General features: G+C 72.0%; 49 protein-coding genes (1 of these 49 running past the window's edge). 26 read left to right on the top strand and 23 right to left on the bottom strand.

The annotated features are described in order from the left end of the window. A protein-coding gene (locus AB0I71_RS10815) for a zinc-binding dehydrogenase (protein ID WP_357583186.1) crosses the window boundary here: on the top strand, nt 1-754 show its 3' portion. The gene continues 209 nt to the left of window position 1, outside the view; only the last 754 of its 963 coding nucleotides appear in the window; its start codon lies off the left edge, out of view; its stop codon occupies nt 752-754. A gap of 68 nt (nt 755-822) precedes the next feature. Here AB0I71_RS10815 and AB0I71_RS10820 read toward each other — a convergent pair whose 3' ends face one another. Together AB0I71_RS10820 and AB0I71_RS10825 are read right to left on the bottom strand one after the other, a co-directional pair. Continuing rightward, the gene (locus AB0I71_RS10820; protein ID WP_357583188.1) at nt 823-1,803 is read right to left on the bottom strand and encodes a chlorophyllase; all 981 of its coding nucleotides are present in this window, start codon (nt 1,801-1,803) and stop codon (nt 823-825) included. A 128-nt stretch (nt 1,804-1,931) separates the two neighbouring features. After that, on the bottom strand, nt 1,932-2,834 hold the full coding sequence (locus AB0I71_RS10825; RefSeq protein ID WP_357583376.1) for an alpha/beta hydrolase: 903 nt from the start codon (nt 2,832-2,834) through the stop codon (nt 1,932-1,934). Nucleotides 2,835-2,958: 124 nt separating this feature from the next. Here AB0I71_RS10825 and AB0I71_RS10830 point away from each other — a divergent pair, with 124 nt between their 5' ends. Next, entirely contained in the window at nt 2,959-3,126 is a 168-nt protein-coding gene (locus AB0I71_RS10830) for a hypothetical protein (RefSeq protein WP_210827066.1), read from the top strand. A gap of 139 nt (nt 3,127-3,265) precedes the next feature. On the opposite strand, the gene AB0I71_RS10835 is transcribed toward AB0I71_RS10830, so the two are convergent. Both AB0I71_RS10835 and pta read right to left on the bottom strand, forming a co-directional pair. Then, on the bottom strand, nt 3,266-4,384 hold the full coding sequence (locus tag AB0I71_RS10835) for an acetate kinase (protein WP_357583191.1): 1,119 nt from the start codon (nt 4,382-4,384) through the stop codon (nt 3,266-3,268). Further along, complete coding sequence (gene pta, locus AB0I71_RS10840; RefSeq protein WP_357583193.1) at nt 4,381-6,465, bottom strand: phosphate acetyltransferase; 2,085 nt, start codon at nt 6,463-6,465, stop codon at nt 4,381-4,383. Before pta ends, AB0I71_RS10835 begins: the two co-directional genes overlap by 4 nt. Nucleotides 6,466-6,876: 411 nt before the next feature. Between pta and AB0I71_RS10845 the strand changes: the two genes are divergently transcribed. After that, nucleotides 6,877-7,788, top strand: a complete 912-nt coding sequence (locus tag AB0I71_RS10845) for a hypothetical protein (RefSeq protein WP_357583195.1) — start codon at nt 6,877-6,879, stop codon at nt 7,786-7,788. After that, nucleotides 7,781-9,961, top strand: coding sequence for a glycosyltransferase (locus AB0I71_RS10850; RefSeq protein ID WP_357583197.1), 2,181 nt, complete (start codon nt 7,781-7,783; stop codon nt 9,959-9,961). Before AB0I71_RS10845 ends, AB0I71_RS10850 begins: the two co-directional genes overlap by 8 nt. A 60-nt stretch (nt 9,962-10,021) precedes the next feature. Here AB0I71_RS10850 and AB0I71_RS10855 read toward each other — a convergent pair whose 3' ends face one another. From AB0I71_RS10855 to AB0I71_RS10880, 6 genes are all read right to left on the bottom strand, one after another. Further along, entirely contained in the window at nt 10,022-11,002 is a 981-nt protein-coding gene (locus tag AB0I71_RS10855) for a glycoside hydrolase family 6 protein (RefSeq protein WP_357583199.1), read from the bottom strand. A gap of 98 nt (nt 11,003-11,100) precedes the next feature. Continuing rightward, nucleotides 11,101-11,280 carry a DUF6104 family protein gene (locus AB0I71_RS10860; RefSeq protein ID WP_013735712.1) on the bottom strand — a complete coding sequence of 60 codons (180 nt, stop codon included), beginning with the start codon at nt 11,278-11,280 and terminating at the stop codon, nt 11,101-11,103. 89 nt (nt 11,281-11,369) lie between these two features. Then, complete coding sequence (locus AB0I71_RS10865) at nt 11,370-15,161, bottom strand: multifunctional oxoglutarate decarboxylase/oxoglutarate dehydrogenase thiamine pyrophosphate-binding subunit/dihydrolipoyllysine-residue succinyltransferase subunit (protein WP_357583201.1); 3,792 nt, start codon at nt 15,159-15,161, stop codon at nt 11,370-11,372. Between the two features lie 299 nt (nt 15,162-15,460). Next, nucleotides 15,461-16,276, bottom strand: a complete 816-nt coding sequence (locus tag AB0I71_RS10870; protein WP_357583203.1) for an ABC transporter permease — start codon at nt 16,274-16,276, stop codon at nt 15,461-15,463. Next, nucleotides 16,273-17,208, bottom strand: a complete 936-nt coding sequence (locus AB0I71_RS10875) for an ATP-binding cassette domain-containing protein (protein ID WP_357583205.1) — start codon at nt 17,206-17,208, stop codon at nt 16,273-16,275. Before AB0I71_RS10875 ends, AB0I71_RS10870 begins: the two co-directional genes overlap by 4 nt. 149 nt (nt 17,209-17,357) lie before the next feature. Next, nucleotides 17,358-18,008 (bottom strand): hypothetical protein, encoded by a 651-nt coding sequence (locus tag AB0I71_RS10880; protein ID WP_357583207.1) that lies wholly within the window; start codon nt 18,006-18,008, stop codon nt 17,358-17,360. Between the two features lie 171 nt (nt 18,009-18,179). On the opposite strand from AB0I71_RS10880, the gene AB0I71_RS10885 reads away from it, so the two are divergent. From AB0I71_RS10885 to AB0I71_RS10915, 7 genes are all read left to right on the top strand, one after another. Continuing rightward, nucleotides 18,180-18,944 (top strand): GNAT family N-acyltransferase, encoded by a 765-nt coding sequence (locus AB0I71_RS10885; protein WP_357583209.1) that lies wholly within the window; start codon nt 18,180-18,182, stop codon nt 18,942-18,944. Continuing rightward, nucleotides 18,941-19,954, top strand: coding sequence for a lysophospholipid acyltransferase family protein (locus AB0I71_RS10890; protein ID WP_357583211.1), 1,014 nt, complete (start codon nt 18,941-18,943; stop codon nt 19,952-19,954). The genes AB0I71_RS10885 and AB0I71_RS10890 overlap by 4 nt, the downstream gene beginning before the upstream one ends. Before the next feature lie 76 nt (nt 19,955-20,030). Then, nucleotides 20,031-20,732, top strand: coding sequence for a response regulator transcription factor (locus AB0I71_RS10895; protein WP_357583213.1), 702 nt, complete (start codon nt 20,031-20,033; stop codon nt 20,730-20,732). After that, nucleotides 20,729-22,303 carry an ATP-binding protein gene (locus AB0I71_RS10900; RefSeq protein ID WP_357583215.1) on the top strand — a complete coding sequence of 525 codons (1,575 nt, stop codon included), beginning with the start codon at nt 20,729-20,731 and terminating at the stop codon, nt 22,301-22,303. Before AB0I71_RS10895 ends, AB0I71_RS10900 begins: the two co-directional genes overlap by 4 nt. A gap of 62 nt (nt 22,304-22,365) precedes the next feature. After that, complete coding sequence (locus AB0I71_RS10905) at nt 22,366-23,904, top strand: trypsin-like peptidase domain-containing protein (RefSeq protein WP_357583217.1); 1,539 nt, start codon at nt 22,366-22,368, stop codon at nt 23,902-23,904. Nucleotides 23,905-24,078: 174 nt separating this feature from the next. Continuing rightward, on the top strand, nt 24,079-24,750 hold the full coding sequence (locus AB0I71_RS10910) for a BON domain-containing protein (protein ID WP_357583219.1): 672 nt from the start codon (nt 24,079-24,081) through the stop codon (nt 24,748-24,750). 151 nt (nt 24,751-24,901) lie between these two features. Continuing rightward, the gene (locus tag AB0I71_RS10915; protein WP_357583378.1) at nt 24,902-25,963 is read left to right on the top strand and encodes a glycosyltransferase; all 1,062 of its coding nucleotides are present in this window, start codon (nt 24,902-24,904) and stop codon (nt 25,961-25,963) included. Between the two features lie 27 nt (nt 25,964-25,990). Here the strand turns inward: AB0I71_RS10915 and AB0I71_RS10920 are convergent, their stop codons facing one another. Next, entirely contained in the window at nt 25,991-27,688 is a 1,698-nt protein-coding gene (locus tag AB0I71_RS10920; RefSeq protein ID WP_357583221.1) for a protein kinase, read from the bottom strand. Between the two features lie 187 nt (nt 27,689-27,875). Between AB0I71_RS10920 and AB0I71_RS10925 the strand changes: the two genes are divergently transcribed. From AB0I71_RS10925 to AB0I71_RS10970, 10 genes are all read left to right on the top strand, one after another. After that, complete coding sequence (locus AB0I71_RS10925; RefSeq protein WP_357583222.1) at nt 27,876-28,706, top strand: patatin-like phospholipase family protein; 831 nt, start codon at nt 27,876-27,878, stop codon at nt 28,704-28,706. Next, on the top strand, nt 28,706-29,722 hold the full coding sequence (locus AB0I71_RS10930) for a 1-acyl-sn-glycerol-3-phosphate acyltransferase (RefSeq protein ID WP_357583224.1): 1,017 nt from the start codon (nt 28,706-28,708) through the stop codon (nt 29,720-29,722). The genes AB0I71_RS10925 and AB0I71_RS10930 overlap by 1 nt, the downstream gene beginning before the upstream one ends. Before the next feature lie 9 nt (nt 29,723-29,731). Further along, the gene (cutA, locus tag AB0I71_RS10935; RefSeq protein WP_357583226.1) at nt 29,732-30,052 is read left to right on the top strand and encodes a divalent-cation tolerance protein CutA; all 321 of its coding nucleotides are present in this window, start codon (nt 29,732-29,734) and stop codon (nt 30,050-30,052) included. 48 nt (nt 30,053-30,100) lie between these two features. After that, nucleotides 30,101-33,769: a hypothetical protein gene (locus AB0I71_RS10940; protein WP_357583228.1), complete on the top strand. Its 3,669-nt coding sequence runs from the start codon at nt 30,101-30,103 to the stop codon at nt 33,767-33,769. A gap of 182 nt (nt 33,770-33,951) precedes the next feature. Next, nucleotides 33,952-34,482: an Arc family DNA-binding protein gene (locus AB0I71_RS10945; RefSeq protein WP_357583230.1), complete on the top strand. Its 531-nt coding sequence runs from the start codon at nt 33,952-33,954 to the stop codon at nt 34,480-34,482. Between the two features lie 73 nt (nt 34,483-34,555). After that, nucleotides 34,556-35,395: a DUF4097 family beta strand repeat-containing protein gene (locus tag AB0I71_RS10950; RefSeq protein WP_357583232.1), complete on the top strand. Its 840-nt coding sequence runs from the start codon at nt 34,556-34,558 to the stop codon at nt 35,393-35,395. A 29-nt stretch (nt 35,396-35,424) separates the two neighbouring features. After that, nucleotides 35,425-36,384, top strand: coding sequence for an ATP-binding cassette domain-containing protein (locus tag AB0I71_RS10955; RefSeq protein WP_357583234.1), 960 nt, complete (start codon nt 35,425-35,427; stop codon nt 36,382-36,384). Continuing rightward, the gene (locus AB0I71_RS10960; protein WP_357583236.1) at nt 36,381-37,214 is read left to right on the top strand and encodes an ABC transporter permease; all 834 of its coding nucleotides are present in this window, start codon (nt 36,381-36,383) and stop codon (nt 37,212-37,214) included. Before AB0I71_RS10955 ends, AB0I71_RS10960 begins: the two co-directional genes overlap by 4 nt. A gap of 150 nt (nt 37,215-37,364) precedes the next feature. Beyond that, nucleotides 37,365-37,658, top strand: a complete 294-nt coding sequence (locus AB0I71_RS10965; RefSeq protein WP_357583238.1) for a 4a-hydroxytetrahydrobiopterin dehydratase — start codon at nt 37,365-37,367, stop codon at nt 37,656-37,658. Continuing rightward, nucleotides 37,655-38,803: an FHA domain-containing protein gene (locus AB0I71_RS10970; protein ID WP_357583240.1), complete on the top strand. Its 1,149-nt coding sequence runs from the start codon at nt 37,655-37,657 to the stop codon at nt 38,801-38,803. The genes AB0I71_RS10965 and AB0I71_RS10970 overlap by 4 nt, the downstream gene beginning before the upstream one ends. Before the next feature lie 55 nt (nt 38,804-38,858). Here the strand turns inward: AB0I71_RS10970 and rocD are convergent, their stop codons facing one another. The 4 genes from rocD to AB0I71_RS10990 form a co-directional block, all read right to left on the bottom strand. Continuing rightward, a complete protein-coding gene (gene rocD / locus AB0I71_RS10975; protein WP_357583242.1) occupies nt 38,859-40,073 on the bottom strand; it encodes an ornithine--oxo-acid transaminase in 1,215 nt (404 codons plus the stop codon). Then, on the bottom strand, nt 40,070-40,885 hold the full coding sequence (ddaH, locus tag AB0I71_RS10980) for a dimethylargininase (RefSeq protein WP_357583380.1): 816 nt from the start codon (nt 40,883-40,885) through the stop codon (nt 40,070-40,072). The genes rocD and ddaH overlap by 4 nt, the downstream gene beginning before the upstream one ends. Nucleotides 40,886-41,285: 400 nt before the next feature. Then, complete coding sequence (locus AB0I71_RS10985; RefSeq protein ID WP_357583244.1) at nt 41,286-42,284, bottom strand: thrombospondin; 999 nt, start codon at nt 42,282-42,284, stop codon at nt 41,286-41,288. Nucleotides 42,285-42,509: 225 nt separating this feature from the next. Further along, entirely contained in the window at nt 42,510-43,199 is a 690-nt protein-coding gene (locus AB0I71_RS10990; RefSeq protein WP_357583246.1) for an SDR family NAD(P)-dependent oxidoreductase, read from the bottom strand. 149 nt (nt 43,200-43,348) lie between these two features. Here AB0I71_RS10990 and AB0I71_RS10995 point away from each other — a divergent pair, with 149 nt between their 5' ends. After that, the gene (locus tag AB0I71_RS10995; RefSeq protein ID WP_357583248.1) at nt 43,349-44,155 is read left to right on the top strand and encodes a DNA-formamidopyrimidine glycosylase family protein; all 807 of its coding nucleotides are present in this window, start codon (nt 43,349-43,351) and stop codon (nt 44,153-44,155) included. 60 nt (nt 44,156-44,215) lie between these two features. Here the strand turns inward: AB0I71_RS10995 and AB0I71_RS11000 are convergent, their stop codons facing one another. The 4 genes from AB0I71_RS11000 to AB0I71_RS11015 form a co-directional block, all read right to left on the bottom strand. After that, complete coding sequence (locus AB0I71_RS11000) at nt 44,216-45,241, bottom strand: aminoglycoside phosphotransferase family protein (protein WP_357583250.1); 1,026 nt, start codon at nt 45,239-45,241, stop codon at nt 44,216-44,218. Nucleotides 45,242-45,412: 171 nt separating this feature from the next. Further along, nucleotides 45,413-46,837: a WGR domain-containing protein gene (locus AB0I71_RS11005; RefSeq protein WP_357583252.1), complete on the bottom strand. Its 1,425-nt coding sequence runs from the start codon at nt 46,835-46,837 to the stop codon at nt 45,413-45,415. 89 nt (nt 46,838-46,926) lie between these two features. Next, complete coding sequence (locus AB0I71_RS11010) at nt 46,927-48,297, bottom strand: FAD-dependent oxidoreductase (protein WP_357583254.1); 1,371 nt, start codon at nt 48,295-48,297, stop codon at nt 46,927-46,929. Nucleotides 48,298-48,313: 16 nt separating this feature from the next. Further along, on the bottom strand, nt 48,314-49,459 hold the full coding sequence (locus AB0I71_RS11015) for a glutamate--cysteine ligase (RefSeq protein ID WP_357583256.1): 1,146 nt from the start codon (nt 49,457-49,459) through the stop codon (nt 48,314-48,316). 213 nt (nt 49,460-49,672) lie between these two features. On the opposite strand from AB0I71_RS11015, the gene AB0I71_RS11020 reads away from it, so the two are divergent. Both AB0I71_RS11020 and AB0I71_RS11025 read left to right on the top strand, forming a co-directional pair. Next, on the top strand, nt 49,673-51,097 hold the full coding sequence (locus tag AB0I71_RS11020) for a carbohydrate-binding protein (RefSeq protein ID WP_357583258.1): 1,425 nt from the start codon (nt 49,673-49,675) through the stop codon (nt 51,095-51,097). A gap of 149 nt (nt 51,098-51,246) precedes the next feature. Then, a complete protein-coding gene (locus tag AB0I71_RS11025; protein WP_357583260.1) occupies nt 51,247-52,635 on the top strand; it encodes a cellulose binding domain-containing protein in 1,389 nt (462 codons plus the stop codon). Between the two features lie 119 nt (nt 52,636-52,754). Here the strand turns inward: AB0I71_RS11025 and AB0I71_RS11030 are convergent, their stop codons facing one another. Then, on the bottom strand, nt 52,755-53,408 hold the full coding sequence (locus AB0I71_RS11030) for a DedA family protein (protein WP_357583263.1): 654 nt from the start codon (nt 53,406-53,408) through the stop codon (nt 52,755-52,757). 76 nt (nt 53,409-53,484) lie between these two features. Then, entirely contained in the window at nt 53,485-54,075 is a 591-nt protein-coding gene (locus AB0I71_RS11035; protein ID WP_357583265.1) for a DUF1349 domain-containing protein, read from the bottom strand. Between the two features lie 106 nt (nt 54,076-54,181). Here AB0I71_RS11035 and AB0I71_RS11040 point away from each other — a divergent pair, with 106 nt between their 5' ends. Together AB0I71_RS11040 and fabG are read left to right on the top strand one after the other, a co-directional pair. Next, on the top strand, nt 54,182-55,834 hold the full coding sequence (locus tag AB0I71_RS11040) for an alpha-amylase family protein (RefSeq protein ID WP_357583267.1): 1,653 nt from the start codon (nt 54,182-54,184) through the stop codon (nt 55,832-55,834). 142 nt (nt 55,835-55,976) lie between these two features. Next, complete coding sequence (fabG, locus tag AB0I71_RS11045) at nt 55,977-56,735, top strand: 3-oxoacyl-ACP reductase FabG (protein ID WP_357583269.1); 759 nt, start codon at nt 55,977-55,979, stop codon at nt 56,733-56,735. 39 nt (nt 56,736-56,774) lie between these two features. Here the strand turns inward: fabG and AB0I71_RS11050 are convergent, their stop codons facing one another. Further along, a complete protein-coding gene (locus tag AB0I71_RS11050; protein ID WP_357583271.1) occupies nt 56,775-57,203 on the bottom strand; it encodes a hypothetical protein in 429 nt (142 codons plus the stop codon). Then, entirely contained in the window at nt 57,196-57,594 is a 399-nt protein-coding gene (locus AB0I71_RS11055) for a hypothetical protein (protein WP_357583273.1), read from the bottom strand. The genes AB0I71_RS11050 and AB0I71_RS11055 overlap by 8 nt, the downstream gene beginning before the upstream one ends. Nucleotides 57,595-57,671 lie beyond the last annotated feature (77 nt).

Raw genomic sequence — 57,671 nt, forward strand, 5'->3', positions numbered from 1 at the left:
CGACGCGGCCGGAGTGGACCCGGACGGCAACGAGGTGGTCGTCTACCCCGTGGTGCCGACTCCGGGCGACCCGCGCGGAATGTCCATCCTCTCCGAGCACTTCCCCGGCACGCTGGCGGAGCGGGTGGCCGTACCCCGGTGGAACCTGCTGCCGTTGCCGGCGGGGCTTTCGGCGACCGACGCGGCGTGCCTGCCGACGGCCTGGTTGACGGCCTGGCGGATGCTCACCACCAAGGGCCGGGTCGACGACGCCGAGGCCGTCCTGGTCCAGGGCGCCGGGGGTGGCGTGGCCACCGCGGCCGTCGCGCTGGCCGCCGCGATGGGCAAGCGGGTGTACGCGACCAGCCGCGACGCCGCGAAGCGTGACCGTATCGCCGGGCTGGGCGCGACCGCCCTGGAACCTGGCGCGCGGCTGCCCGAGCGGGTCGATGTGGTGATCGAGACGGTCGGTGCGGCCACCTTCGACCACTCGTTGAAGTCGGCCGCCCTGGGTGCCCGGATCGTGGTCTCCGGTGCGACCGCCGGCCACGAGCCGACCGTCAACCTGCGCCGGGTCTTCGCCATGCAGCTGGAGATCCTGGGCACCTCGATGGGTACCCCGGACGAGTTGGCCGCCCTGTTGACGTTCTGCGCCGAACGGGGGGTGCGCCCGGTGGTGGACAGCGTCGTGCCGTTCAGCCGCGTCGGCGACGCCTTCGCTCGCCTGCACTCCGGAGACGTCTTCGGCAAGGTGGTCGTCGACCACACCGCGTGAGACCGGGACCGCCAGGATCCGTGCCGCCGACGGAGGGTGTCGCCGCGCCGGCCGGGTGAGGCGGTCGCTCACAGGTTGTCGTCCAGGGTGGCGACGTCGTCGCGGGAGGCCGCGGTGGGGATGCGCTTCCGGGCTTCGGCGTCGCCGTAGAGCGTCCACCGCAGGAACTCGGTGGTGGTGTCGGCGACCACCCGTAGCGGGACACCCTCGCCGCGCAGCAGGGCGCGGCCGTGGTCGCCGTCGGGCAGGCTCAGCATCGCCTTCGGCCACGGCACCTTGTCGTACACGGCCTTGCCGGCGGCGTACTGCACCACCTCGTCGGCCTCGCCGTGCACGAACAGCTGCGGGGCGGCGGCACCGGCGAACGCGGTGCCCACCCCGAGGGCGGTGCCGGCGAAGACGATTCCGGCCGCCAGCCGCTCGTCGCGGCCGGCGGTGAACAGCCCGATGGTGGTCACCGCACCTGCCGAGTGGCCGGCGGCGGCCACCCGGTCGGTAGCCAACCGCCCGCGTAGCGGGTCACCGTCACGGGCGTCGAGGGCGAGCACCCGGGTCAGCGCGTACGACACGTCGGCCGGCTGGTTGAGCACGTCGAGCACGTTGTTGTCGTCGCCGCCGCGGGAGGTTTTCGGGAAGGTCGGTGCGGCGACCACGAAACCGGCCGAGGCCCACCGGGTCAGCAGCGCCTCGTAGTCGGCGGGACGGCCACCGAGGCCGTGGCTGAACATGATCACGGGAAACTTCCCGTCGGCGGCGTCAGCACCGCTGGCCGGCTTCCCGCCGGCCCGGCCGGCCGCCGGGTACCAGACTGTCACCGGCAGCGGCCGGTCGCCGTCGCGGTTCAGCTTCAGTTGCCGGACGCCGAGCGCGAAGGTGTCCTCCGGGGCGCTGCCGGCGGGGATCGCCGGTGCGGACGGCGCGGCAGAGGCGGTGGCCTGTGGTGTCGGCGCACCCGCCCCCTCGCTGGGTTCACGGTCGGTGGAACACCCGACCAGAGCGCTGGCGAAGAGGCTTGTGGCGACCAGAACGGAGGCGGCGCGACGGGACATGACTCCGATTGTGCCCGGCCCGATCTCCGACACCGTCGTTCCGGTCGCGTCGATCTTGCACTTCCGGTCGGGCAAATGTCGGTTTTGATGATGATTGTCGAGACAAGAAGTGCAAGATCGCGGGGGGTCTAGGGCGGTGGGCGGGTCTCGAAGGTGGTGACTGTGGGGAGGAGGGCGCGGGTGGGCAGCCGGCGGGCGGCCTCCCGGTCGCCGTAGAGGGTCGACCGCAGAAAATCGGTTGTGGCACCGAGCACCTGGGCGAAGCCCGGCCGGCCGGGGGTCAGATACTCACCATGCCCCTGCCCGAGCAGACTCAGGAAGGCGGCCGGGCCCGGCGTACGGCGGTAGGCGGCCTGGCCGACACTCATCGGGACCACCGGATCGGCGGTGCCGTGCACGAAGAGCATGGGGGCGGGTGCCCCCGCAAAGCTGCCCGCCATCCCGCCACCGGCGATCACGATGCCGGCCCGCAGCCGGGTCGGATGTCCCGCGGTGAACATGCCGGCCGTGGTGAAGCCGCCGGCCGAGTGGCCGGCGGCGGCCACCCGGTGCAGGTCGAGATGGCCGGCGAGCGGATCGTCGGTACGACCGTCAAGTCGGACCAGGTACCGGATCAGGCGCCAGCCGTCCGCCGGCTGATGGCGGACGTCGGCCCGGGAGAACCGGGCCGCGCCCCGGCGGGTGTGCGGGTAGGTGGGCGCGGCCACCACGAAGCCGGCGGCAGCCCACCGGGCCGTCAGCCCGGAGTGCAACTCCGGGAGACTGCCAAGGCCGTGGCTGTAGACGACCACGGGGAACCGCCCGTCGGCCACCCGGGTGCCCTGCGCCGGATACCACACGGTGACCGGCAAGGGACGCGCCGAATCCGGGTCGACGGTGAGCGTTCGGACACCTACCGCGTACGGCACCCGGGGTGCCGGTCGGGTCGACATCGGCTGGGCCGCCGTCTCGCCCGGCGTCGCGCAACCGGTCAGCCACGCCATCAGGCACACCGTCAGCAACGCCGTCGGTGCGGTCAGTCGCCGCCTGATCTTCACGGCATCACGGTAGATGGCCAGGGCATCTGTCGGGGTGCGGTCGGCCGGTGCCGGCCCCGGCGGCGCGTACCGGTGTACCGGGCACTGCGGCTGGACCGGTTTCGCTAAGGTTCCCGGCATGGCTGAGAACTACACCGACCCGAGCGGCAACACCGAGGCGTTTCGCGCCTTCGCCAACCCGGAGGCTGCTCCGGCCGAGGCGGCGTCCCGCACCGGTCTGATCATCGGGGCGGCCGTGGTCGCCGCCGTGCTGCTCGCCCTCGCCACCTGGCTCGCCTTCGGCTGACCGGGTCGGCTCGCCGGGCCGACGCCGTGGGCTGCCGCGCGCCGGCTGCCACCGCCCGGCGTCCAGGGCTCCCGCCCGGGCGCTGGCAGACAGTCCGGGTTCCGGGTCCGCCGGTACGAACGCCGGCCAGCCGCCGTTGTCAGCCGGCGGCCGTGACCACCGCCCGGGCGGCCCGGGCTATCTCCCGCTCCTCGTCGGTGCCGATGACGCAGACGGCGACCTCCGCGCCGTCCGGCGAGATGAGCCGGTCGCCGCTGCCCGCGTTGCGGTCCGGGTCGACGGTGATGCCGAGCCGGTCCAGTCCGGTCAGTGCCGCCGCGCGTACCGGTGCCGCGTGCTCGCCGACGCCAGCGGTGAAGGTGACCGCGTCCACCCGGCCGAGCAGCGCGTAGTACGCGCCCACGTAGCCGGTGATCCGGCGGCAGTAGACGTCGAAGGCCAACGCCGCGGCGCCGTCGCCGGCCGCCCGCCGGGCGAGCAGTTCGCGTACGTCGTTGACCCCGCTCAGCCCGAGCAGGCCACTGCGGTGGTTCAGCAGGTCGTCGATCTCGTCGACGCCCAACCCGCCCTCGCGGCGCAGGTGGAACACGATCGTCGGGTCGAGATCACCACTGCGGGTGCCCATCACCAGGCCCTCCAGCGGCGACATGCCCATCGAGGTGGCGACGCTTCGTCCGCCGGCCACCGCGCACGCGCTGGCGCCGTTGCCCAGGTGCAGCGTGATCGTGTTGATCTCCTCGTACGGGCGGTCCAGCAGTTCCGCCGTGCGCCGGGACACGTACGCGTGGGAGGTGCCGTGGAAGCCGTACCGCCGGATTCCGTACCGCTGCGCGACGTCGCGGTCGATCGCGTACGTGGCTGCGGAGTCGGGCAGCGTGTGGTGGAACGCGGTGTCGAAGACGGCGACCTGCGGCACTCCCGGGAGGGCCTGGCGGGCCACCTCGATGCCGGCGAGGTTCGCCGGGTTGTGCAGGGGTGCCAGCGGCACCAGGTCGGTGATGGCGGCCAGCACGGCGTCGTCGACAAGCGTCGGCGCGGTGAATCTCCGGCCGCCGTGCACCACCCGGTGACCCACGACTGCGAGGTCGGTCAGGTCCAGCTCGTTCAGGAACTGCCGGATCGCGCCGGCGTGGTCGCGAGGCCCACCGCCGGGTTCACCGATCCGTTCGACGGTGCCCTTGTCCAGTACCCGGTCGCCGTCGTACAGCCGGTACTTGATCGATGACGACCCGCTGTTGAGCACCAGCACCTTGCTCACCGGGGCACCTCGCTGAGTGCGGCGGCCTGGATGGCGGTGATCGCCACGGTGTTGACGATGTCCGGCACGGTGGCCCCCCGGGAGAGATCATTGACCGGCCGGCGCAGACCCTGCATGACCGGCCCGACGGCCACCGCTCCGGCGGAGCGCTGCACCGCCTTGTAGGTGTTGTTGCCGGTGTTCAGGTCGGGGAAGATGAAGACCGTCGCGCGACCGGCGACGGCGCTGCCCGGCAGTTTGGTCGCCGCCACGGCCGGATCGATGGCCGCGTCGTACTGGATCGGCCCCTCGACGGCCAGTTCGGGCCGGCGCTGGCGGACCAGCGCGGTGGCCGCCGCGACCTTCTCCACGTCCTCGCCCGCGCCAGAACTACCTGTCGAGTACGACAGCATCGCCACCCGGGGCTCGATGCCGAAGCGGGCCGCCGTGTCCGCCGAGGAGATGGCGATGTCGGCGAGCTGGGCGGCGTCCGGATCCCGGTTGACCGCGCAGTCGCCGTAGACCAGCACCCGGTCGGCGAGCAGCATGAAGAAGACGCTGGAGGCGACGGAGACCTCCGGCATGGTCTTGACGATCTCGAAGGCCGGGCGGATGGTCGCCGCAGTGGTGTGCGTGGCGCCGGAAACCATGCCGTCGGCGTGGCCCGCCCACACCATCATGGTGCCGAAGTAGTTCGGTTGCGCGACGATGTCGTGCGCCAGTTCGGCGGTGACCCCCCGGTGCGCGCGCAGCTTCGCGTACGCCTCGGCGAACTCGTCGCGCCACGGGCTGCTCGCCGGGTCCACCACCCGGGCCTCGCCGATGTCCACACCCAACTCCCGGGCGCGCCGGGCGATCTCCTCGGGGCGGCCGAGCAGAGTCAGGTCGGCCACCCCCCGACGCAACAGGATCTCGGTGGCGCGCAGGATCCGTTCCTCGGTCCCCTCGGGCAGCACCAGGTGCCGCCGTCGGGCGCGGGCGCGGTCGATCAGGTCGTACTCGAACATCAGCGGGGTGACCCGCGCGGAACGGCTGACCCGGAGCCGGCCGGCCAGCTCGACGGTGTCCACGTGCGCCTCGAAGGCGCCGAGCGCGGCCTCCACCTTCCGTGGGTTCCCGGCGCTGGGCCGGCCCTCGATCCGGCTCGACGCGGCCACCGTGTGGTAGCTGTCGCTGGTCACCGACAACACCGCGAGCCGGGCGTTCAGCGCCTCCACCAGACGCATCGCCCGGGGGTCGGGCGGCACCCCGAGGGTGAGCACCAACCCGGCCAGCGACACCTGACCGGCGACGTGTGCGGCGCTCGCCGCCACCAGCAGGTCGTCCCGGTCACCCGGCATGATCAGCAGCGCGCCCTCGGTCAGGTGCTCCAGCAGGGTCGGCACGTGGGCCGCACCGACGACGTAGTCGAGCACGTCGCGGGCGAGCGCCGTCTCGTCACCGGCAAGCAACGTGGCACCCAGTGCCCCCGCCACCTCCGCCACCGTCGGCGCGGACACGCTCGGCACCTCCGGAATGGCGTACGCGGGGACCGGCAGCCGGGGCAGCGCCATCGCCCCGGGAACCCGGTTGGCCAGCACCGCGAGCACTGTCGCGCCGAGGTCGGCGAGGTCGTGGTAGGCACCCCGGGCGGCGGCGGCGATCGCCGACGGCTGCTGTCCGTAGCCGTCGACCACCGGTACCACCACGCTGCCGAACTCCGTGGCCAGCCGGGCATTGAAGGCCAGTTCGCGCGGGCCGGCGGTGTCACCGGCGGCGGCGAAGTCACTGCCGACCACGACCATGGCGGCGAACCGCCGCTCCAGATCCCGGTAGCGCTCGACGATCCGGGAGATCAGTTCCTCCCGGCGGCCGTCGGCGACCAGGGCGGTGGCCTCGGCGTACGTGGTGCCGTGCAGGTCCGCCACCGGCAGCCCCACCCGGTAACGCTCGCTGAGCAGGGTGAGGATCGGATCGGGACGATCCTGCGCGACAAGCGGACGGAACACACCGATCCCGCCGACCTGCCGGGACAACAACTCGGCGAGGCCGAGGGCGATTGTCGACTTCCCCCCGCCCGAGCCGACACTGGTCAGGTAAACGCTCCGGGCCACGGCACTCACGCTACAAGATCAGGGTTGTTCCCGCGTGGGTCCTCGGACCCGCCCACCCGGGCCGTCCGGTGTCCGCGCGTCCGGTGTCCGCGCGTCAGGCGGGCGAGGGCGTGCGCGAGCAGCGGCTCGGCCAGGAAGATCTTTATTTCGGCCCGACCGACCACCGGCGGGAGCCGGACCGTTGGGTCGCGGCGACCGCCGGCACGAGGGCGACCGGTCCGTTTGACCTGCTCGCGGCGGGTTTCGGCGGGCCCGGCAAGCCGGGTCGACGCAGCGCCTCGCCCACCGGTCGAGGTGATCCTCACCCTCCGCGAGCCGGCGCTCACGCCGGTGGCGACAGTCGCTCGGCAAACTGGGATTCCCGTCGCATCGCCGGGCTCCGCGAACAAGCCGAGAATTGCTCACTCCTAGACTCCGGCCATGACTGCGGACCCTCTGACCAGCGCCGATACGGCGAACGGCGCGTGGGGAGTCGAGCGAACCGCAGCCGACGGACCGGCCGCGTCGGAGTCGCCGACGGTGGTGCGGCCGGCCGTGGCGGAGGCACCGACCGTCGTGCAGCCGGCGGTGGTGGACGCACCCACCGCGGTGCCGGCCGCCGTGGTGGACGCGCCGACTGCCGTGCAGCCGGCGGTGGACGCGCCGACTGCCGTGCACCCGGCGGTGGAGGCGCCGACTGTCGTGCAGCCGGCGGTGGAGGCGCCGACTGTCGTGCAGGCGGCGGTGGACGCGCCCACCGTGGTGCAGGCGGCCGTGCTGGTGGATGCGCCAACGGTGGTGCGGTCGGCGGTGGGGGACGAGGCCACGGTGCTGGTGTCGGGGGACAGCCCCACCACGGTCATGTCCGCGGTGCCCCAGCCGCCGCCGGTCTTCGTCGATCCGAGCGGCAGGCGTCGGTCCCGGCTGCGCTGGATCGCGTACGCCCTGGGTCTGGTCAGTCTGATCTACACCGGCCTGGTCGTGGCGAGCTTCGCGGGCGGTCCGGTCAACGCCGACACGGTGCTGCCCTTCGTGGAGCCGACCCGCCAGCCCTGGCAACCGCCGCCGGCCCCGTCGATCCCCGCTGCGGAGGCGCCGCCGACCACGGCCGCACCCCGGACCACGAGCAGTGCGCCGCGCCCGCGGGTCACCCCGTCCCGGGTACCCACGACGGTGACCAGCGCACCGACGGCACCGCGCCGCACCCCCTCGTCCGCGCCGGCGTCGCCCCGACCGTCCCGGTCGACCGCACCGGCGACCACGCCCAGCGTCGACCCGCCCACCACGGAGCCGGCCCCGCCGACCGTCGATCCGTCGATCGTCGTCGACGGAGCCGCCCCCGCCGATGGCTGAACCGCCGGCGCGCCGGTCCCGCCGGCCGGCGCGGGGTCGCCGGGTCGTACCGCCGCCGAGCTGGGCCCTCTTCGGCGTACTCTGCGCGGTGCTGGCCGCCGTGCTGCTCGTCGGCGCGTACGCCAACGCGTCCTTCGCGCCGGATCGTCAGCAGCAGACCCACCACGGGCAGCGTGAGGTGCCGACGTCGGTGGTTTCCGGTGGCCCGATCGTCAGCAGCACGGGTGGGCTGACCCGGTCGTACCGACTGCCCCCGCGCACCATCGCACTCACCTTCGACGACGGACCGGACCCGGTCTGGACCCGCGAGGTGCTGCGGGTGCTGGCCGCCCATCAGGTTCCGGCCACCTTCTTCGTGGTCGGCTCCCAGGTGGCCCGCCATCCGGAACTGGTACGGGAACTGGCCGCCGACGGCCACGAGATCGGCGTACACACCTTCACCCACCCGGATCTGACCGTGCTGCCCGACTGGCGACGACGGATGGAGTACACCCAGACCCAGTTGACCATCGCCAGCGCGGCCGGGGTCCGCACCTCGCTGATCCGCTTCCCGTACTCCTCGTACGCGATGGCCGTCAACGACCTGGACTGGCCGGTCTTCGTTCAGGCCGGCGAGATGGGCTACCTGAGCGTGCTCAACGACACCGACAGCCGGGACTGGGCGCTGCCCGGCGTGGACCAGATCCTCACGAACGTGACGCCGCCCGGATACTCGGGGGCGATCACCCTCTGGCACGACGCGGGCGGCGAACGGGCCCAGACCGTCGCCGCGCTGGACCGGTTCATTCCGCTCATGAAGGAGCGCGGCTACCGCTTCGTCACGGTCACCGGTGGCCTGAACCTGGCGCTCGCCGAGGCCGGCATCGACCACCGGGTCGAAGCCGGTCAGGCGGCCAGCGCGGGGGAGCGCTGGCGCGGTCGGATGCTGATCTGGGGGGTGCAGGGCGCGGACCGCACGCTCGGCTGGCTCGGCGTGATCTTCCTGGCGGTCGGTGCGCTGACGGTGGGTCGCACCGTGCTGCTGCTGGTGCTCGCCGGCCGGCACGCACGCCGACGGCGGGCGAAGAGCTGGGCGTGGGGGCCACCGGTGACCGAGCCGGTCTCGGTGATCGTGCCCGCGTACAACGAGAAGGAGGGGATCGCCGCGGCCGTCCGCTCGCTGGCCGGTGGCGACCATCCGGGCGGCATCGAGGTGATCGTCGTCGACGACGGCTCCACCGACGGGACGGCGGAGATCGTCGATGCGCTCCGACTGCCGAACGTCCGGGTCGTCCGCAAGCCGAACGGCGGCAAGCCGAGCGCGTTGAACACCGGGGTGGCGCTGGCCCGACACGAGCTGATCGTGATGGTCGACGGGGACACCGTGTTCGAGCGCGACTCGGTGCGGCGGCTGGTTCAACCGTTCGCGGATCCCCAGGTCGGCGCGGTCGCCGGCAACGTCAAGGTGGGTAACCGTGACAGCCTGATCGCCAAGTGGCAGCACATCGAGTACGTGATCGGCTTCAACCTCGACCGGCGGCTGTACGAGACGCTGCGCTGCATGTCCACGGTGCCCGGGGCGATCGGGGCCTTCCGTCGGCAGGCGCTGCGCTACGCCGGTGGCATGACCGACGACACGCTGGCCGAGGACACCGACATCACCATGGCGCTCGGCCGCGCCGGCTGGAAGGTGGTCTACGAGGAGACGGCCCGGGCCTGGACCGAGGCCCCGGCGACGTTGGGGCAGCTGTGGAAGCAGCGGTACCGGTGGAGCTACGGCACCATGCAGGCGATGTGGAAGCACCGGCGCTCGCTTGTCGACAGCGGTGCCTCCGGCCGCTTCACCCGGCGATGCCTGCTGTTCCTGAGCCTGTTCGGGGTGCTCCTGCCGCTGCTGGCGCCGGTGATCGACCTGCTCGCCCTCTACGGCCTGTTCTTCCTCGACCGGACCGCGACGGCGGTGGCCTGGCTGGTCATGCTCGCGTTGCAGACGCTCACCGCCGTGGTGGCGTTCCGGCTGGACCGGGAGAAGCTCAGCGTGCTGTGGGTGCTGCCGTTGCAGCAGTTCGTCTACCGCCAGCTGATGTACCTGGTGATGATCCAGTCCGTCACCACCGCCCTGACCGGCGGCCGCCTAGGCTGGCAGAAACTCCGCCGCACCGGCCTGACCCCCACCACCACCAGCTCTCGTTGATCATGAGGTTGGCGGGGATTTTTGTCCGTTTTGCTGCCGTTAACCTCATGATCAACGGGGTCAGGGGCGGGCCAGTGAGATGGCGTACGGGGGCCAGAACTTGCCGCTGGGCGGCTCGCCGGGGCGGCAGTCGCCGTCGGACTCGCCAGGGAACTTGATCCAGAGCAGGGCGTCCACCCGGGGCAGGCCGGGGTCGGCGGTCGGGTCCTCGCCGAGCGCCCGCCCCGGGGGATTGCACCAGCTCGGGGCACCGCCGACGCGATCGGCCGGATAGGGGCCGTTGCCGTTGCGGCTGGTGTCGATGACGAACGTGGTGTCGCCGCCGAGCGCGTCGGAGATCCGGTGCCCGTAGGTGACGTTGTCTCCGGTGCGGACGAAGTTCGCCACGTTGAGCGCGAACCCGTCGGCCTGTGCCACACCGGCCCGGCGCAGCGCGGCCGCCAACGCCCCGATATCGCGGATCCACCCGGGATGACCGGCGTCGAGGTAGACCCGGGCGTTGCCGGTGCTGGCCAGCACGGTGACCGCGTCACGCAGCAGCGCGAGCCGACCGGCGGAGTCCGCCACACAGCCGGCCACCGCGTCGGGCAGCGCGCCCGGTTCGAGGACGACGATCACCTGACGGCCGGCGACGCCGGCGGCGACCTCGCGGATCCACGCCTGGTACTCCGCGCCGGTCCGGGCACCGCCCCCACCCCGCCGACCGCAGTCGCGTTGCGGCACGTTGTGCACCACGAGCACGGGCGTCTGGCCGGCGATCGCGGCCTGCCCGAGGAGGGCGTCGACCTCGTCGCGGACCGCCCCGCCGGTCAGCCACTTCGCACTCGGCCGGCTGCCGATCGTGCCCAGTGCCTCCGCCGCGGCCGAGTCACCCTGGGCCGCGCGGCGCTGTGCCTCCGCCTCGGCCGGGTTGGCCGGGTCGAGGTAGAACACCGAGGGCGCGGGCGGTGGCGCGGAGCCGGTCGAGTCGGGTACCCGAGGCGGGGCGGGCTCGTCGGAACAGCCGGCCAGCAGCAGCGCCAGGGCGACGACGGCCGCCACGATGATCCGCCGGCCGCTCGCGGGGCCGGGTCGGCTCGTCGGCGGCCGCCGCCCCGATCGGGTACACCGGACGGCCGGCCAGGTGGCGGACACGCTGATCAGTCGTCGTCTTCGTCGTCGAGCCGGGCCAGCCAGGTGGCGAACCGCTCGATCGGGGTCTCGAACTCCGGGTTCAGGTCGACGAAGTCACGCAGCCGCTCGCCCAGCCACTCCAGGCTGACCTGCTCCTCGCCGCGGCGCTCGACCAGTTCCTCGATGCCCCGGTCGGTGAAGTACATGGATCTGCTCGCTTCCTCACCGGCGTCCCCCGGTGAAGCCGGCCGGTCCCGCCCCACCGTAGGGCGGGACGGGACCGGGTCAGTTCTCGTCAGGGGCGGGGGAGTGCCGCCTCGATCAGCGCGGTCTGCTCGACCTCGTGCATCTTCGCCGAACCGACGGCCGGAGCCGCGGCGGCCGGACGGGAGATACGGCGCAGCCGGACACCGTCGAGGTGCTCCAGCAGGTTGAGCGCGACGAACGACCAGGAACCCTGGTTGGCCGGCTCCTCCTGCACCCAGGCGAAGTCCTCCGCGTTCGGGTACTGCGCGAGGGCGGCCCGGATCTCCTCCACCGGCATCGGGTAGAGCTGCTCCAGCCGGATGATCGCGGTGTCGGTGACGCCGCGGTCCTTCCGGGCCTGGAACAGGTCGTAGTAGACCTTGCCCGAGCAGAGCAGCACCCGCTTGACCTGCTCCGGCGCGCTCGCGGCCGGGTCGTCCAACACCGGGGAGAAGGTGCCGGTGGTGAAGTCCTCCACCGAGGAGACGCAGAGCTTGTGCCGCAGCAGCGACTTCGGCGTGAACACCACGAGCGGCTTGCGCTTGGGCGACAGGGCTTGGCGGCGCAGCAGGTGGAAGTAGTTCGCCGGGGTGGTCGGGTTGGCCACCCGCATGTTGTCCTCGGCGCAGAGCTGGAGGAACCGCTCCGGGCGGCCGGAGGTGTGGTCCGGCCCCTGACCCTCGTGACCGTGCGGCAGCAGCAGGGTGACCGCGGAGCGCTGGCCCCACTTCACCTCGCCGGAGGAGATGAACTCGTCGATCACCGTCTGGGCGCCGTTGACGAAGTCGCCGAACTGCGCCTCCCAGCAGACCAGCGCGTCGACGTTCTCCACCGAGTAGCCGTACTCGAAGCCCATCGCCGCGTACTCGCTCAACAGCGAGTCGTGCACGAAGAGCCGGGAGCGCTCGCCGTCGGCGGTGAGCGACTTCAGCGGCAGGTAGTCGTCGCCGGTCTCCGCGTCGACGATCGAGGCGTGCCGTTGCACGAAGGTGCCTCGGCGCGAGTCCTGCCCGGCGAGCCGGACGGTGACCCCGTCGTGCAGCAGCGCACCGAAGGCGATGATCTCGCCGAAGCCCCAGTCGATGTTGCCCTCGACGGCCATCCGGGCCCGCCGGTCGAGCAACTGCTGGATCCGCTTGTGCGGGGTGAAGCCGTCCGGCAGGTTGACGTGCGCCTCACCGATGGCCTTGATGACCGACGCCTCGGTCGCCGTCTCCACCTGCGGCTCGGGCTCGTCCTGTCGCGGCGGGCGGCTCAGCTGGCGCGGCGTGCTGGCCGCGTCGCGGGTGGCCTTGAACACCCGCTCCAGCTGTGCCTGGTAGTCGCGCAGCAGCTCCTCGGCGTCTTCCACGGTGATGTCACCCCGCCCGATCAGCTCCTCGGTGTAGAGCTTGCGGACCGAGCGCTTCGAGTCGATGATCCGGTACATCTGGGGGTTGGACATCGAGGGGTCGTCACCCTCGTTGTGTCCGCGCCGCCGGTAGCAGACCAGGTCGATGACGACGTCCTTGTTGAACGCCTGGCGGTACTCGAAGGCGAGCCGGGCGACCCGGACCACCGCCTCCGGGTCGTCGCCGTTGACGTGGAAGATCGGGGCCTGGATCATCCGGGCCACGTCGGTGCTGTAGAGGCTGGAGCGGCTGTACTCCGGGGCGGTGGTGAAGCCGACCTGGTTGTTGACCACCACGTGGACCGTCCCACCGGTGCGGTAACCGCGCAGCTGGGAGAGGTTCAGCGTTTCGGCCACCACGCCCTGGCCGGCGAAGGCCGCGTCGCCGTGCACCGCCAGCGGCAGCACGGTGTAGCCCTCCAGCTTGAGGTCGATGCGGTCCTGCTTGGCCCGGACGATGCCTTCCAGCACCGGGTCGACGGCCTCCAGGTGCGACGGGTTCGCCACCACCGAGACCTTCACGGCGTGGTCACCGTCGGGGGTGGTGAACTTGCCGTTCTGGCCCAGGTGATACTTCACGTCGCCCGAGCCCTGGGTGGAACGTGGGTCCAGGTGCCCCTCGAACTCGGAGAAGATCTTCTCGTACGGCTTGCCGACGATGTTGGCAAGCACGTTGAGTCGGCCCCGGTGAGCCATGCCGATGACGACCTCGTCCAGCCCGCCCTCGGCGGCGGCCTCCAGCACCTCACCGAGCAGCGGGATGAGCGACTCGCCACCCTCCAGCGAGAAGCGCTTCTGGCCGACGTACTTGGTCTGCAGGAAGGTCTCGAACGCCTCGGCCGCGTTCAGCCGGTTGAGTACGTGCTTCTGCTCCCCGGCCGGCGGCTTCTCGTACTTGCGCTCGACCCGCTCCTGGATCCAGCGGCGTTCCGCCGGGTCCTGGATGTGCATGTACTCGATGCCGACCCGGCGGCAGTACGAGTCGCGCAGTACGCCGAGGATCTCCCGCAGCTTCATCCGCTGCCGGCCGGCGAAGCCGTTGACCGGGAAGGTGCGGTCCAGGTCCCACAGGGTCAGCCCGTGCTGGAGGACGTCCAGATCCGGGTGCTTGCGGATCTTGAACTCCAGCGGGTCGGTGTCGGCCATCAGGTGGCCACGTACCCGGTAGGAGTGGATCAGCTCGTGGACCCGCGCGGTCTTGTTGATCTGACCCTCGCTGTCGACCGCCACGTCGCGCATCCAGCGCACCGGTTCGTAGGGGATCCGCAGCGAGGTGAAGATCTGGTCGTAGAAGCCGTGCTCGCCGAGCATCAGCTCGTGCATGACCTTGAGGAACTCGCCGGACTGCGCGCCCTGGATGATCCGGTGGTCGTACGTGCTGGTCAGCGTGATGACCTTGCTGACCGCCAGCTCGGCCAGGGTGGCCTCGCTCATGCCCTGGTACGGCGCCGGGTACTCCATCGCGCCGACCCCGATGATCGCGCTCTGGCCTTGCATGAGCCGCGGCATGGAGTGCACGGTGCCGATGCCACCGGGGTTGGTGAGCGAGATCGTGGTGCCGGAGTAGTCCTCCATGGTCAGCTCGTTGCGGCGGGCGCGTCGGACCACGTCCTCGTACGCCTGCCAGAACTGCCGGAAGTCCATCTGCTCGCAGGCCTTGATGGAGGGGACCACCAGGTTGCGGCTGCCGTCGGGCTTGGTCAGGTCGATGGCGATGCCCAGGTTGACGTGCTCGGGGCGGACCATCACCGGCTTGCCGTCGACCTCGGCGAAGGAATTGTTCATCTCCGGGTGCGCGACAAGCGCCCGCACCAGGGCGTAGCCGATCAGGTGGGTGAAGCTGACCTTGCCACCGCGCCCGCGGGCGAGATGGTTGTTGATCACGATCCGGTTGTCGACCAGGAGCTTGGCCGGCACGGCCCGGACGCTTGTCGCGGTCGGCACGGCCAGCGAGGCGTCCATGTTCTGGACGATCTTGGCGGCCACACCGCGCAGCGGCGTGGTCTGGGGCCCGTTGGCGGTGGGCGCGGTCCGGGTCGGCTGGCTCTTCGTCGGCTGGCTCTTTGCCGGCTCGGCCTTGGCTGCCGGCTTCCCGGCGGCCGGCTTCGACGTGGCGGGCGCCGGCTTCGCCGCCGGTGCCGCCGCACGGCGCTCACCCTTGCCGGCCGGTTCGGCCTTGGCCGCCGGTTCGGCCTTGGCCGCCGGTTCGCTCTTCGGGGCCGGCTCGGTCCTCGCCGGGGCGGCGTCCTTTGACGCGGTGGTGGTTGCCGGCCGACCGTCACTGGCGCCGGCTGTGCCCTGGCCGGGTCGGTAGTCGGCGAAGAAGTCGTGCCAGGCCGGGTCGACGCTGCTGGGATCGGCGAGGTAGCGCTGGTACATCTCCTCGACGATCCACTCGTTCGGGCCGAAACCCGCCAGTGGGTTCTCCTGCGAAGTCTGCTGGGTCGACACGGCCGGTAATCGCCTCTTTCACGCGGGTTTGTGTGTCACGCGGCGCCCGATGCGCCGGGACGGACGCACAGGACGGTTCCCAGGCTACGCCGTACCGAACCTCGGGGCATTTCCGCCTCCGTCGCGTGGTCGGATTCACAGAAGATGCCAGAAGTTCGGTAAGCGCTGCGTATTCCCTTGATCGCTGCTATGGCCGGAACGTCCGGTCCGAGAACGCCGACGGGCCCGGCGCACCGGCTGTCCACCGGTGTTCCGGGCCCGTCGGTTGGGGCGCCGACCCGAGGTCGGCGCCCCGGGTGTCAGGAGATGTCGCGGCGTCGGGTGATGAGGATTCCGGCCACGCCGCTGACCACGGCGTAGCCCACCAGCACGAGCGCGCCGACCCACCACACGGGCAGCATCTCGTTCTCGCCCGGCGTGATCATGACCTGGGAGGCGGCGGCCGGCCAGATCACCTGCCACTTGATCACGGCCATGTTGTCCAGCAGGTTGGCGAGCAGCAGGAAGAGCAGGCCCACCACCTGGGTACCGATCAGGTAGAGCACCGAGGCGGTGATCACCGCGCCCAGCTGGTTGGTGATCAGCGTGCCGATGCCCACGCCGAGCACCGTCCAGATCGCGTACGCCATCAGGTTGAGCAGCAGGGCCCGCTGGACCTCCCACTCGCCGAGCTGCGTGCCGTAGTCGTTGAGCGACAGGAACGTCGCACCGGCCGCGAGGTCGATAAGCGTGGTCACCAGCCAGAACGCGAAGCCGAGCAGGCTGGCCGCGATGAGCTTGCTGGCGATCACCGAGGTGCGTCGCGGGGTGGCGAGGAACGTCGTGGTCGCGGTCTGGTGGAAGAACTCGTTGGTGACCATGAGGATGCCGATGAGCATCACGAACATCAGCCCCAGGTACTGCCCCGAGGTGTAGAGGTTCGCTGCCTGAGCTGGCGCGGAGGCGGCGTCGCCGGTGTAGCCGAACTCTTCCCCACCGCCGCTGAGCGTCTCGCTGGCCAGCCACGCGTTGAAGGCGAAGGCCAGGGCGATCGACAGGAACGCCCCGATGGCCAGCCACCACCAGGTGCTGGTGGTACGGATCTTGAGTAGTTCGGAGCGGACAAGGTTGCTCATCGGATGCCCGCCTTTCCGGCCGTCAGCTCCAGGAACACGCGTTCCAGGTCGGGTCGTTCAGTGGTCAGCTCGTGCAGTTCCACCCCTGCGGCCAGGGCCGCCCGGCCCACCGCCGGGGCGTCGATCCCGCCGATCAGGAGCGCACCCTGCCCGTCGTTCTCCACAGTGGCTGGCCCGTCCTTCAGCGCCGCGGTAAGCACGTCGGCCTGCGGGGTGCGGACCCGGACCCGGACGCCCTGCGCCATCGACCCGATCACCTGGTCCACCGGGCCCTGCCGGACCAGTTGCCCGGCCGCGATGATCACCACGTCGTCGGCCAGCAGCTGCATCTCCGAGAGCAGGTGACTGGAGACGAGCACGGTACGGCCCTCGGCGGCCAGCCCCTTGAGGAACCCACGCATCCACCGGATGCCCTCCGGGTCCAGACCGTTGGCCGGCTCGTCGAGGATCAGCACCCGCGGGTCGCCGAGCATCGCCGCGGCGATGCCGAGTCGCTGCTTCATGCCCAGCGAGTAACCCTTGAACTTGCGCTTGGCCGCTGGGGTCAGCCCGACCAGCTCCAACGCCTGGTCGGCCCGTTCCCGAGGCAGCCCGGCCGCGGCGCAGATCACCCGCAGGTGATTGATGCCGGTGCGGCCCTTGTGCGCGCTGGACGCCTCCAGGACCGCGCCGACGTGCCGCAGCGGATCAGCCAGATCGGGGTACCGCTGGCCACCGATGGTGGCCCCGCCCGAAGTCGGGGTGACCAGGTTCAGCAGCATGCGCAGGGTGGTGGTCTTACCCGCACCGTTCGGGCCGAGGAAGCCGGTGACCCGACCCGGTTCGACCGTGAACGACAGGTTGTTGACCGCGAGCACGTTGCGGTATCGCTTGGTCAGACCGGAAACCACGATCTGGGCGTCGTTGGTGGGGCTTGGTCGCCCGTCGGTCATCGTTCTCCTCCCGTGTCGGCGCCGGGGTGCGCCGTTGCACAGCGTGACGTTAATGGTCAAGCAATTCAATCGGGCTCGTTCGGGAGATCGTGGTCCGCCTCAGGCAGGAGTCGTCTCATCCCCAGGTACGAGCCGATCGACGGCCGTGCCTACACGGCGATCCAGGTTGCCCGGGCGTGACCGAGCCGGCGCCCGTCCGGGGCGTACAGGCTGGTGCGTACGAATGCCTTGCGGCCCTCGGTGCCGATCACCGCGCCGGTCACCACGCACTCGTCGTCGGGGTCTGGCAGCGCCTCGATCCGGGCGGCGATCCGGCCGAGCACGTACGGCCGGCCGGTGTCGATCACCGCCCAGCCGCCGGGGCAGTCCAGGGCGGCCCAGACCGTGGCGACCTCGACCTGCCGTGGAGCGCGTACCGGTGCGGCCGTCCGGCCGTCCGGCAGCCGGCCCGGAAAGACCCGCAGGCCGTCGGCGCGCTGCGGGCCGCAGACGTAGCAGCCGGGAAACGGATGGTCCACCAGCCCCGGGTACGCCGTCGAGGCGGCCCGGGCGGTGGTCAGATCCACAGGTGGGACCGTGGCGTCGTCGAGATCCTCCGCCGGGCGCAGCTGCGCGACCACCTCGCCGGCCGGGTCGCGCACCTCGGCGTCGACAAGCGTCAGCGGGGTGTCCAGCGGCGGCGGTCGGCGCAGGGTCACCTCGACCGGACCGTCCCCGCCGTACGCGGTGGCGAAGACACCGGCGCTCCATCCACCATTGCCCGAGCCGGGCGGTCCGTTGAAGCGTCCCTCGATGATCATCGAGTCTCCCTCCGCCACGCACGCCCGGCCTCGTCGCCGGGCACCGGCAGCCTCGCACGCCCCCGGTGTCGGCCGGCGTGGCGGGTCGGCCACCGGTCGCCGACCGGCGTTCACCGGATCGACACCGCCGGCCACCAGGGCTGGCAACCGACCGGGCGCTACACAGAAGGCATGGCCGTTCTGCCAGCCGCGGACGTAGCACTTGCGACCAGCGGCTACACCCTTTCGATAGCCGACAACCCCAGCCAGGTCGAGGCCGCGCAACGCCTGCGTCATCAGGTGTTCGCCGGCGAGTTGGGCGCCACCGTGTCCCCCGACGCGGCCGGCCTCGACCGTGACGTTTTCGACAGGTACTGCGACCACCTGGTGGTGCGGCAGGAGAGCACCGGCGAGGTGGTGGGTACCTACCGGCTGCTTCCGCCGGGGCGTACCAACCGCCGCTACGCCGAGGGCGAGTTCGACCTGACCGCGCTCGACCCGTTGCGTAGCCAACTGGTCGAGGCCGGCCGGTCCTGCGTACATCCCGCGCACCGCAGCGGGGCGGTGATCAACCTGATGTGGGCGGGCATCGCCCGCTACCTGCACCTGCGCGGGCTGCGCTGGCTCGGCGGGTGCGCCTCGGTACCGGTGGCCGACGGTGGCCTCGCCGCCGCCGAGGTCTGGGCCCAGGCTCGGGCGAAGCACCTGTCACCGCCATCGCTGCGGGTCCGGCCCCTGCGACCCTGGTTCGCCGAGCCGGGTGTGCCGACCGAGCCGGTCGCCGGGTCGGCCAAGCTGGTCCCGCCACTGCTGCGTGGGTACCTGCGGCTCGGCGCCCAGATCTGCGGGGAGCCGGCGTACGACCCGGACTTCGGCGTGGCCGACTTCTACGTCCTGCTCTCGATGGATCGGATCAACCCGCGGTACCTGCGGCACTTCCTCGGTGGGCAGCCGTGACCACCGTGTGGCGGCCGAGTTCCGGCTGCGGTCCCCACTGCCTGCCGGGCAACGGCGAGGCTCCCGCCGTGCCGGCGGTCCGGCAGCTCGGCCGCGCCGCCGGGCTGCTCGGCATGCTCGGGCTCGGCATCGGGCTGGCCGCCCTGCTCCCGGTGCTGCCGGCCCGGGAACGTCAGGCCGCGTTGCGCGGCTGGGCGCGGTCCACGGCACGGGCCTGCGGCGTACGCCTCGAAGTGCGCGGTCGACTGCCTCGGCGGCGGGCCCTGCTGGTCGCCAACCATGTCTCCTGGTGGGACATCCTGGCGCTGCTCGCGGTCGCGCCGGCCCGGCTGACGGCCAAGCAGGAGGTACGCCGGTGGCCACTGATCGGCCTGCTCGCCCGCTCGGCCGGCACCGTGTTCGTGGACCGCTCCCGTCCTCGTGAGCTGCCCGCCACTGTGGGCCGGGTCGCCTCGGCGTTGCGGTCGGGCCGCTCGGTCGCGGTGTTCCCCGAGGGCACCACCTGGTGTGGTGCGGCAGCCTCCTGCCGTCCGCCGACCGGGTTCCGGCCGGCGATGTTCCAGGCCGCGATCGACGCCGGAGCACCGGTGGTGCCGCTGCGGATCGCCTACCGCTGTGGGGTGACAGGTGAAACCACCACGGCACCGGCCTTCGTCGGCGACGAGACCCTGCTGCGGTCGGTGCGGCGGATGCTCCAGGTCCGGAGGTTGACGGTCTGCGTGGACATCGCCGCGCCACTGCATCCGGGACGATCCGCCGACCGGCGGGCGCTGGCCCGGGTCGCCGAATCCGCCGTGCACCTCGTACCGTCGTCGCCAGCCGTGCCGCCAGCGCCGGTGGTCGTCGAGCCCGGGCCCGTGCAGCCGGTACGCGTGCCGGCGCGGCCCACCGCCGGACCGGCCGTGCTGCCGGTACCGACCCGGTCACCGGCGGCGCTGTTGCCGGCCGGGGTGTCGGGTGGCGCCGCATCGACCGGGGAACCGGAGCGGAAGCTGCCGCTGGCCGCCTGACCTGAATCCGCCGCTCACAGGCTTTTTCCAGGATCCGCCCAGCGCGGGCGCAGCGTCTGCGCGGATGATGGGCGTCATGGCCGCTACCCAGACCGAGGCGCGACTGCTCGTCGTCGAGGATGATCCCAACATTCTCGAACTGCTCTCCGCGAGCCTGCGCTTCGCGGGATTCGACGTGGCCACCGCCACCAGCGGCAGCGCCGCGCTGAGCGCGGCCCGGGACCATCGCCCCGACCTCGTGGTGCTCGACGTGATGCTGCCGGATCTCGACGGGTTCGAGGTCATCCGGATGATGCGCGAGGGTGGCACCCGCACACCCGTGGTCTTCCTCACCGCCCGCGACGCCACCGACGACAAGATCCGCGGGCTCACCCTGGGTGGCGACGACTATGTGACCAAGCCGTTCAGCCTGGAGGAGCTGACCGCCCGGATCCGGGCGGTGCTGCGCCGCACCAGCACCGGCGAGCAGGCGCCCGCCCGGCTCACCTTCGCCGACCTGGAGCTGGACGAGGAGACCCACGAGGTTTACCGGGCCGGTCACCGGGTGCAGCTCTCGCCGACCGAGTTCAAGCTGCTGCGTTACCTGATGCTCAACGCCAACCGGGTGCTGTCCAAGGCGCAGATCCTCGACCACGTGTGGAACTACGACTTCCGGGGCGACGACAACATCGTCGAGTCGTACATCTCGTACCTGCGCCGCAAGGTCGACACCACCGATCCCCGGCTGATCCACACCCTGCGTGGCGTCGGATACGTCCTGCGCAAGCCGGCGGCGTGAACGCGGTACAGCAGGCCAAGTTCCGGCTCCGCGCGGTACCGCTGCGGGTCAAGCTGGTCGCGGCCGTGCTGACCCTGGTCGCCGCCGCGTTGCTGGTGATCGCCTCGCTGACCACGATCTTTCTCCGCAGCTACCTGGTCGACCAGGTGGACGGAGAGCTGACAAGCGCTGTCGAAACCATCGAGAGCGACCTGGCCGGCAAGCCCTGGGCGGAGGTCTACATCCCGCCCGACTCGGTCATCCCCACCGACTACGTGGTGGTGGTGACCAGCCGCAGCACCGGGCGGGTCGCGGAATACGGGTTCGACGAACGCCGGTTCGACGCCGTCGACCTGCCGCCCTGGCCCGAGGACGCCGCCGGTTTCCAGCAGCTGGCCGGGAAACCGTTCTATACCCGGGCGCGCGGCACCGACGTGCGCTGGCGGATGCTCTACACCGAGCTACCCAACGGGCAGTGGGCGGCGATCGGGCAGCACCTCACCGACGTGGAGCAGGCGGTCAAGCGGCTCATCTGGATCGACCTGCTGGTCGGCGGGGCGGTGCTGGTGCTGCTCGCCTCGATCGGCGCGGCGATCGTCCGGACCAGCCTCAAGCCGCTCGTGGAGATCGAACGCACCGCCGCGGCCATCGCCGGTGGTGATCTCAGCCGCCGGGTGCCCGACCCGGAGGACGGCCAGCCGTGCCCGACCTCGGAGCTGGGCCGGCTGTCCCGCGCCCTGAACGCGATGCTCAGTCAGATCGAGATGGCCTTCACCGCCCGCGCGGCGTCGGAGTCCGCGGCCCGGTCCGCCGAGGTCGCCGCCCGGGAGGCCGCCGAGGGGGCCCGCGCCTCCGAGGCCCGGGCCCGCCGCTCCGAGGAGCGGATGCGGCAGTTCGTGGCGGACGCCTCGCACGAACTGCGTACCCCGCTGACCACCATCCGCGGCTTCGCCGAGCTGTACCGCCAGGGTGCGGCCCGGGCTCCCGAGCAGACCTCCGACCTGCTCCGCCGGATCGAGGACGAGGCGGCCCGGATGGGACTGCTGGTGGAGGACCTGCTGCTGCTGGCCCGGCTGGATCGCGAACGGCCGCTCTCGCTCGCTCCGGTGGAACTGCCGGTGCTGGCCGCGGACGCGGTGGCCGCCGCCCGGGCGATCGCGCCGGACCGGCGGATCGAGCTGGAGATCGAGCCCGGTTCCGGTCCGCTTGTGGTACGCGGCGACGATGCCCGACTGCGGCAGGTGATCGGCAACCTGATGACAAACGCGCTGCGGCACACCCCGCCCGGGGCGGCGGTGACGTTGCGGCTGCGCGCCGAGCCCGGCAACCTGGCGGTGATCGAGGTGTCCGACACCGGGCCGGGGCTCACCGCCGAGCAGGCGGAGCGGGTCTTCGAACGCTTCTACCGGGTGGACGCCTCGCGTACCCGCAGGACCGACGGCAACACCGGCACGGGTCTCGGCCTGGCCATCGTCGCCGCGCTGGTGACCGTGCACCAGGGCACCGTCGAGGTGACCGAGACGCCGGGCGGTGGCGCCACCTTCCGGGTACGCCTGCCGCTCGCACCGGCCACCGACATCGACAACGAGTGATTTTCAGCCAATCCTCAGTTGAGCCCAAGGCGGGACGCAGAGCGATGGGGGAAGGTAGGGGCATGACCGAGTACGAGTCCGACCCGCGCCGGCCGGCCCCCACCGACGCCGAGCCGTCGCATCCCGAGCTGTCCCGCGCCGAGTACGCGCGGTCCGACTCCCCGTCCGCCGCCCGTCCCGACGCCGACCCGACGGTCGAGGCGCCGACCGTACCGGTCCGGGCCGTCGATCCGTCGTCGGTCGGCCCGGACGCCGCGCCGAGCCGGCCGGGCCCGGGCGACGGCGCCGGCTCGCCCACGGCGGCGCAGCCGGTCTCCGGTCAGCCCACCTGGGCGCCGGCCGGCTCCCACCAGCACCAGCACCACTACCAGCACCCGTACCAGCCGGGCGCCCGGTACCCCGGCAATCCCTGGTATCCCGGCCAGCAGGCCTGGAGCGGTGCCCAGCCGCCCGGTCCCGGTGCCGGGCAGCCCGGGTATCCGGGTCAGGCCGCCGGGATGCCGAGCGGCTACCCGGGCCAGCCGGCCCCGTGGGCACCCACCCCGTCCAACGGGCCGCGCCCCGGGCGGATCGCCAAGCTGGCCGGTGCCGGCGTGGCGGTGTTCGCCCTGATGCTCGGCAGCGGGGTCGCCGGAGGGGCGCTCGCCCTCGCACTCGGCGACGGCGGTGGGATCACCCGCACCTACAGCGCCGCACCCGTGATCGACGGTGCCGACCTGCCGCGCATCGCCGCATCGGTGCAGGACAGCGTCGTGTCCATCAGCACCGGCAGCGGTGAGGGCTCCGGCGTGGTGCTCAGCGCCGACGGTTACGTGCTGACAAACAACCACGTGATCGCCGGGGGCGGCGACACCGTCCGGGTCTTCTTCGCCAACGGCACCAGCACCCAGGCCGAGGTGGTCGGTACCGACCCGAAGACCGACCTCGCGGTGCTGAAGGCGAACGGGATGACCGACCTCCAGCCGGCCACCCTGGGCGACAGCGACGCGATGCAGGTAGGCGACCAGGTGCTCGCCCTGGGCAGTCCGCTCGGCCTGCAGGGCTCGGTCACCGCGGGGATCCTCAGCGCCCGGGACCGCACCATCCAGGCCGGTGGCGGGCAGCAGCTCCCGGGCCAGGCGGTCAGCTCGATCTCGGGGCTGCTGCAGACCGACGCCCCGATCAACCCGGGCAACTCGGGTGGCGCACTCGTCAACACCCGGGGCGAGGTGATCGGCATCAACACCGCGATCGCCACCGCGGGACAGGGCAGCACCGGCAACATCGGTGTGGGCTTCGCCATCCCGAGCAACAAGGCCAAGGACGTCGCGGAGAAGCTCCAGCGTGGCGAGAAGATCAGCCACCCGTCGCTGGGGGTCAGCGTGAACGCCGCGCCCGACGGCGGCGCGCTGGTCGGCGCGGTGAACCCGGGCAGCGCGGCCGAGCGGGCCGGGCTGGAACAGGGTGACGTGATCACCCGGTTCGGCGACAAGGTGATCAACGACTCCAACGACCTGGTGGCTGCCGTCCAGGCCGGCAAGGTCGGTGACCAGGTCGAGGTGACGTACCAGCGAAATGGGGCCGAGGCGACGGCAACCGTGACGCTCGCCGAAGCGTCCTAACGAGACAGGACCTGCTTCCTCCCTCCGGGGCGGCGGGTGGCGCGGCCAAGGGGGTTGGCCGCGACACCCGCCGCCCTTCCTCCTTCCGGGGTTCACCCGGACCGGGTGAACCCGGCTCACCCCGCTGCCCGGCAGCCTCGGCCGAGAAGACCTGTGGAGGCGGATGGGGGTGCCATGACCACGGCGACGGCGACCCGGAGCGATGACCGGATCCAGCGCGACGTGCTCGACGAACTCGCCTGGGACGCGCAGGTGCGCTCGACCGACATCGGGGTGAGCGTGCACGACGGGGTGGTTTCGCTCACCGGCGGCGTGGACAGCGCCGCCCGCAGGTGGGCGGCGGTGCGCGGGGCGCAACGGGTACGCGGGGTGCGGGCGGTCGCCGACGACATCGAGGTACGCCCCACCGGGCCTGTCGACATCACCGACGGCGACCTGGCGATCGCGGCCAGCCGGGCCCTGGAGTGGAACAGTTTCGTGCCGGCCGAGCGGTTGGACCTCACCGTCGCCGACGGCTGGCTGATGCTGCGCGGTGCGGTGGAGTTCGGTTGGCAGCGGCGTACCGCCGAACGGGAGCTGCGCCGGCTGCGGGGCGTACGCGGCGTCACCAACCTGGTCGAGGTGCGGCCCGCCGCCCCGGTCGACGCCGACCGGATCCGCAGTGGCGTACAACGCGCCCTGATGCGCGGGATCGGCACGGAACGGGTGATCGTCCAGGTGAGCGGCGACACGGTGACGCTGAGCGGGGTGGTGCGGTCCTGGTGGGAGCGGGATCAGGCGGAGCGGATCGCCTGGTCGGCCGAGGGCGTGTGCATGGTACGGGACCAACTGCTTGTGGGCGGCTGAACCGCTCACCCGGCGTCCCGGTTTGTCCAGGCCGGGACCGGGAAGACGCTCGATTCCAGCCTGGAAGCCGATCGAGGTCGACGACTCCGGACAGCGACGGGGAGGGCACGTGGCCGACAACCTTGCGCGTGAGCACCGGTTGCGGATCGCCATGGTCGTGCCGCCCTGGCTGTCGGTGCCACCGCCCGGCTACGGCGGACTGGAACACGTGGTGGCCGGTCTGGTCGACGCCCTGATCGCCCGGGGCCACGCGGTGACGCTGATGGGTGCCGGTGCCGCTCACGGCACCGCCGCCGACTTCCTCGCCACCCTCGACGAGTTGCAGTTCGACCGCCTCGGCGAGGCGCTGCCCGAACTGGCCCACCTGGCCCGGGTCAACCATCTGCTCAGTACGGCCGACTTCGACATCGTGCACGACCACAGCACGATCGGTCCGCTGGTGGCCGGCCGGCGGGAGGTACCCACGGTGGCGACCGTGCACGGCAACCCGGTGGGCGAGTACGGGACGGTGCTCAGCGACACCGACCGGGGGGTGGGGCTGGTGGCGATCTCACACACCCAGCGGGGGTTGAATCCACACCTGCCCTGGGTCGGCACCGTGCACAACGCGATGAGCCTGGACGACTTCCCGCGCAAGGACACCCCAAGTCACGGTCCGGTGTTGTGGCTCGCCCGGTTCAGCCCCGACAAGGGGCCGGAGCTGGCCATCCGCGCCTGCCGCGCGGCGGGTCTGCCGCTGGTGCTGGCCGGCAAGTGCAACGAGCCCGCCGAACGGCGGTACTACGACGAGGTGATCCGGCCGATGCTCGGTCCGGACGTCACAGTGGTGCTCGACGCTGACCGCAAGGCCGTGCTGCGACTGCTGGTGGAGGCGCGCTGCCTGGTCATGCCGATCCAGTGGGAGGAACCGTTCGGCATCGTCATGCTCGAGGCGATGGCGACCGGGACACCCGTGGTGGCGCTGAACCGGGGAGCGGTGCCGGAGCTGGTCCGCCCCGGGGTGAGCGGCTTGATCTGCCAACGGCCGGACGAGTTGCCGGCGGCGCTGCGGCAGGCCTCCGACCTCGACCCGAAGGACTGTGTGGCGCACGTGGCACGGACCTTCTCCACGGAACAGATGGCCGTCGGCTACGAGGAGGTGTACCGCCGCTTCCTCGCTGCCGCGAGCCCACGTGGCGCGGTACGCGAGCCGGCGCGGGTCACGCCGGCCTGACCGGGCGTTTCGCTCAGACCTTTTCGCTCAGACCTGCGCGGCACCGAGCGCGGTGATCGCCGCATCGAGCTGCTGAGCGTACGCCGGGCTCAACCCGTCCTCGCGTAGCCGGGTGGAGACCTTCTCACGCAGCCGGGCGACCCCCGGCCCCAGTTCGCCTTCGCCGCCGGTCACCGCCCGGGTGAGGTTGCGCAGCTCGTTGCGCAGGTCGAGGCCGACGTCGTCGCGGATGCCGCCGTCGGCGAGACCGGCATCGATCACGTCGTCCAGGCGGTTCGCGGCCTCGACGAGGCTGTCGCCGCCCGCGGGTGGACCCGGTACGCCGGATGTCGCCGCTGGCGTCGGTGCGGTGCTCGACGGCACGGCGGTCGGCGGCACGCTTGCGGTGTCGTCCGGCGGGGCCGGCTCGGACGTCGCGGGCGGTCCGCTCGTGGGCAGTACGGCGGGCGGTCCGCCGTCCTCCTCCGACAGCAGCGCCGGTACCGCCAGCGCCGCCGCGACCACAGTGGCCACGGCCGCCGTGACGAGCAGCGGACGCCGCAGCCGCCGTCCCTGCCCGGGGTCGTCACCGTCGACGGGTGCCGGACGCGGCAGCCGCCGTCCCCGCCCCGGGTCGGCCTCGGAGACCGGTGCGGGCCCGACCCCGACCATTCCGGTACCCGCCTCGGCGTCGCTCCCGTCCGGACCTCTGCCGCCGTTGTCAGCGGCACCGTCGATGCCGCCCAAGGTGCCCGCCACCGTGCCGGAGACAACGCCGGTGAGGGCGGGCTGGAACGCGATGGGACCGACGGTCGGTGGAACCCAGGCGGGGACCGGAGCGGCGGCGTCGGTCCGGCCCATCGTGGGCAGCGTGACGGTGGGCGCGAGCATCGTGTTGGCCTGCGGATCGGCGGGCAGCATCTGGTCGCGCAGCACGGTGGCCACCTGGCGGGCGGTGGGACGGTCAGCGGGGTCCCGCGACAGGCAACGCAGGCAGATCTCGGCCACCGTCCGCGGCAGCCCCGGCACCCCGGCCAGCGACGGCGGTGGGCCCTCGGCGAGCGCGACAGTGAGTTCATCCCAGGTGTCCGCCGGATACGGCACCCGACCGGTCAGGGTCTCGTGCAGCAGTACCCCGAGTGAGTAGACGTCGGTCGCGGGTTGGGCCGGAGCGCCGTCGAGCCGCTCCGGCGCCACGTAGGCGGGAGTGCCGAAGGTGGCACCGTCCTCGTCGTCGTCGGGGGCGCCGATCCGGGTGGCGATGCCGAAGTCGAGCACCTTCGCGCCGACCTGGGTCATCATCACGTTGGCCGTGGTGATGTCCCGGTGCACGATGCCGAGCCGGTGGGCCGCGGCCAGCGCGTCGGCGACCTGAGCGCCGATCTCCACCGCCTGCGGCCACGGCAGCGGACCCTCGGTGAGCCGAAACTCCAGCTCCTCTCCGGAGAGCAGCTCCATCACCACGAAGGAGGTGATGGCGCCGTCCGGCGACACCGTCTCGCCGTAGTCGTGCACCGAGGTGACGTTCGGGTGGACCAACTGAGCCGCGGCTCGGGCCTCCTCCCGGACCATGTCACGGAACCTCGCGTCGGCGGCCAGTGACGGGGCGAGCACCTTCAGTGCGACCACCCGGTCGAGTACCTCGTCGTGGGCCCGCCAGATCACCGACATGCCGCCGGCACCGATCTGGTCGATCAGCCGGTATCTGGTGGCCAGCAACCGGCCGGGCTGCAGCGCTGGCTTCACGGATCGCACCTGCCTCATAGGTGGGAGCGGTATCAGGTTGCGCGAATGTTGCCCCCCCTGTCAACGGGCCTCGATGCGACACCGCCCCGCCGACCTGACCGGCAACCGTCGCGCCGAGGCGGGCTAGACGTCGCGGAGGGGCGTACGGGTGGGCCCGCCGGGGCGCGGCCGTGCCAGGATGAACGGCATGGCGCGGGGACCTGTGGCTTTCGTGCTCGGCGGCGGGGGTGTCCTGGGCGCGGTCGAGGTGGGCATGTTGCGGGCCCTGTTCCGGGCCGGCATCCGGCCGGACCTGGTGCTCGGCACGTCGATCGGCGCGGTCAACGGGGCCCTGGTGGCCGCCGACCCGTCCGAGGCGGTGACCGACCGGTTGGTGCGGCTCTGGGCTTCCCCGGAGGCCAGCGAGGTGTACGGCGACTCGGTCGCCCGGCAGCTGCGCCGCTTCGCCGCCCGTACCCACCTGCACTCGCCCCGCCCGCTGCGCAAGCTGTTGGAGAGCGAACTCGGCGCCCAGACCACCTTCGCCGATCTCAAGATTCCGTTCCGCTGCTGCGCGGCGAACATCGAGCGGGCCGCCGAGCACTGGTTCGTCAGCGGGCCGGTGGTGCCGGCCGTCCTCGCGTCCGCCTCGGTGCCGGGGCTGCTGCCACCGGCGCGCATCGGCGACCAGCACTACGTGGACGGAGGAATCGTCAACTCCATCCCGATCGGCGAAGCGGTCGCCGCCGGCGCCGGCCGGATCTTCGTACTCCAGGTGGGTCGGATCGAGCGGGCGCTGGCGCCGCCCCGGCGGCCCTGGGAGATCGCCCAGGTCGCGTTCGAGATCGCCCGCCGGCACCGGTTCGCCCGGGAGATGGCCGCCCTGCCCGACGGGGTGGAGGTGCACGTGCTGCCGACCGGTGGGCTGGAACCACGCGACGACACCCCGTGGGCGTACCGGGACATGGCCGCGGTGGGCCGGCGGATCAGCCGGGCGTACTCGGCCTCCCGGCACTACCTGGCCAACCTGGACCGCTGATGCCGTTACCGCCGCGTTGGCTGCGCCGAATGCTGCTGGCACCCGGTGTGGTGCTGCTGGCGATCCTGCTGGTCACCACGGTGCCGTTGTGGGCCCTGCTGGCGCTCGCCGCGTCCCCGTTCGTTCCCGGCCACCTGCGTCCGTTGCGGTTGCTCTGGATCGGCTGCTTCTACCTGGTGTGGGACGCGGCGGCGCTGCTCAGCCTCTTCGTGCTCTGGGTCGGCTCCGGATTCGGCTGGCGGGTACGCTCACCGGCCTTCCAGCGAGCCCACTACGTGCTGGCCGGCTGGTTCCTGCGGGTGTTGTTCTGGCAGGCCCGGTGGACGCTGCGGCTGAGCATCGACGTGGTCGGCACCGACCCGGACACCGCCCTGCCGGGCCGGCCGGAACTGGTGCTGTGCCGGCATGCCGGCCCGGGTGACTCGTTCATCCTGATCCACGCGCTGGTGAACTGGTTCAGCCGGGAGCCGCGGATCGTCCTCAAGGACACCCTCCAGTGGGATCCGGCGATCGACGTGCTGCTCAACCGGCTGCCGAGCCGGTTCATCGCGCCGGGCCGTGACGGTCGGGGCTCGCTGACCGAGCAGGTCGGACATCTCGCCACCGGCCTGGACGACGACGACGCCTTCGTGATCTTTCCCGAGGGCAGCAACTTCACCCCGAAGCGCCGGCTGCGGGCCATCGCGCGGCTGCGCGACCGTGGACACGAGCGGATGGCGGTCAAGGCGGAGGCGATGCGGCACGTGCTCGCCCCGCAACCGGGCGGCCTGCTGGCGGCGCTGGACGCGGCACCCGACGCCGGAGTGATCTTCGTTGCCCACACCGGCCTGGACCGGATGCTCACCGTCACCGACGTGTGGCGTGAGCTGCCGATGGACAAGCGGCTGGTGATGCGGTTCTGGTCGGTGCCGCCGGAGGAGGTCCCGACCGACCGGCAGCAGCGCATCGACTGGCTCTACGAATGGTGGAGTCGGATAGACGAGTGGATCGCGACCAACCACGACGATGCGACGTAGGGTGCGCCTGTGGAGCAGATCAGCGTGGTGACGACGGTGGTCGACGCGCGGTCGGTCGCCGACCTGCTGGCCGCCGCCGCGGTGGCCGGGCGGCTGGCGGCCTGCGCGCAGGTGGGCGGCCAGGTGGACAGCACGTACTGGTGGCGGTCTGGGGTGGAGACCAGCACCGAGTGGTCGGTGCAGTTCAAGACCGCACCCGACCGGGTCGACGCGTTGGTCGAGCAGTTGCGGGCCAGCCATCCCTACGAGGTACCGGAGATCCTGGTCAGCCGGGTGGACTGCGGTCATCCCGGATACGCGGCCTGGGTCTTCGAGCACACCCGCTCCTGAGTACGCACACTCTGGTGCCGGCGGCACCTGGCCGTCGAGGATGACGGCGTGGACAACGCCTACCCCTGCCCGGCCTGCGGCTCCTCGGCGAATCTCGACTCCGGCTGCACCGGCTGCGGCAGGCCGCCGCACCCGGCCGCGGCCGAGGTGATCCGGCTCGATCGCGAGATCATCGTGCTGGGCGGCGAGGTGCAGCGGGCCCGTCAGGCGTACGAGGGGCTGGTCGGGCGACTGGAGGCGGTACGGCGACGGCGCGGCGAACTGGCCGCTGCGGTCCGGGCGGAGTTCCCGGTCACCGCCGCGCCGCCGGTCCGCAGCGACGCACCGGCCGTCGGTGGGTATCCGGGACCCGCTCCCGTGCCGGCCGCTCCGGTGCCGGCCGCTCCGGTGCCGGCCGCTCCCGTGCCGGCAGTTCCGGTGCCGGCCTTCGGTGGGCAGGCCGTTTCCGCGCCGGTTCGCCCGGGTGGTGCGGAAGCGTCGACGCGGACCGTGCAGGGTCTGCTCTTCGTCCTCGGTGGACTGCTGCTCGGTACGGCGGCGACCGTCTTCACGGCGGTGGCCTGGGCGTCGGTAGGGGTGGCCGGCCGGGCGATGATCCTGCTGGCGTTCACCGCGCTGCTGCTGGCCGTGCCACTCGTCGCGCGTTGGCGGGGGTTGCGCGGCACCGCCGAGACCTTCGCCGCCGTCGGGCTGCTGCTGGTGCTGCTCGACGGGTACGCCGCCTGGTCGGTCGACCTGTTCGGGGTGACCGCCTGGCCGGGCAGCCGGTACGCCGCGCTGGTCGCGGCGGTCGGCGCGGCGGTGGCTGTCGGTTACGCGCGACTCAGCCGACTGGCCGTGCCGTGGTTCGCCGTGCTGCTTGTCGTCCAGCCGGTGCTGCCGTTGCTCGCCGCCGAGACCCGTCCGGAACCGGCCGGCTGGGCGGTGGTCTTCGTCGGGGTGGCGCTTGTCGACCTGGCGGTGGTGGTCGCACTGCGGCAGCGCGTCGGTGTCGTCGTGGACGAGGGGGCCGCGACGACACCGGCGCTGCGGCTGGCCGGCTCAGCGCTGGCCTGGACCGGGTTCGCCGGTTGGCTGCTGCTCGCCGCGGGCTGCGCGCTGGTGCCCCTGCTGGTCGGTCGGGCGGGTGGCGTACCCCTGCTGGCCGGTGGGCCGATGCTGCTGGTGGCGCTCACCGGGTTCGGCGCGGCGTTGCTGGCCGGTGCCGAGCCGGCTCGGGCGCTGGCGGGCGGCGCGCTGGTGCCGGTGCTGGCCGGTGCGATCATCCGTCCGGTGGTGGAACTGCGCGCGTCGGTGTGGCTGCTGGTGTCGGCGCTTGTCGCGGTGGGCCTGGCCGGCGCGGTACGGCTGCTGCCGCGTGGCTGGCGGGCCGGTCCCCGCGCGGGGGCGTTGCTGGTCGCCGGTGGTGGCGGGCTGCTGGCGGCGCTGGCGGGGCTGCTCCTGGCCGGTGCCGCCGTGGGCCGGTCGTTGCCGCCGTGGCGGGGGGCCACGGCGGGGCCGGTGTTCGCCTGGGGTTGGCAACTGCCGGTGGCGGTGGCGCTGGCCGCGGCGGCGGTGGCCTTGCTGCTGCCCCGGGCCGCCCGGCCGGCGGTGCTGGCGGCCGGTCTCGCCGCGACCGCGTTCGCCGTCCCGGTGGCCTGGGCCGCGCCCTGGCCGGCAGTGGTCGCGATCGACCTCGTGGTGGGCGCGGTGTTGCTGGTCGTGGCGGTGGCTCGCCCGACGCTGCCCACCGTGGCGGTGCTGACCTCGGCGTCGGCCGGCGCGGTGCTGCTCGGGCACGGGCTGCTGGTCGGGCTGGCGGCTCCGATCGGTGCCGGCGCCGCCTGTGCGGTGATCCTGGCCGTCGGCCTCGGCGTGGCGGTCGCCGGGCGACACGGCGACCCGGTGCGGCGGGCCGTGGCCGGTTGCGGGCTGGTTGCCGCGGTGCTCGTGGTGCCGGCGGGGGCGGCGATCGCGTTGATCGGCGTCGGTGCCCCGCCGTGGTGGCAGGCCCGGGCCGCGCTGGCCGCCGTCGCGCTGCCGGCGGTGGCGCTGCTCGCGCTGCGTCGGCCCGGGCCGGACCTGACCGGGTACGCCTCGACCGGGCTCGCCGTGGTGGCGGTGCTGACCGGCTTGTCCCCCCTGGTCGTACCGGGTGCCGAGCGGATCACGGTGTACGCGGCCGTGGCGGCGTCGCTTGTCGCGCTCGCCGGGTTCCGGACCCGCCCGTCGGGGCTGTTGCCGGTGGCCGGGCTGGGCCTGGCCGCGGTGGCGGTGCTGGCGGCCGTGCCGGTGGTGGTGACCGCACTGCTGACGCCGTACGGTCCGCCGCCCGCCCCGTGGTCCGGTGCACCGGCGAGCCGGCCGGCACCGGACGCGCTACCGGTCGGCCTGGCACTGGTCCTGCTGTCGATGGCGGCGGCCCTGGCCGCCTGGCCGACGTCCCGCGCCGAAGCCGCGAGGCTCCGCCCGGCGGGTGGGCGTGCCGGGGGTTGGCGGATCGCCGGGGCGGTGCTGCCCTTCGTGGCCGCTGCCGCTCCGGTGCTGCTGGTCGCCGCCGCCGTGCCCTGGCCGGTGGTGCCGGCGACGGTGCTGCTGAGCGGGGTGGCTCTGCTGTTGACTGTCGCGCTGTGGAACCCGGGCGGCGCGTTCGTCGGGACGGCCCTGCCGGTCGGGCTGGTGCTGGCGGTGGCCGGGCTGCTCAATCTCCAGGCCACCCGGGCCGGCACCCTGGGTGGGACGGGGCTGCTGGTGGTGGCGGCGACTGTCGTCGGAATGGGCGCGCGGCACCTCGTGGTACGCCTGCTCGGTTGGCTGGTCGCGGTGGCGGCGGCGACCGGGTTCGCGGTCACCGCTCCGTTGGCCGGCGGGCAGCCGCCACGCGTGGCGGCGTTCGCGGTGCTCGGCGTCGCCGCGCTCACCCTCGTGCTCGCCGCGACGCTGCCGTCGAGCCGGTGGAGCCTGCCGGACCCAGCGCCGCAGCCGGCCGCGCCGCCGGTGCCGGCCGCGCCGCCGCAGCCGGCGGTGTCGCCCGGATCGGCTTCCGGGGGGTCCGTGGGCTCCGCCGCGTCGGTGCTGCTGGGCCGGGTGCTGGACGCCGCCGCACAGGCGGTCGCGTTGCTCGCGCTGCTGCTCACCCTGGGTGCACTCCGGCACGCCGCGACGATCTGCGTGCTGTGGGGCGTCGCGATGGGTGTCCGGCTGTTGCGTCGGGACGAGACGATCGGGCGGCGCTGGATCTTCGCCGGTATCGGCGGCGGCAGCGAACTGCTGGCCGTCTGGCTGCTGCTCGTCGCCGGCGGAGTGAACGTGCTGGAGGCGTACACGGTGCCGCTGGCGGCGGTGGCGCTCGTCGCTGGCGCGGTGGGACTGCGTACCCGGCCAGGGCTGAACAGTTGGCTGGCGCTCGGGCCCGGCCTGACCGCCGTGCTGCTGCCCAGCCTGACGGCCGTGCTGTTCGGCGACGACCCGCAGCCCTGGCGGCGGCTGCTGCTCGGTGCCGCCGCTCTCGCCGCGACGCTGCTCGGCGCGGTACGCCGCTGGCAGGCGCCGGTGGTGCTCGGCGGGGGGACGCTGACCCTGCTCGCCCTGTACGAGCTGGTGCGCAGTTGGGACCTGCTGCCCCGATGGGCCTTCCTGGCCGCTGCCGGGCTGGCGCTGATCGGCCTGGCGACCACCTACGAGCGTCGTCGGCGCGATCTGCTTCGGCTGCGATCGGCCGTCGGCCGGATGGGCTGACGGCCCGAGGGCCCGATCCTGGCTCAACCCCTGCCATGGATGTCCGCCGAGCGCTGGCCGGCCCGCGAGCAGGGGCGCGTACGGCCCGTCCGCCGCAGTCGTGCACCACATGATGCCACGCATGGCAGCATGCTGAGCCAAGATGGCTTGTCTGTGTGCCATGCGTGTGCCATGATGGTGCCATGGACTTGACCTCGTATGTGAGCAACCTCGGACGTGAGTTCGCCGCGCTCGCCGAAGCCGGAGGTGAGGACGCGCGTGCGCTGGTCGAGCGACTGACCGGTCCGCTTGAGTCCGCGATCCGGATGACCCTGCTGGACGCCTTGTCGGCAGCCGCCGACGAGATCACCCGGGAACTGGCTCCGGGCTCGGTGGAACTGCGCCTGCGCGGCCGCGATCCGAGCTTCGTCGTCACCCTGCCACCCGCCGAGCCGCACGCAGGCGCGGAGGACGCCCCGACGACCGTCGGTGGTGCCCCGGACAACGATCTGCTGGTCGCCGAGGACGGCCCTGCGGCAAGGATCAACGTGCGCATGCCCGAGCAGCTCAAGGCGGCGATCGAGGAGGCCGCGGCCAAGGAGGGGCGCTCGGTCAACGCCTGGTTGGTCCGGTCGGCGGCCGCCGCCCTGCAACGGCCCGACCGTGACCAGCGTCCCGTGCCACGTGGCAGCGGGAAACGGGCCAAGCAGGGCTTCACCGGCTGGGTGCGCTGACCGCACCGTTCGACCTTCCACACCCCGCCCGACCTGCGGGGACGACCCACCTACCCAGGAAGTGGGGACCACCATGCCTGTTTTCGAGACGCCCGAACCGATTTCCGTCACCGTCGAACTCGGCGTCGGCAACGTGCGAATCGCCGCCAGCGACCGGACCGACACCGTCGTCGAGGTCCGGCCGAGTGACGCCGCCGACGAGTCGGATGTGCACGAGGCTGCCCAGATCCGGGTCGACTACGCCGACGGCACACTCCGGGTCACCGGGCCCAAGCGCGCTTTCGACTTCTCCCGGAAGACCAGGTCGGTTGAACTGACCATCGAACTGCCCAACGATTCCCAGCTCAGCGCGCACCTGCTGATGGGCGACATCCGCTCTGCCGGTCGGCTCGGCGAGTGCCGGCTCAAGACCACCGGCAACGTGTGGCTCGAACGGACCGGTCCCTTGCGCCTGCACACCGGCTTCGGTCACGTCACCGCCGACGGCATCACCGGTGACGCGGAGGTGTCCACCGGCTCCGGCAAGATCCAGATTGGTGAGATCGAGGGCAACGCCGAGGTCAAGAACTCCAACGGCGATACCGCGATCGACGCGGTCGCCGGTGACGTGCGCGTACGCAACGCGAACGGTGCCATCGACATCCAGCGGGCCGGTGCCGGCGTCGACGTGAAGACCTCCAACGGCAGCATCCACCTCGGCGAGGTGGCCCGCGGTTCGGTAGTCCTCGGCACCGCGGCGGGTGACCTGGACATCGGCATCGCCGAGGGCACCGCCGCCTGGCTCGAGGTGAACACCGGTTTCGGCCAGGTACGCAACCTGCTGGAGGACGCCAGCCGGCCGGAAGAGGGCGACAAGACGGTCGAGGTGCGTGGGCGCACCTCCTACGGCGACATCACCATCCGCCGCTCCTGAACCCCGCCCGATCCGGAGAAAGGAAAATCATGATCAGTACGCCCTCCCGGCCGGCGATCGCCGCGACCGGGCTACGGAAGGCCTTCGGCGACCACGTCGTGCTCGACGGTCTCGAGCTGACCGTGGCGAGCGGAACGGTCTTCTCGCTGCTCGGTGCCAACGGCGCCGGGAAGACCACCACCGTCAGGATCCTGTCCACTCTGCTCAGTGCCGACGCCGGTGATGTGCGGGTCGCCGGGCACGATGTCGCCCGCGAGCCGGACGCGGTACGCGCCGCGATCGGTGTGACCGGCCAGTTCTCCGCCGTGGACAAGCTGCTCACCGGGGAGGAGAACCTACGGCTGATGGCGGACCTGCACCATCTCGTCCGGCGCGAACGTCGTCAGCGCATCGCTCGCCTGCTCGAACAGTTCGAGCTGACCGAGGCGGCCGGAAAGCCGGCATCGACCTACTCCGGGGGCATGTTGCGGCGGCTCGACCTGGCGATGACCCTGGTCGGCAGCCCGCAGGTGATCTTCCTCGACGAGCCGACCACCGGGCTGGACCCGCGCAGCCGCCGAACCATGTGGGAGATCATCCGGGACCTGGTGGCCGGCGGCGTCACCATCTTCCTGACCACGCAGTACCTGGAGGAGGCCGACGAACTGGCCGACCGGATCGCGGTCCTCGACCGAGGTCGGGTGGTGGCCGAGGGCACCGCCGAGGAACTCAAGCGTCGCATCCCCGGTGGCCACGTACGCCTGCGGTTCGCCGACGCGGACGGCCTCGACGCGGCCGTGCGCGTGCTGGACCAGGCTGCGCGCGACAACGACCCGCTCGCGCTGCGGGTGCCCAGCGACGGCAGCCTGCGCTCGCTCAAGGCCCTGATCGGCCAGCTCGACGACCGGGCCGTCGAGGTCGACGAGCTGTCCGTGCACACCCCCGACCTCGACGACGTCTTCCTCGCCCTCACCGGCGACTCCAGCAGAGAGAAGGTGACCAGTCGATGAGCACTCCCGCTCTCGCCGGACCCGCGCCGGTCAAGCTCCGTGTCCATCCGTTCCGCGACTCGACGACGATGCTGCGGCGCAACCTCCGACGGATGCTGCGGTACCCGTCGATGACCCTGATGCTCGTCGGGATGCCCGTCGTCTTCCTGCTGCTCTTCGTCTACGTGTTCGGCGGCACGCTCGGCAACGGGCTGGGCGGGGCGGCACCGGACGGCGCGGCCGCCGGGCGGGCGGCCTACGTCAACTACGTGGCACCCGCGATCATCCTGATGACCATCGCGGCCACGGTCCAGGGAACAGCCATCTCGGTCGCCATGGACATGACCGAAGGGATCATCGCCCGGTTCCGGACGATGCACATCGCCCGCGTCTCGGTGCTGACCGGGCACGTCCTGGGCAGCGTCATCCAAACGGCGATCAGCCTGGCGATCGTGATCGGTGTGGCGTTGCTTGTCGGTTTCCGGCCCTCCGCCGGGCCGGTCGAGTGGCTGGCCACAGCCGGTTTCCTGCTGGCGGTCACCGTCGCCCTCGTCTGGTTGTCCGTCGCGCTCGGCCAGGTGAGCGAGAGCGTCGAGACGGCGAGCAACCTGCCGATGCCGCTGATTCTGCTGCCGTTTCTCGGCAGTGGCTTCGTACCCACCGACTCGATGCCGGCGGGACTGCGCTGGTTCGCCGAGTACCAGCCGTTCACGCCGATCATCGAGACCCTGCGTGGCCTGTTGACCGACGAACCCATCGGGAACAACGCGTGGATCGCGCTCGGCTGGTGTGCCGTCATCGCACTGGGCGGCCACCTGTGGTCCAGGCGCCTGTTCAACCGCGAGACCTGAGCCGGCGGCGGTTCCCACACCGCCCGGGCCCGCCACCGCGCTCGGGCGCCGAACGGATCGCGACCGGCCGTCCGGGGACAGCAGATGTCCACCGGATGGCCGGTCACCGCTGGTGGCGGTGGTACCGGTCGGCACCGGTAGGGTCTGGCCATGGCAGAGGTGCTCACCGCCGAGGCGGTGCGAAACGAGCTGGGTGGGCTGGCGGGCTGGTCGGGAGACCCCGCCGGGATCACCCGAACCGTGGAGCTGGCCAGCTTCCCGGACGCCATCACGGTGGTCGACCGGGTCGCCGTCACGGCCGAGGAACTGGATCATCACCCCGACATCGACATCCGGTGGCGCACGGTGACCTTCCACTGCGTGACCCACTCGGTCGGCGGGGTCACCGAGCGTGACATCCGGCTGGCCCGGCGGATCGACGAGATCGTGGAGGGTGCCCGATGAGGTTCGAGATCAGCAAGGTGCTGGACGCCATCGAGGGGCGGGTCTGCACCGACCCGCAGCTGGCCCGCGCAGTGCTCGACCTGGCCGAGATCATCCGCTACCAGGATCTCGACGGCGGGCGTCCGGCCAGTTCGCTACGCCTCGGCATGGTCATCGACGCGCTGGCACGCAGTCTGGAGGAGGACAGCGTCCCGGTCTACGCGGTGGTGCACCGGGGAATGCTCTCCGACGCCGACCTCACCTCCAACGAGCGCATGGTGGTGCGCAGGTGGGCCGACGACGGCCTGGTGGAGGTGCTCGACAACCCCGGTGACCGGATGCTGGAGGTGGCCGACCTGCTCGGCCTGCCGGTGCTCAGCCGGGTCCGCTTCGACGGCCTGCGTGGGCGGTTCCCCTGGCTGGTGGAACAGCCGGGTCGGGTCCTCGCACCGGTGCCGGGCGCCGGCGGTCCGGTCTTCATCGCCCACGTCGGCGGCGGTCACACGCCGGTCGTCGGCCCACCCTCACCGGCCGCCGCCAAGCTGCTGTCCCGCGAGTGGCGCTGCCCGGAGTCCGGCTGCACTCTGTTCGGCGGTGCGGGCGGCGGTGGTGCCTTTGCCGACCTGGCCCGGATCGACCGCGCGCCGACCGGGCAGCCGCCGCCGTCGCTGCGGAACGGCGTGCCCACCTGCCCCCGGCACGGTGCGCGGCTGCGTGACGCCGGTCCCCGGCCACGCAGCGAGGTCCTCGCGGTACGCGTCGGTGGCCTGATCCGTCGTCGGTTCGTGCTCACCGAGGAGCAGCCGGTGGTGATCGGCCGGGCACCGGAGGGCTCCGGCGGCATCATGCTCGGTCAGTGGCTCAACGACGAGGCGCGGCGCTGGATCAGCCGCAACCACCTGCGGCTGGAGCTGCGCGGCGGCGACGTCGTCGCCACCGACGTCAGCACCAACGGCTCCGGAGTGCGGCCGAGCGGCTCGCTGGCGGAGGCGGACCGGATCCCGCTGGCCCCACAGCAGTCCCGGGTGCTCGGCGCCGGTGACATGGTGGAGCTGTACCCGGGGGTGCAGGTCGGCCGTCCGAACGAGTTCCCGGCGGGAGCGCCGTACAACCCGGACTCGGTGATGTCCGAGGCACCGACGATGGCGATGCGCCTACCGCGCTGACGCCGGTGGGCGCCGGGACCGTGGTCCCGGCGCCCACCCGGCGTAGTACGACCGCTCAGCCGGCCAGTACGGCGGCCACCTGTGCCACCGCGTGGTCGATCTCCTCCTCGGTGATCACCAGCGGCGGGGCGAGTCGGATGGTCGAGCCGTGCGTGTCCTTGGCCAGCACCCCCCGCTCCATCAGTCGTTCGCAGGCCTCCCGGCCGCTCATCAGGGACGGGTCGAGGTCCAGGCCGACCCAGAGGCCCCGGCCGCGTACCGCGACCAGACCCTTGCCGATCAGCCCGCCCAGCCCGGCGTGCAGCCGTTCGCCCAGCTCGGCGGAGCGGCGCTGGAACTCGCCGGTCGCCAGCAGCCGGACCACCTCGGTCGCCACCGCACAGGCGAGGGGGTTGCCACCGAAGGTCGAACCGTGCTGGCCGGGCCGCAGTACGCCGAGCACGTCGGTGTCGGCAGCCACCGCGGAGACCGGCACGATGCCGCCGCCGAGCGCCTTGCCCAGCAGGTACATGTCCGGCACGACACCTTCCTGCTCACAGGCGAAGGTGGTGCCGGTGCGACCCAGGCCGGACTGGATCTCGTCGGCGATGAACAGCACGTTGCGCTCGGTGCACAGCCGTCGTACGCCCGGCAGGTAACCCTCCGGCGGCACCACCACGCCCTGCTCGCCCTGGATCGGCTCCAGCAGCACGGCGACGGTGTGCTCGTCGATCGCCTCGGTCAGCGCGGCCAGGTCGCCGTAGGGTACGATCCGGAAGCCCGGGGTGTACGGCCCGAAGTCCGTTCGGGCGTCCTCGTCCGTGGAGAAGCTGACGATTGTGGTCGTACGCCCGTGGAAGTTGCCCTCCGCGACCACGATGTTGGCCTGGCCGGCCGGTACCCCCTTGACCTGGTAGCCCCACTTGCGGGCGACCTTGATGCCGGTCTCGACAGCCTCGGCGCCGGTGTTCATCGGCAACACCAGGTCCTTGCCGCACAGGGCCGCCAGCTCCCGGCAGAAGTCGGCGAACTGGTCGTGGATGAAGGCCCGGCTGGTGAGCGTCAGCTTGTCGAGCTGGGCGTGCGCGGCGGCGATGAGCGTCGGGTGCCGGTGGCCGAAGTTCAGCGCGGAGTAGCCGGCCAGACAGTCGAGGTAGCGCTTGCCGTCCACGTCGGTGACCCAGGCACCCTCGGCGGAGGAGATCACCACCGGCAGCGGGTGGTAGTTGTGCGCGGTGTGGCGCTCCGCGTCCTGTACCGCCGCAGGGGTCCGCAGCATGTCCTCGATCATCGGTTCGCCTTTCCCTGACGGAGTCGCAACGTGCAGCACTTCGGGCCACCGCCGGCCCGACGCAGCTCGGACAGGTCGACGCCGATCGTCTCGTAGCCCCGGTCGCGCAGCTTGGCGGCCAGGCCGGTGGCCTGCTCGGGCAGCACCACGTGCCGGCCGTCGCTCACCGCGTTGAGGCCGAGCACCTCCGCGTCGGCCATCGTGGCGTGCACCGCGTCCGGGAAGAGCCGGCGCAGCACGGCCTGACTGCCGGGCGAGAACGCCTCCGGCAGGTACGCCACGGTCCGCTCGTCGAGCACGGTCAGCGCGGTGTCCAGGTGGTAGAAGCGCGGGTCGACCAGCTGCATGGTGATCACCGGGTAACCGAACACCTCCTGGAGCTGGGCGTGCGAGGCGTGCGCGGTGCGGAAACCGGTGCCGGCGAGCAGGTGGTCGCCGGCCAGCAGGACGTCGCCTTCACCCTCGTTGACGTGCTTCGGGTCGTACATCTCGAAGCCGGCGGCCTCGAACCAGGCGCGGTACGCGGGGGCCTCGTCGGCGCGCTGCGGGTCCCGGAACTGCACGGCCATCGCCCTGCCGTCGATCACGGTGCCGCCGTTGGCGGCGAAGACCATGTCGGGCAGGCCCGGTACCGGCGCGATCTCCTCGACGGTGTGGCCCAGGTCCAGGTAGACCTGGCGCAGCCGCTCCCACTGCCGGATGGCGAGGTCGACGTCGACCGGTGCGGTCGGGTCCATCCAGGGGTTGATCGCGTAGTCGACGGCGAAGTACGTCGGCCGGCACATCAAGAAGCGCTGGCGGGTGGCGTCCATCGTCATGTGTCCTGCTCCAAGCGTCGGGCGCGCCCGGCCACCGTCGGCCCACGGGCTGGCGCCGTGGCTCAACGGTATGCGGGCCCGAGGAGCAGAATCCACCGCGAACCCTTGCATTCAACGGCAGAACATTGCGTATAACACCCGCCCGGCGGGCTTTCGTTGCGCGAGAGCCCGTTCGGGTCGGGAGGCCCTGATCGGCGGGCCGCATCCGGTCACGATTCCTCGCCCGGACACACGTCAGGGGCGGCGAACCGCCCCCGGACATACGTCAGGGGCGGCGAACCGCCGCCCCTGACGAGCGTGTGCGCCCGGCTGGTGAACCACCAGATCTGATCGGGCTACGGTCGGTTCTGCACCGACCGGGCCGGTGAACCACCGGCGGGCCGAAATGTGCCCGCTACAGGCGATCGACAAACTGTGAATCAAGCCACTCGCGGAAGCGGGCCACCAGGTCGCCGTCGGTGGTCGGCCAGTCGTACTGGCCGGTCATCGCCAGCACACCCAGGACCACCGCGCCGAGGCCGAAGGCGATACCCAGCAGCGCGTCGGACTTGCCGGCGATGTGCCGACGGCGGGTGGCGATCAGACCGAGCACGGCGAGCACCGCCCCGACCGCACCCAGTGCGATGCCGTACCCGGCGAGGATGCCGGTGAGCACGAAGAGGGTGCCGCCGACGCCGACGATCAGGCCGAGTGTGGCCAGCAGACTGGCTCGCGGTCGGGGGCCGACCGGTGCCGGCGGGACATCCCGGCCGGCCTCGCCGTCGGGGGTCCGGTCATCGTCGACCGAGTCGTCCCGCTCCCGGGTGCCGGCGATCCGCTCGCGGCCGACGGCACGGTCCGTGTCGCCGGCCCGGTCGCCGTCGCCGGTCCGGTCGTGGTCGGCGGTGCCGAGGCCGTCGACGGTCCGGTCGCCGTCGGTGGTACGGAGGTCGTTCCCGGTCCGGTCGCTGGTGCGGTCGCCGTCGAGAACGCGGTCGACGCCGGTGGCGCGGTGGCCGTCGACGGTCTCGGTGGTGGCGGCACGGGCGCGGCGGGAGCCGTGAACTGTGGATCGAGCGGTGGCGGCTCGGGCCTCGGCGCTCCGTTGCGCGTCGGGTTGGCGATCCGCCCGGTCGGTGTCGGTGCCGGCGGTCTGGCTGCTGGCGGCTCGGTCGGTGTCGGTGCGGCCGGCGACCCGGTCCGCGGCGGTCTGGCGGGTGGGCGTCTGGTCGGTGGTCCGCTCGGTGGCGATGCTGCCGTCGGCCGGTGCACGGCCGGTGGTGCTGCCGTCGGTGCGGCCCTCGACGCCGGGTCGCTCGCCGCGACGGGTGTCGGTGGCGACCGTCCCGGCCCGGCCGTCGTCGTCCACCGGCGGCGCCGGTTCCTCCCGACGTGACAGGGAAGGAAATCTCATAGGTTCACCTCCTGATCGATGCGTGGACGGCGGCATCAGCCCCGTATCGCCAACCACGCCACAACACCCCGCAGGTACCCACCCCCCACCAAACCGACACCCCACCCCACACCCCCTCCCCGCGATCTTGCACTTTTGGTCGCGACTAAAGCGCGTAAAAAGGGCATATCGCCGACCACAACTGCAAGATCGCGGGGAAGGGAGGCGGGGTGGGGTCGGATGGGGTTAGTGGGGGCGGGACAGGGGGGCCAGGGCTGCGGTGAGGAGGGCTAGGCGGCGGGGACGGGAGACGAGGGCGGGGCGGTTGCGGACGCAGCGGGCGAGGATCTCCACGGCTCGTTCGACCGGAATCATGAACGGCCGGGACGAGCCCTTTGCCATCTTGGTGTCCACGAAACCGAACCGCACAGTGGTCACGTGCACGCCGTGCCGGCGCAGGGCCGCCGACAGGCCCATCAGGTACGACGACAGTCCGGCCTTCGAAGCGGCGTAACCGGGTGCCTCGCCGGAGACCAGCCGGTCGGCGAGGCTGGAGATCCCGATCAGGTGCCCGTCGCCGGTGGCCAGCATTCTCGGCACCACCACGGCAGTGGTGCGTACCGCGCCCATCAGGTTGACCTCGAAGGTGCGCGTCTGCGCGTCCAGGTCGGTGGGGTCGACGGGTTCCCCGATGCCGGCGGCGTAGACGCACAGGTCCAACCCGCCGAGTTCGTCGATCGCCTTGCCCAGCACGTCGGGATAGTCCGGCGCGGTGACGTCGACCGTGTGGTGGGTGTACGTGGGGACGATGATCGTGTTGTCCCGACGGGACAGCCCGGTGACCAGCCAGCCGTCGGCGAGGAGTCTGCGGGTGAACGCCAGCCCTATCCCGTCGGTGTTGCCGACCACCACCGCACGGCGCATCCGAACCGTCATGACCCCGCTGCCCCCATCGAGTCGACGTGGTGCCCCCCGTGCCGGCGGCCCGACCGGCAATTGAACCAGACGCCGCGGGGGATCCCCTACCGTCGAGTAGCGGCGCTGCCCGATCGCTGCTCACCGGCCCGCTGGCTAGGCTTGGCGCCGTGCCAGAGGGACACACCATTCATCGCCTGGCGGCCCGGCACGCCGAGCTGTTCGCCGGGGACAAGGTGCTCGCCGCCAGCCCTCAGGGCCGCTTCGCCGACGGCGCCGCCCGGATCTCCGGGACGGTGCTGGAGGGCACCGAGGCGTACGGCAAGCATCTGCTGCACCACCATGCCGATGAGGTGACGCTGCACGTGCACCTCGGCCTCTACGGGAAGGTCACCGACGGCGACGGTGAGCCGCCGGAGCCGGTGGGGCAGATCCGGCTACGACTGACGAGCGACCGGCACTGGCTCGACCTGCGCGGCCCGACCGCCTGTGAGCTGCTCAGTCCGCCCGAGGTGGCGGCGCTGCGGGCCCGCCTCGGCCCGGATCCACTGCGTGCCGACGCCGATCCGGACCGGGCGTACGCCCGGATCTCGCGCAGCGCGACGCCGCTGGCGGCGCTGCTGCTGGACCAGTCGGTGGTGGCCGGCACTGGGTTGATCTTCGTGACCGAGGCGCTGTTTCGTGCCGGTCTGTCGCCGAGGCTGCCCGGCCGGGAGCTGACCCGGGCCGGCTGGCAGGTGCTCTGGGCCGATCTGGTCGAGCTGATGACGCTCGCGGTCGCCACCGGCCGGATCGACACAGTCCGTGCCGCCCACCTGCCCGAGGCGATGGGTCGCCCGGCGCGCGTCGACCGGCACGGGGGAGAGGTGTACGTCTACCGCCGGCCCGACCAGCCCTGCCACGTCTGCGGGACCCCGGTTAACCGAGGCACCGTCACCGCCCGCAACCTCTACTGGTGCCCCACCTGCCAGTCCTGAATCTTGGTGCGGTACGGCCCTTCACGGGGCCGTTGCGGACCAAGATCTCAGCGAGTTGGATCAGGTGAGGAGCCAGTGGACGACCTCTACGTGGTCGGTGAAGACCTGGTCGGCGCCGATGCTCCAGGCCAGGGTCTGGCCGATCGTCCAGCCACGGACCCGGTCGCGATCCAGCCCCAGATCGGCGCTGAGCCGGTCCAGCCGGTGGTGGACGGCCGCCGGGGAGTGACCCAGCTCGGTGCCGCGCACCATCGGTACCACCGAGAACTCGCGCTCGCCGACCAGCGGCTTCGGGTCGATAACCAGCCATGGCTCACGTGCGGCGCGCAGCACATTGCCGGCGTGCAGGTCCTGGTTGACCAGCACCTGCTCGCCCTGGCTGCCGGCCAGCCCGGCCAGCAGGTCGAGCGCGGCGTCGACCAGTCGGCGGTCGTACGGGCGGCCGGCCCGCTCCCACTTGACCGGCAACCGGGCCGCCCAGCCGGCGGCTGCCTCCGCCAACGACAGGAACGGCTGACCGACCCGGCCGGCAACTCCGCCACGGGCCGCAGCGGCATCCGCCGCACGGGGCGGACCCGTCGGGTTGCCCGGCTGCTCCGGCGTGGCGGCCGGCGGCACCGGGCGGCGGGGGAGCAGTCCCACCACGTCGTCGATCGCCTCGTCCGTGGTGGTCGGCGGCACCCAGAGGCGGGGGAGCAGCGCCACCACGACGTCGAGCGCCGCGTCGAGCGGCATCTCGTGCAGCGGGGTGCCGGGGTCGCAGCGCTCCACCAGCAGTGCCCGCAGGCCGGGGTCGTGGGCGAGCAGCCGGATGGCGCCGTCGCCGTCCCAGCGGCGCAACGCGGTCGCCTCGTGCTCGCTCTCCGGGTCGGGGAACTGCAACTTGAGCACCGCCCGGGTGCCGTCCGGCAGGTCGGCCGGCACCGCCAGGGAAGCGCAGGCGTACCCGAAGGGTGACCCGACCCGCAGCGACCAGCGCCGGGCGCAGCGGGTCAGCCGGTCGGGCAACTCGGTCAACCACTCCGGGCCGCCCGCGACGCCGTGGAGCCAGGCCAACCCGTCGGGGATTCGCAGCGCGCCAGTCACCGGCTCATGGTGCCCGGCGCGGCGGCACCGCCACACACCGGTCTCCGCCGGGACCGGCCCTCCGCCACCCCCAAACCGGACAAACTGGCCCCCTCATCGGGACCGGCCCTCGTCGGGACCAGGCCGACCGCCGGGACCGTCGGTGCGGTCCGGACCGACGGTGCGCCGGGATCAGCGGAGCCGACGGATGTCGCCGTACGCCCGGTAGAAGCCGCCCCGGCCGGACTCGCGGACTTCGGTGACCAGGTAGCGCGCCCCGGGCTCGCGGATGCCCTTGGGGAACTGCACCGACCAGTCCCGGCGGTAGCCGGTGGAGAGGACGTGGACCCGCAGCCGGCCACCGTGCTCGACGCACTCGACGACCACGCCGCCGCCGGTGTCACCGACCACCTCGACCTGGGTCACGGCTGCGGGCTCCGGCAGCCGGGCCGGAGCCTTGACGTCGACCACCTCCGGGACGCTGCCCGCCTCCGCCGCCCGGATCGCCGGCTCGCTGGCGTCGATGCAGGCCAGGTGCCCGCTTGTGGTCACCACGTAGAGGCGCTGCTCGTGGTACTGCATGGAGTACGCCGAACCGCAGCCGGTGCCGAGCTTCCAGAGCCGGGTGCCGTCGGCGGCGAAGCAGTAGATCGAGGACTGACTGTCCCCGGCGAAGACGTAGCGGCCGTCGGAGGCGGTGGCGCAGGAGAAGACCGGGGCGTCGGCGCGGTAGGTGCGCCGGGCCGAGCCGCCGTCCTTGCCGAGGCGTACCACCTCGCGGGTGGCGGTGCCGGCGAACACGGCGTCGCGCTCCTGCCAGCCGAAGAGCACCGAGCCGGTGCGGGTGTGCCACAGTTCCCGACCGGTACGCCAGTCGTAGCCGCTCACTCCCGTCGAGTCGCCGTGGTAGACGGCGTCGGCGTCGCACCGCACCATCCAGGCCGACCGGCCGCGCCCGGCCCGTCGCCAGAGGAACTCGTCCTCGTGGTCGATGGCGGCGATCCCGCCGTCGGCGTCGGAGACGCCAAGCACCCCGTCGTGGATGTCGAGCCAGTAGATGTCGATGTCGGGCACGATCGCGTACGCCACCCGGGGGATCTTGCCGGAGAGGTCGTAGACGTTGCCGTCGTCGCAGCCGGCGTAGATCCAGGCGTCGTCGGCGACGATGCACTTGACCCCGTCGGGCAGACGGACCTGGTCCAGCACCCGGGCGTCGTGGTCGAGGGTGGTGATCACACCTCGTTCGTTGCCCACCATGCAGGTGCGCCCGTCGACGAAGATGCCGAAGGCCGGCGCACCGGACTCGTACCGCCAGAGCACCGGGGCGGTGCGGGCGGTCGAGCGGGTGCTGACGATCTGCCGCCGGGAGACAGCCCGCTTCTGACGCACGCCGGGCACCGCCGGGGCGTACCCCTTGCGGACCTTCTCGCCGATCTTCTTCGCCGCAGCGGCCCGGGCCCGTGCGTTGTCGGGGTAGCCGGTGGTCTTCACCTGGCCCTGGTCGCCGATCCGCCCGAAGCGCACGGTCATCGTGGCGTCGTCGACCACCACCTCGTAGAACTTGTGCGCTGCACCGTCCACTTCGGACAGTTCGAGGTAGGTCGTCTCCTGCGACATGGAATTCCTCCGAGGGGTTCGCATCGGCCCTGACCGGGCAACGCGCACACGCTAACCCCCGGCACCGACAGAACCGGGCCGCGCCGCGGTCAGCGGGCGAGTGCGTCCACCGCCTTGCGGGCGGCGACCAGCACCGGATCCCAGACCGGGGCGTACGGCGGGGCGTAGCCGAGGTCGAGCGCGGTCATGTCGTCCACCGTCATCTTGTTCCACAGCGCCACGGCCAGGGTGTCGATCCGCTTCGCCGCCTCGGACCAGCCGACGATCTGAGCGCCGAGCAGTCGCCCGCTCGGCCGCTCGGCGATCAGCTTCACCGTCATCTGCCGGGCCCCGGGGTAGTAGCCGGCGCGGTTCGTCGATTCGGCGATCACCGAGACGAACTCGAATCCGGCCATCCGGGCCTCCCGCTCCCGCAGCCCGGTGCGTCCCACCTCCAGGTCGCACACCTTGGTCACGGCGGTGCCGATCACCCCCGCGAAGGTGGCGTACCCACCGCCGATGTTGATTCCGGCGACCCGGCCCTGCTTGTTGGCGTGGGTGCCCAGCGGCACGTGCACCGGCAGCCCGCTGACCTTGTGCAGGGTTTCCACGCAGTCCCCGGCGGCCCACACCCCGGGCACCCCGGAGACCCGCATCCGGCGGTCCACCCGGATCCCGCCGGTCGGCCCGAGCGGCAGGCCGGCGGCCGCGGCCAGCTCGGTGTTGGGACGTACGCCGAGACCGAGGACCACCAGGTCGGCCGGGATCGGCCCGTCGTCGGTGACCACCTCGCAGACCCGGCCGTCGCGCTCCGACAGGTCGGTGACCCGTACGCCGGTGCGGATGTCGACGCCCAGCCCCCGCATCGCGTCGGTGACCAGCCGGGCCATGTCCGGGTCTACTGTCGACATCGGCTGCTCGCCGCGTTCGACCAGGGTGACCGACAGCCCGCGGCGGACCAGCGCCTCGGCCATCTCCACGCCGATGTAGCCGCCGCCGACCACCACCGCCCGCCGGGGCTGCGGGTCGGCGTCCAGCCACTTGCGCAGCGCCGAACCGTCGTCGAGGGTCTGCACCCCGAACACCCCGGCGGCGTCGGTACGCGCCCAGGCCGGCTTCTTCGGCACCGCCCCGGCGGCGTACATCAGGGTGTCGAACCGCTCGCGGACCTCGCCGCCGCCGTCCAGGTCGCGGGCGACCACCTCCCGGCGGACCAGGTCGATCCCCACCACCTCGTGCCGGATCCGCACGTCGATGGCGTGGTCCTCGCGGTGCGTCTTCGGTGACCGGGTCACCAGTTGCTCCCGGTCGGTCACCAGCCCGCTGATCCAGTACGGGATCCCGCAGGCCGAGTAGGAGGTGAAGTGTCCCCGTTCGAACGCCACGATCTCCAGGTCGTCCGGGCCCCGGCGGCGGCGCGCCTGCGAGGCGGCGGACATGCCGGCGGCGTCCCCGCCGATGACGATCAACCGTTCCGTCACGGCACCCACCCCTTCGTCAGGCCGGGTCCTCGCCCCGGGTCTGTCGTGCCACGTCCTTCACCACATCCTCCAACCGTCCGGTCCGGGCGTACACCGAACGCTGTCGCGCGGCGCCGCTGCCGTGCCGGCGCAGCCCCTCCAGCAGACCTGTCACCTCGGCGAGGTCACCGTGCCGTTCCAGGGCCGGCCCGAGTCGCCCGACGAGTTGGTGCAGCAGGTCCCACGCCGGCCGAAGCTCGCCGCTGGTCAGGTCGACCGCCTCTCCCTCCAGGCCGTCGTGTGCGGCCCGCCAGTGTGCGCCGACCAGCAGGTGATGGTCGGTGGGCAGCGGTGGCCGTCCGGCGGCGATGTCGTCGAGCGCGGTCGCCACCAGCCCACGGACCAGCGCGGCGACCAGGATCGCGTCGTCGACGGTCGGGCAGACGTCACCGATGCGCAGCTCCACCGTCGGGTACTTGGCCGACAGTCGGGCATACCAGTAGAGCATTCCCTCGTCGAGCATCACGCCGCTGCCGATTAGCTGACGGATCAGTCGTTGGTAGTGCTCGTGGGAGACCAGGTAGGGCGTCGGCGCGACCGAGGGCCAGCGTTCCCACTCGATCGACCGCCAACTGGCGTAGCCGGTGTCCTCTCCCCGGGCGAACGGCGAGTTGGCGGTGACCGCGTGCAGGATCGGCAGCCACGGTCGTACGTGGTTGAGCACCTGTACGCCCGCGTCGGGGTCCGGAACTCCGACGTGGACGTGCATGCCGTTGTTGCCCGGCCCGGGCACCAGCAGCCGGTACCGGGCGAGCATCTGGTCGAAGCGGGGCTTGTCGACCACCGGGGGTACCGGTCCGTCGATCGGCCCGGTGCCGATCGCGAGCAGCCGGGCGCCGGCCCGCTCGGCGGCGTCGGCGAGCGCGGAGCGGAGCAGGCCGAGGGAGTGCCGGATCGAGGAGAGTTCCAACCCGGGCGGGCTGCCGATCTCGATCTGACTGGTCTGGAACTCCCGCTCGACCTGACCCCGCAGCTCGGCCGGGACCTGCTCCAGCACCGCCTCGACGGCGGGCACCGCGACTCCGGTGTCCGGGTCGACGAGCAGGAACTCCTCCTCGACACCGACGGTGAGCAGGTCGGTTGCCTCGACCGTGGGACTCGGGGCCGCTGCCTGCCTGACCATCACTACCACCGTCCACTCCTGCCGGGGGCGGTCCGTCCGCACCGGGTCGGCCGGCAATTACCCCCTGTGGTGGCACCGGGAAACTCCGACCGGTGTGGCGGGGCGCGCCCGTTCGCCGGACGGGTCGAATCGATCGACATTGACAACTGCCCGAGGGGGACGTACAACTCCTGAGAGAGCGCTCTCTCATCCGTCCCCGCAGAGAGGCACGTCATGACACCTGCCCCGGCGGCACCCGCCGCCCTGCCTGCGCGACGTCGGCTGCCGCTGGCGTTGGCCATCCTCACCGCCGTCACCACCGTCCTGGCCGGGCTCGCCACGACCGCGGACGCCGCCGTACCGCCGCCCCCGTCGGGCTGGAGCCTGGTGTGGAGCGACGACTTCACCGGCGCCGCCGGCACCCTGCCGTCCTCCGGCAACTGGATCATCGACACCGGCACCAGCTATCCGGGCGGACCGCCCAACTGGGGCACCGGCGAGATCCAGACGTACACGAACAGCACCGCAAACGTCAGCCACGACGGTGCCGGCAACCTACGGATCACTCCGCTGCGGGACAGCGCCGGTCGCTGGACCTCGGCCCGCATCGAGACCGTCCGCAGCAATTTCAAGGCCCCGGCCGGCGGGGTGCTGGCCATCGAGGGCCGCATCCAGATGCCAAACGTCACAGGTGCCGCCGCGTCGGGATACTGGCCGGCGTTCTGGGCGCTCGGTTCGCCATACCGGGGCAACTACCAGAACTGGCCGGGCATCGGCGAGTTCGATGTGATGGAGAACGTCAACGGGCTCAACACGGTCTGGGGCGTGCTGCACTGCGGCGTCGCCCCGGGCGGCCCCTGCGACGAGTTCAACGGCATCGGCGCCTCCCGGGCCTGCCCCGGCAGCACCTGCCAGTCGGCGTTCCACACCTACCGGTTCGAGTGGGACGCCTCGGTCAGTCCGCAGCAGTTGCGTTGGTACGTCGACGGGCAGCTCTACCACACGGTGAGCCAGTCCCGGGTCGGTGAGCCGTACTGGTCGCAGATGACCAGCCACGCCGGCTACTTCCTGCTGCTGAACGTGGCGATGGGTGGGGCCTTCCCGAACGGGGTCGCGGGCAGCACGACGCCGACCTCGGCGACCGTGCCCGGCCGACCGATGCTCGTCGACTACGTCGCGGTCTACAGCCGCGGTGGTGGCAGCACTCCGCCACCCACCACGCCGCCACCGACCACCCCGCCGCCGAGCGGGACGCGGGACGCGTACGCGACCATCCAGGCCGAGTCCTTCAACGCCCAGAACGGCGTGATCGTCGAGGCGTGTTCCGAGGGTGGGCAGAACATCGCGGCGCTGCGCAACGGCGACTGGGCCCGCTACGACAACGTCGAGTTCGGCTCCGGCGGGCCGCGTGACTTCGTGGCCCGGGTCGCCTCCGGTGCGGCGTCCGGCGTCAGCGGTCTGGTGGAGGTGCGGGTGGACAGCCCGACCAGCGCACCGATCGGCAGCTTCGCCATCGCCAACACCGGGGGCTGGCAGAGCTGGCGTTCGGTGCCCGGCAACGTCGCCGGGGTGACCGGACGGCGCACCGTCTACCTCACCTTCACCAGCGGCCAACCCAACGACTTCGTCAACGTCAACTGGTTCCACTTCCGCCGCTGAGCATGCGGCACGGCCCCCTGGCGTCGCTTCCGGCGCGGCAGGGGGCCGTGCCGTTTCCATCCGGCCAGCCCTGGACAGAAACAGTTAACAGTCTTAATAATAGGCGCCAGGTTGACACCCATGGATTTACATCCGGGCTGGAGGGGCACATGAAACGGTCCAGAACGCTGGTGCTGGCGGTGATCGGCGCGCTGGCCGCCGCGATCGGCGCGGTCGGGCTGGCGCCGGCCGCGTACGCCGCCGGAGTCACCGCGAGCTTCGTCAAGACGTCCGACTGGGGCTCGGGCTGGGAGGGGAAGTACACGATCAGCAACGGTGGCGGCACCACGGTCAACGGCTGGAGCCTCGCCTTCGACCTGCCCGCCGGCACCACCGTCGGCACCTACTGGGACGCGCTGCTGACCTCCAGTGGCCAGCGGTACACCTTCACCAACCGCTCCTGGAACGGCGTCATCGCACCCGGAGCCTCGGTCTCCTTCGGCTTCCTCGGCAGCGGTTCCGGCGTACCGGCGAACTGCCAGCTCAACGGTGCGACCTGTGCGGGCGGCACCACGCCCACCACCCCACCACCCACCACCCCACCACCGACCACCCCGCCGCCGACGACTCCGCCGCCGACCACCCCGCCGCCGACCACCGGGCTGCCGAAGCACATCCTGACCGGCTACTGGCACAACTTCGACAACCCCGCCGTCGAGCTGCGGCTGCGTGACGTGCCCACCGAGTACGACCTGGTCGCTGTCGCTTTCGCGGACGCTACCGGCACCCCCGGCGCGGTCGGCTTCGCCATCGACCCCGGCCTGTCCGCCTCGCTGGGCGGGTACACCGACGCCGAATTCTCGGCCGACGTGCGGACCCTGCAGAGTCGTGGCAAGAAGGTGATCATCTCGGTGGGTGGCGAGACCGGCCGCGTCGTGGTGAACAGCTCGGCGTCCGCGGTGGCCTTCGCCGACAGCGTGTACGCCCTGATCCAGCGCTACGGGTTCGACGGTGTCGACATCGACCTGGAGAACGGGTTGAACCCCACGTACATGGCCCAGGCTCTGCGGTCACTGCGGGCCAAGGTGGGTAGCGGGCTGATCATCGCGATGGCGCCGCAGACCATCGACATGCAGAACCCGGCGGGCAGCTACTTCAAGCTGGCGTTGGACATCAAGGACATCCTGACCGTGGTGAACACCCAGTTCTACAACTCCGGGGCGATGCTCGGCTGCGACAACAACTCCGCGTACGCCCAGGGGACCGTCAACTTCATCGTCGCGCTGGCCTGCATCCAGTTGGAGGCGGGGCTGCGCCCCGACCAGGTCGGGCTCGGCCTGCCGGCCGGTCCGGGGGCGGCCGGTGGCGGCATAGTCTCGCCCAGCGTGGTCAACGCCGCGCTCGACTGCCTGACCAGGGGCACCAACTGCGGCAGCTTCCGCCCGCCGCGTACCTATCCCGCCCTGCGTGGCGCGATGACCTGGTCCATCAACTGGGACATCACGAACAACAACGCCTTCGCCCGCACCGTAGCCCCCCACCTGCGCACCCTCCCCTAAACCCCACCCCCGCCCCACCCCTTTCTCCGCGATCTTGCACTTTCGATCGCCGTTTTGCCGCTTCCGTCACTGTTTGTACCGACGAAAAGTGCAAGATCGGCGCGAGGGGGTGGGGTGGGTTAGGGGGTGTGGGAGTGGGCGCGGCGGCGGCGGAGTTTCTTGACTGCCCACGAGGCGAGCATGAGGACGATCAGGGCGAGGATTCCGTAGTCGAACCAGGAGCTGTAGCGGTCGATCTGCTGCCAGCGGGAGCCGAGGGCGTAGCCGAGCCCGATGAAGATCCCGTTCCAGATACCGCTGCCCAGCGTGGTGAGCGTGACGAACTCGACAAGCGGCATCCGGTTCGCCCCCGCCGGCACCGACACCAGGCTGCGTACGACAGGTGCCATCCGGCCGAAGAACACCGCCCAGCGGCCGTACCGCTCGAACCAGCGGTCGGCCTTCTCCAGGTCGTCCAGATCGACAAGCGGTAGCCGGTCCAGCCACCGTTTGAGGCGGTCCTCGCCGAGGGCGGCGCCGAGCCAGTAGAGGACCAGCGCGCCGAGCACCGAGCCGACGGTGGCCGCGACGGTCACCACCACCATGTTGAACCGGCCCTCGCCGGCCAGGTACCCGGCCATCGCCAGCACGATCTCGCTGGGTATGGGCGGGACGATGCTCTCCAGGGCGACCAGCAGGGCCACCCCCACCTCTCCGCCAGCCTCGATCACCCCGGCGATCCAGCCGGTCAGCCCGCCGACCTGCGCGGGGTCGACGTCCTGGGCGAGCGCCATGATGATGCCTTTCGCGGGATCGGCGTAAAGACCGCCTCTACCCGCTGAGGCGGACCCGCACACCGGGCCCGATGGCTCAATCCGGTGGGTGCAGCGCCTCGTCGGCCGGGCCGTGGCGCCAGCCGGTGAACCGCACGACCAGCCCGCCCCGGCTGGGCGAGCAGCAGTACGGCCCGGCAGCCGCCACCGCGTCGGGCGCCAACGGGGCGAGCCGGACCAGCCGCCACGGCTCACCGGCGACCCGGGCGCGTACGGTCAGCGCGTCACCGGCCCGGCTGACTCGTACGGTCACCTCCCGGCCGGCCCACTCCGGGACCGGCGCCACCGACCAGTCGGAGACGTCGCGGGTGACCACCGCGCCCACCTGGGGTTGGCCGTCGCTGACCTCCACGCCGGCCTTCACCCAGTTGCTGTCGTCCACCCGGACCAGCACGCCGGCCTGGTCGAACTGACCGGTCCAGTCCAGCCGGAAGTCGACCTCCACGGCGGTGCCGACGGGGAACGGCGCGAGCAGCGCCGGGGCGTCGTCGTGCACGAAGCCGTAGCTGGTGTGCCGCCACAGGTCGGTGTCCCGGCCCGGCTCGACGCTCAGGGTGCCGTCCGGTTCCTCGGTCACCCGGACCGGCCGACGGTGCCAGTCGCCGCCGGACCACGTGATGCTCCGCATCCCGGCACCGTACCGAGGGCCCGGGCCAGGCCCCTGGCCGGCCCGCGCCAGCTCCGGACCACGCTGCGGGTTTGCCGAGGTTCCGGCCGGGAGAACGTACGGTGGCATGTCTGACAGGTGGTACTCGGAGGCGGTCGTCTACTGCCTCGACATCGACACGTACGCGGACTCCGACGGTGACGGGGTCGGTGACATCCGGGGTCTGATCGGCCGGCTGGACTACCTCGCCCGGCTCGGTGTGACCTGCCTCTGGCTGCACCCCATCCATCCGTCGCCAAACGACGACGACGGCTACGACGTGACCGACTTCTACAACGTCGATCCGCGGTTCGGCACCCTTGGCGACTTCGCCGAGCTGCTGCACCAGGCCAGCAACCGGGGCATCCGGGTGATCATCGACCTGGTGGTGAACCACACCTCCGACCAGCACCCGTGGTTCCAGTCCGCGCGTTCCTCGCCGGACTCGCCGTACCGTGACTGGTACGTCTGGTCCGACCAGGAGCCGGCCGACCGGCACCAGGGCATGGTCTTCCCCGGTGAGCAGCACGAGACGTGGACCTACGACCGGACCGCGAAGGCCTGGTACTACCACCGGTTCTACAAGTTCCAGCCCGACCTCAACACCACGAATCCGGCGGTACGCGCCGAGATCAAGAAGATCATGTCGTTCTGGATCCAGCTCGGTGTCGCCGGTTTCCGGATGGACGCGGTGCCGTTCATCATCGAGCGCACCGAGCCCGGCGACCCGAACCCGGAACTGGACTTCGAGTTCCTCACCGAGTTGCGCCAGCACGTGCAGTGGCGCCGGGGTGACGCGATCCTGCTGGCCGAGGCGAATGTCGAGCCGGACGAGCTGCCCGCCTTCTTCGGCGACAGCGGCGGCTCGGCGAACCGGGTGCACATGCTCTTCGACTTCATGCTCAATGGACGACTGATGCTGGCCCTCGCCCGACAGGACCCGGAACCGGTGATCGAGGCGCTGCGGGACACCCCGGCACTGCCCGAGGGTGGGCAGTGGGCGACGTTCCTGCGCAACCACGACGAGATCGACCTGTCCCGACTCACCACCGAACAGCGCAATCAGGTGTACGAGCAGTTCGGTCCCGAGGAGCACATGCGCATCTACGACCGGGGCATCCGTCGCCGGTTGGCGCCGATGCTGGGCAACGACCGTCGGCGCATCGAGTTGGCGTACTCCCTCCAGTTCTCGTTGCGCGGCACGCCGGTGCTGCGCTACGGCGAGGAGATCGGGATGGGTGAGGACCTGTCGCTGGACGGGCGGGAGGCGATCCGTACCCCGATGCAGTGGTCGAGCCACCGCAACGCCGGCTTCTCCACCGCCGAGGCGGAGAAGCTGGTCCGTCCGGTCATCGACAAGGGCGACTTCGGGTACGAGAAGGTGAACGTCACCCTCCAGCGCCGGGACCGCACCTCTCTCCTGGCCTGGTTCGAGCGGATGATCCGGACGCTGCGGGAGGCCCCGGAGATCGGTGGCGGTTCCACCACCCACATCGACATCCCGACGCCGCCGGGAGTGCTGGCGCACCGTGCCGACGGGCCGACGGGGACGATGGTTTTCCTGCACAACCTGGGCACCACGGATGCCGAGGTGGACCTGAGCACGCTCCAGTCCGAGGCGGACCTGCCCATCGACGTGCTCTCCGACCGCAACTACGACGAGGTGGGCAAGCTGGACAAGCTGCAACTGTCGGGGCACGGCTACCGCTGGATCCGGCTCTGCCGATCCTGGTCGTCCTGACAAGGGGGCCGGGCCGGCCCACCCGTGGTCGGTGACCTCGGGGGCGGGGCGTGCCCGGCCCTTCGGTCGGGATCGACGGGAGTCACGCCGAGCCGCAGTGGGTTAGGCTCCTGCCGTCGAGCCAAGTTACCGGGAGGTAGGCATGTCGGAGGGGCAGCGGGTCGCCATCGTGACCGGGGCGGCACGGGGAATCGGTGCGGCCACCGCCAGGCGGTTGGCCGCCGACGGGCTGGCCGTCGCCGTGGTCGACATCGAGGAGTCGGCGACGAAGGAGACCGTGGACGCGATCGCGGCGGCCGGCGGTCGGGCGCTCGGCGTCGGCGCGGACGTGGCGGAGCGGGCCCAGGTGGAGGCCGCCGTGGAACGGGTGACCGCCGAACTCGGCGCGCCGACCGTGCTTGTCAACAACGCCGGCGTGCTCCGCGACAACCTGCTGTTCAAGATGACCGACGCCGACTGGGACACGGTCCTGGGCGTACACCTGCGCGGGGCGTTCCTGTTCAGCCAGGCCGCGCAGAAGCACATGGTCGAGGCCCGCTGGGGCCGCATCGTCAACCTCTCCAGCACGTCCGCGCTGGGCAACCGGGGCCAGGCCAACTACTCGGCGGCCAAGGCCGGCATGCAGGGCTTCACCAAGACCCTCGCCATCGAGCTCGGCCCGTTCGGGGTGACCGCCAACGCGGTCGCGCCCGGGTTCATCGTCACCGACATGACCGCCGCCACCGCCGCCCGGATGAATGTGGACTTCGAGGCGATGCAGAAGCACGCCGAGTCGGAGATCCCGGTCCGCCGGGTGGGCCGCCCCGAGGACGTGGCGCACACCATCTCGTTCCTGGTCAGCGAGGGAGCGTCCTTCGTCTCCGGCCAGGTCGTCTACGTCGCCGGCGGACCCCGGGACTGACGACCTCGCGCAGCCGGGCCCCTTCCCGCGCACCGGGTGTCAGGAAGGGGCCCCTTGCGTCCGTCGGCTTGTGTGCCAGAGCCAGGCGAGGCCGAGGATCGGCAGCACCAGAGGGATGTAGCCGTAGCCGCTGCCGAAACCCGACCAGACGGTCTCGTCGGGGAAGAGATCCGGGCGGGCCAGGCTGAAGGCGCCGACCCCGACCACGCCGACCAATTCCAGCGTGCAGCAGGCCAGGGCGACGCGGCGGCCCGCGTGACCGGCCCGCGCCAGGCCGACCGCGGCCACGATGTAGACCACGGCGGCGAGCGCGGAGAGCAGGTACGCCAGCGGCGCCTCGTCGAACCTGGTGGCGATCTGGAGGGCGGCGCGGCTGGTGGCGGCGATGGCGAAGAGCAGGTAGACCGCGATCAGCAGCCGCCCCGGGCCGGCGTTGGTCCGGGGTCGGGCGGTGCGCGGCTCAGCCACCGAGCACCTCCCAGGTCTGCTGGAGCCGGACCACGACCACCGGTGTCACCAGGCACACCGCGCACACGATCGCCGACCCCCAGCGGGTCGGCTCCATCCGCGCCAGCACCGCCGCCAGCGGTGGCAGGCAGACCAGCGTGACCAGATAGCCGAAGAACGATCCCGGTTCGCCGGGGCGCTCGCCGCCGGCCAGCGCCACGGCGGTCACCAGCGCCAGGCCGAGCAGCAGCAACTCCAGCACGGCCAGCCCGATGAACTGCATCCGGTCCGGCGGCCGGTGGCGCAGCGCGGCCACCAGCGCCCAGACGGCGACCAGCAGCGACAGCACGATGGCGGCGACGGCCAGCGCGCCGTCGGCCGGAGATCCGGTGGTGGTCGCGGCGGCGGTCACCTGGTTCGTCCGGTGCTCGTTCCGATCACCGGCCCACTCTACTAACCCCCGTAGTAAGAGCGATCGGCGACAGGGCC

This window comes from Micromonospora sp. NPDC049891 (assembly GCF_040660295.1).
GTDB lineage: Bacteria > Actinomycetota > Actinomycetes > Mycobacteriales > Micromonosporaceae > Micromonospora.

What these genes read in the sequence shown, in the direction of transcription:
- AB0I71_RS10925 (WP_357583222.1), top strand. Translation starts at nt 27,876, where the DNA reads ATGGCGCGGGGACCTGTGGCTTTCGTGCTCGGCGGCGGGGGTGTCCTG.
- AB0I71_RS10955 (WP_357583234.1), top strand. Translation starts at nt 35,425, where the DNA reads ATGATCAGTACGCCCTCCCGGCCGGCGATCGCCGCGACCGGGCTACGG.
- fabG (WP_357583269.1), top strand. Translation starts at nt 55,977, where the DNA reads ATGTCGGAGGGGCAGCGGGTCGCCATCGTGACCGGGGCGGCACGGGGA.
- AB0I71_RS10965 (WP_357583238.1), top strand. Translation starts at nt 37,365, where the DNA reads ATGGCAGAGGTGCTCACCGCCGAGGCGGTGCGAAACGAGCTGGGTGGG.
- AB0I71_RS10950 (WP_357583232.1), top strand. Translation starts at nt 34,556, where the DNA reads ATGCCTGTTTTCGAGACGCCCGAACCGATTTCCGTCACCGTCGAACTC.
- AB0I71_RS10945 (WP_357583230.1), top strand. Translation starts at nt 33,952, where the DNA reads ATGGACTTGACCTCGTATGTGAGCAACCTCGGACGTGAGTTCGCCGCG.
- AB0I71_RS10930 (WP_357583224.1), top strand. Translation starts at nt 28,706, where the DNA reads ATGCCGTTACCGCCGCGTTGGCTGCGCCGAATGCTGCTGGCACCCGGT.
- AB0I71_RS10845 (WP_357583195.1), top strand. Translation starts at nt 6,877, where the DNA reads ATGACTGCGGACCCTCTGACCAGCGCCGATACGGCGAACGGCGCGTGG.
- AB0I71_RS10910 (WP_357583219.1), top strand. Translation starts at nt 24,079, where the DNA reads ATGACCACGGCGACGGCGACCCGGAGCGATGACCGGATCCAGCGCGAC.
- AB0I71_RS10885 (WP_357583209.1), top strand. Translation starts at nt 18,180, where the DNA reads ATGGCCGTTCTGCCAGCCGCGGACGTAGCACTTGCGACCAGCGGCTAC.
- AB0I71_RS10990 (WP_357583246.1), bottom strand. Translation starts at nt 43,199, where the DNA reads ATGACGGTTCGGATGCGCCGTGCGGTGGTGGTCGGCAACACCGACGGG.
- AB0I71_RS10860 (WP_013735712.1), bottom strand. Translation starts at nt 11,280, where the DNA reads ATGTACTTCACCGACCGGGGCATCGAGGAACTGGTCGAGCGCCGCGGC.
- AB0I71_RS10820 (WP_357583188.1), bottom strand. Translation starts at nt 1,803, where the DNA reads ATGTCCCGTCGCGCCGCCTCCGTTCTGGTCGCCACAAGCCTCTTCGCC.
- AB0I71_RS10985 (WP_357583244.1), bottom strand. Translation starts at nt 42,284, where the DNA reads ATGAGATTTCCTTCCCTGTCACGTCGGGAGGAACCGGCGCCGCCGGTG.
- AB0I71_RS11035 (WP_357583265.1), bottom strand. Translation starts at nt 54,075, where the DNA reads ATGCGGAGCATCACGTGGTCCGGCGGCGACTGGCACCGTCGGCCGGTC.
- AB0I71_RS10870 (WP_357583203.1), bottom strand. Translation starts at nt 16,276, where the DNA reads ATGAGCAACCTTGTCCGCTCCGAACTACTCAAGATCCGTACCACCAGC.
- AB0I71_RS10960 (WP_357583236.1), top strand. Translation starts at nt 36,381, where the DNA reads ATGAGCACTCCCGCTCTCGCCGGACCCGCGCCGGTCAAGCTCCGTGTC.
- AB0I71_RS11005 (WP_357583252.1), bottom strand. Translation starts at nt 46,837, where the DNA reads ATGTCGCAGGAGACGACCTACCTCGAACTGTCCGAAGTGGACGGTGCA.
- AB0I71_RS10905 (WP_357583217.1), top strand. Translation starts at nt 22,366, where the DNA reads ATGACCGAGTACGAGTCCGACCCGCGCCGGCCGGCCCCCACCGACGCC.
- AB0I71_RS11025 (WP_357583260.1), top strand. Translation starts at nt 51,247, where the DNA reads ATGAAACGGTCCAGAACGCTGGTGCTGGCGGTGATCGGCGCGCTGGCC.
- AB0I71_RS11030 (WP_357583263.1), bottom strand. Translation starts at nt 53,408, where the DNA reads ATGGCGCTCGCCCAGGACGTCGACCCCGCGCAGGTCGGCGGGCTGACC.
- AB0I71_RS10875 (WP_357583205.1), bottom strand. Translation starts at nt 17,208, where the DNA reads ATGACCGACGGGCGACCAAGCCCCACCAACGACGCCCAGATCGTGGTT.
- AB0I71_RS10880 (WP_357583207.1), bottom strand. Translation starts at nt 18,008, where the DNA reads ATGATCATCGAGGGACGCTTCAACGGACCGCCCGGCTCGGGCAATGGT.
- AB0I71_RS10830 (WP_210827066.1), top strand. Translation starts at nt 2,959, where the DNA reads ATGGCTGAGAACTACACCGACCCGAGCGGCAACACCGAGGCGTTTCGC.
- ddaH (WP_357583380.1), bottom strand. Translation starts at nt 40,885, where the DNA reads ATGGACGCCACCCGCCAGCGCTTCTTGATGTGCCGGCCGACGTACTTC.
- AB0I71_RS10915 (WP_357583378.1), top strand. Translation starts at nt 24,902, where the DNA reads ATGGTCGTGCCGCCCTGGCTGTCGGTGCCACCGCCCGGCTACGGCGGA.
- AB0I71_RS10850 (WP_357583197.1), top strand. Translation starts at nt 7,781, where the DNA reads ATGGCTGAACCGCCGGCGCGCCGGTCCCGCCGGCCGGCGCGGGGTCGC.
- AB0I71_RS11020 (WP_357583258.1), top strand. Translation starts at nt 49,673, where the DNA reads ATGACACCTGCCCCGGCGGCACCCGCCGCCCTGCCTGCGCGACGTCGG.
- AB0I71_RS10895 (WP_357583213.1), top strand. Translation starts at nt 20,031, where the DNA reads ATGGCCGCTACCCAGACCGAGGCGCGACTGCTCGTCGTCGAGGATGAT.
- rocD (WP_357583242.1), bottom strand. Translation starts at nt 40,073, where the DNA reads ATGATCGAGGACATGCTGCGGACCCCTGCGGCGGTACAGGACGCGGAG.
- AB0I71_RS11015 (WP_357583256.1), bottom strand. Translation starts at nt 49,459, where the DNA reads ATGGTCAGGCAGGCAGCGGCCCCGAGTCCCACGGTCGAGGCAACCGAC.
- AB0I71_RS10970 (WP_357583240.1), top strand. Translation starts at nt 37,655, where the DNA reads ATGAGGTTCGAGATCAGCAAGGTGCTGGACGCCATCGAGGGGCGGGTC.
- AB0I71_RS11040 (WP_357583267.1), top strand. Translation starts at nt 54,182, where the DNA reads ATGTCTGACAGGTGGTACTCGGAGGCGGTCGTCTACTGCCTCGACATC.